The sequence below is a fragment of the Bacillus sp. S/N-304-OC-R1 genome, from assembly GCF_019749375.1.
Classification (GTDB): domain Bacteria; phylum Bacillota; class Bacilli; order Bacillales; family Cytobacillaceae; genus Cytobacillus.
Genome location: NZ_JACWFE010000025.1, coordinates 115,344 through 173,014 on the forward strand (window position 1 = coordinate 115,344; position 57,671 = coordinate 173,014).

Sequence of the window (57,671 nt, forward strand, 5' to 3'; positions counted from 1 at the left end):
GCATTAAATTAATTCCTTATGGTGATCTTGAAGCTTTAAAAGCTGCAATCACTGAAAATACTGCTGCTTTCTTAATCGAGCCAATCCAAGGCGAAGCTGGAATCATTATTCCTGAAGAAGGCTTCATGAAAGCTGCATTCGATGTATGTAAAGAAAACAATGTATTATTCATTGCTGACGAAATTCAAGCTGGTCTTGCTCGTACAGGTAAAATGTTTGCTTGTGAATGGGAAGGCATTGACCCAGATATGTATATTCTAGGTAAAGCATTAGGAGGCGGCGTATTCCCGATCTCTTGTGTAGTTTCTAGCAAAGAAGTTCTAGGCGTATTTAATCCAGGTTCACACGGTTCTACTTTTGGTGGAAACCCAATGGCTTGTGCTGTTTCTATTGCTTCAATCAACGTATTAAAAGAAGAAAAATTAGCTGAGCGTTCTTTAGAACTTGGTGAATATTTTGTTAGCAAGTTAAAAGAAATCAAAAACCCAATCATTAAAGACGTTCGCGGACGCGGTTTATTTATTGGTGTTGAATTAACAGAGCCTGCTCGTAAATACTGTGAAGCATTAAAAGAAGAAGGCTTATTATGTAAAGAAACACATGATACAGTTATTCGTTTTGCTCCACCACTTGTTATTACAAAAGAAGAATTAGATTGGGCAATCGAACGCATTAACAAAATTTTAGGCTAAGAGATTTCATCAATTAACTTAACCTGGGATTGAATAGAACAAAAAAATAATATTCTGTTGTTCGCTCCAATTAGAATACTATAGTAATTCGATTTTATTCATATCACAGTTTAGGACTTTATAAATCATATTGCCTAACGAAAAAATCCTTGTACTTAATGTGCAAGGGTTTTTTGTATTTCTGATAAAAAAGTACTGCTCATGACAATCTTCCTATATTTTTTTGCGAAAACTGTAGTTTACTGATGATATTTTTATATGAAAGTTTATTGATAATGAATTTCCAAAAGGTTAAAGTGAAGAATAAAGAAGGATTTGGATGAAAATTACAGTTCGTTGATGAATTAGAAATGCCCTTATAAACTTAATTGGGGGATCAGGCATGACATATGTTTGTTTTGATTACTCAAAAGCATTTGCATTTTTCAAGAAGCATGAGCTGAATTTTTTACAAGATGCTGTAAAAGTTGCTCATCATTCATTACATGAGCAAACCGGACAGGGGAAGGAATTTTTAGGCTGGATTGATTATCCTATACTTTATGACAAAGAGGAATTTTCTCGAATCAAAAAAGCAGCCAAAAAAATTAGTGGGAATTCAGATGTTTTTGTAGTTATTGGAATTGGCGGCTCTTATTTAGGTGCAAGGGCTGCCATTGAAATGCTTAATCATAGCTTTTATAATGCTCTTCCAAAAGAGAAGCGGGATACACCGCAGATTATTTTTGTAGGTCATAACTTGAGCTCATCTTATATAAGGGATGTTATCGACTTTCTTGAAGATAAGGACTTCAGCATTAATGTGATATCTAAATCAGGTACAACAACAGAGCCAGCGATCGCCTTCCGTATTTTTCGCAAGCTTTTGGAAGAAAAATATGGTGTAGAAGAGGCAAGAAAGAGGATTTATGCTACAACCGATAAGAAAGAAGGAGCTTTAAGAACAATTTCTAGTCAGGAAGGCTACGAAACATTTATCGTCCCGAATAATATATGTGGACGTTACTCGGTTCTAACCCCAGTCGGCTTATTGCCGATAGCTGTTAGTGGAGCGGATATAGATCGAATTATGAATGGTGCTGCGCTTGCCAGGCAAGAGCTTCAAAGCTCTGAACTGCTTGACAATCCAGCTTATCAATATGCGGCCATTCGAAATATTTTATATAGAAAAGGAAAAGCGATAGAAATACTCATTCATTATGAGCCTGCATTACAATTTTTTTCGGAATGGTGGAAGCAGTTATTTGGAGAAAGCGAAGGCAAGGATTTAAAGGGAATCTATCCTTCATCAGCTAATTTTTCAACGGATCTGCATTCTATTGGTCAATATATTCAAGATGGAAAAAGAAACCTGTTTGGAACTGTTATTAAAGTTGAAAATCCTCGTCATCAAGTTGTTATTGAGAAGTCTAAACATGATATTGACGAATTAAACTATTTAGCCGGATCAACCGTTGATTTTGTTAATACTAAGGCGTTTGAAGGGACTACACTAGTCCATACTGATGGAGGCGTCCCCAATTTAGTCCTGACGATTCCTCAACTGGATGCCTTAACATTCGGCTATCTTGTATATTTTTTTAAAAAGGCTTGTGCCATGAGCGGATATTTATTAGGAGTAAATCCATTTGATCAGCCTGGTGTCGAAGCTTACAAAATGAACATGTTTGCTCTTTTGGGAAAGTCTGGATATGAAAAGAAAAAGGCGGAACTGGAAAAACGACTTTAATTTTAGAAGGAAATAAATGAAATTTATTGAATTATCACCTATAGCCATCATAAAGGATCATTCATTAGGGAATGGCGTTCTGAGATCAAAGGATCTTTATGATCGGATTAATAGGGGTGAAATGGATGAATTGTCAAAGTTGTTTAATTGAGAAATTAAGGTTTGAAATCATAGTGGATGGGGAAGAAAACCTGCTCCTTTTGCCTAATGTGGTTGACTATTTAAACAGGAGAAATCTATCGGTTAACATAAATAGGAATCGGATTATGCTTGATGAGGCAGGAGTTAGAGATTTTCTTGACTTTTGTAACGATCATATGGATCCAGAGCGTATTTATTTTCGAATAGATCAGGAAGAGGTAAAACCTATTTCAGAGGCGACTCACATTCTTAATATGCAATGGATTGACGATGTAATTAAAAAGGAACTCATAACTTGCTATTTTCAGCCCATCGTCAATGCACAAGAAGACATTTATGCTTATGAAATTTTATCAAGATTTCATAAAGAAGATGGAACGATGCTGTACCCAAATGAAGTCTTTACAGCTGCAAAAGAGCGCGGCAGGCTATATGCATTAGACCGCTTATGTCGAATGACAGCTGTGCGTTATTCTGCACGATTAAATAAAAAGGCTTTTATTAATTTTATTCCTACCTCCATATACTCACCTGAGTTTTGCTTGAAGTCAACCGTTTCTTTAGCTAATAAGTTAGGAATCGATCCATCCTTTTTCGTATTTGAAGTTGTAGAAACGGAGAAGGTAGAGGATCTTAACCATTTAAAAGAAATATTAGCTTATTATAAGGAAAAGGGATTTCAATATGCTCTAGATGATGTGGGGGAAGGTTATAGCACAATTGAATTACTATCAGACTTGACTCCTCACTTCATGAAGCTGGATATGAAGTATGTCCAAGGAGTTGCAAAAGATGCGAAAAAACAGCAAGTTGCAAACAAGTTTTTGCAAAAAGCGTTAGAAATAGGTTCGGTGCCATTAGCTGAAGGGGTTGAAGCTCGAGAGGATTTTGAATGGCTGAATAATATCGGATACGAGCTTTTTCAAGGGTATTTATTCGGCAAACCGAGTCCTGATCCGAAATGCTAATCATAAATAAAAGAGAGGCCCTCTTATTGGAATTTCTTATTAAATTTTGGGGAAACTAAGCAAAAGATTGGAAAGGGGATATCCTCATGATTGAAATTCCTTCAGAATTAGAAGGCAAAAGCTTTGACTTATATAAGCTCGAACAAAAATTAAAACCAATCGGTTATGTGATTGGCGGAAATTGGGATTATGATAAGGGATACTTTGATTATAAAATTGATAATGAGGAAGGGTATCAATTTTTACGCCTTCCTTTTCATGCTATAGATGGGATGCTGGATGTAAGAGGATGTACAGTTGAATTAGGGAGACCGTTCCTGCTGTCCCATTTGTATGAAGCAGGCTTGGATGACCACGCACATACAGCTGTTATTTCAGGGTCATTTAATCAATTTTCTGAACCAACGGAAAAAGACGCTGAATTTCCAGAAGAATATATTCGTCATGGGAAATCTCTTGTTAAGGAGCTTGAAGCTGTGTTATTAAAAAGTTAGTTCGTAATCACAATGAGCTGATCATCTGCTTTAATGGTGAAAGGGTGTGGGGGATTTAATGTTGTATCCTCCCCTCTTTTTATGCCAAGCAGCAGGATTCCATCTTGAATTAATAGTTGGCTAAGCTCCATATAGGACATGTCTATAATAGTTTCTGGCACTTGCTTTAGTGTTAGCTTCCGGTTATCAAGCTGTCTTAGTAAGTCCAAAAAAGAAGTAACAAGCTCTTGGGAGGAAATACTATTAATCATCACGAAGCTTGTCAAAATATTTGTTTGGACAACCTCATCCGCGCCTGCTCTTTTCGCATTCGCAACCTGCTCAGAGGTTAGAATTTCAACAATACAGGGAATGTGGGGATTTAGACCTTTTACTGTAAGCAAGGTTAGGATTGAACTCATATCTGCTGCGAGCTCTCCTTTGTTTGGGTCAGCCGTAATGATTACTTTACTTGCTTCAAAAATATTAGCCTTTATTAACACAGCATCTAGATTCGACCGTCCTTGTATAAAATGAACATTTTTATCCGGCAGCGGATTTGCTTCAAGTGATTCATCGATTAAAGTAAAACTAGAATCTTTATTATTTTTGCATAACGCTTGAAGAATTTCACGAGATCGCTCATTCCAGCCTATGATAATTAAATGATTTTTTCCTTTAAAAGCAAGCCTTCCTTCTATTAAATCATTCTGCTTCGTCACAGCAACTGTTGCCAGCGTGACAAAATAGGACGCTAAAAAACCAGCCCCAATCATAATTAAGGCGATACCTGCAATTCTTCCCATAACGGTTTTCGGTGCAAAGTCTCCATAACCGACAGTTGCAGCGGTCACAACTGCCCACCAAATTCCTTCAAAAATCGTTGTAAATTGTTCTGGCTCCAATAAATGTACAATCATTCCAAACGAAAATATGAGTAAGAGTGAAATGATCAATACTCTAAAAATTAACGGTAACCGAGCAAAGCTAGTAAATAAGTTATACTGCAAGAATGACACCCCTAGAAAATAATCTGTATTCAGTATGGACAGATTAGCAGGATTTCATAAATGCAGAACGAATATGGATAAAAATTTGTAAAAAAAAAGCTAGATAGCCTAGCTTTTGTTAAAAAATTTATGAAAAATGTATAAGATGAAGATAAATCAAGCGGTCGAGCTTTTGGCTATATTTTATCGTTTCCACACTGTTCATTCCTGTTTCATGTGCAATACGGATCATTTCATCTCTCATTTTATTAATACGTTTCAGTATTAATTGTTCTAGTGAATACTTGTTCATCTTCATCTTCCCCTATTAAAGTTTTCAAGTATATCTTCATTATAGGAGATATTTCATAATCCGAAATGGATTCGACAAAGGTTCTAAGAAAAAGACATTTTTCTCTGTATATATCGATGTTACACAATGAAAACATAGGAAATTATTCCTGTTTTAAAAGAAGCACTGTTCTTATTTAAGAAAGCAGTGCCAAGGGAAAATCTCATAGAAAAAATATTATTTAGATAAATACTTGTTTAGGAATTCGATTACTTGCTGGAGAGCGTCCTGGACAATCGGGCTCTGGATGTCCTTTTCAAAAACATGCTCTCCATTTGGAATGGTAATTAGTTTTGCTTCAACGCCTTTTTTTACAAGAGCATCGCGCATAAATTCAGATTGCTCATAAGGGACATCGACATCTTTTGTTCCATGTAAAAATAAGGTAGGAGGGAATTCGTTCGTAAGATTGTTAATCGGCGAAAACTGTTTGATCTTTTCTGTATTCGTAGCAGGATTCACTCCGGTAATGTGCTCTATCCATTCGCCTGTTTGTCTAGCATATAAATATAATAGAAATCGTTCATGTACAGAGGCTTCGGTTCGAATTTGATTCGATACAAGCCTTTGGGCGAGCTCTTTTGGCACGATATTTTTTGTGAGATAGAAGCTGTTTGGAGCTGTTGCCCAATGATCAGCAATATCACCATATCCATAGAATGATACAATTGCTTTCGGTTTGTGGACAAAGGTTCCAGTAGAAAGTGCCAGAAAACCGCCTGCTGAACTCCCAACTACTGCAATTTGATCCGGGTTAATATCAAACTGTTTAGGCCCTTCTGATTGAATCCAGTTCAGTGCATCCTTGATATCTCCAATAATATCCGCAAGCTTTGATTCTGGTGCAAGTCTATAGTCAATGGAGAAGATGGCAAAGCCGTTCTCAGTGTATAGCTTTATCATATCTTCAGTAAGCTCTTTTCTAGTCCCCCATAGGAGACCTCCACCATGTATGTAAACGACAACAGGTGCATAGTTTTGGCTAGTTTCATGGAAATCCGCTTTTAGTGCAAAGCCATTTCCTTCTTTATATATCACTGTATTCATTGTTTCACGTCCATTCTAGTAATTAAATGAAATATGCATCTATATAGGTTTTTAACGTTATAAAGTATATCAAAAAGGCAAGCTATGGTCATAGTTGAAATATTAAACATTTAAAAATAATGAAAAAAAAACTAAGGCATGTTCAAAATGACAATTGCCTTAGTTCTTCTTCTGTTTTTAAGCTTTTGCTGCATATTTAATAACAGCTTCTTCTAGAACATCAATTCCAAGCAGGATATCATCTAGATCTGTGTATTCATCAGGGTGATGGCTAAGTCCATCTACCGATGGTACAAAGATCAGTCCAACTGGACCTAATCGGGTCATATTCATAGCATCATGACCGGCACCGCTCTGCATAATCTCATATGGCAAATTTTTGTTTTCGCAAATGTTTCTAATTCCCTCAACTAGTTCGGGTGAAAGAATGACTGGATCCTCCATGCTGATTACATTGCAATCAATTTCAAGCTCCCTCTTATCCTTAATAGAATCAATTACATTATATACATGATTTAACACACGTTCCCTTGACTCAGTGGATGTTGAGCGGATATCAATTTTCAGTTCTACCTCACCTGGAACTACATTCATGGCACCAGAAGGGACATCTAGAACACCTACAGTTCCAACTGTTCCATAGGCTTGTTCCAGCATGGCTGCCTTTTCTACTTCCAAAGCTATTTCAGAGGCGCCAAGCAAAGCATCTTTTCTCATATTCATTGGTGTTGTCCCTGAATGCGAAGCTTTGCCAAAAATTCGCAGAAGGAGTCTTATCGGAGCGGCAATCCCCGTTACAACACCAATCTTTTTATTATTATTGATTAGAACAGGACCTTGTTCCACATGCAGTTCCAAATAGGCTTTAAATTCTTCACCAGCTCTGCTTGCTTCATCAATACTATTAAAATCTAGAGCACATAGAGCTAATGCTTTTTCCATCGTAATGCCGTCCCGGTCTTTCAAATTCCGATATTTTTCCTTATCGATAAGCCCAGCCATTGCCTTACTTCCAACTGTTGATACACCAAAGCGCGACGATTCCTCACAGGCAAAGGAAACAACTTCAATTGGGTGATCAGTTACAATTCCCTTATCATTCAAACGCTTAATGACCTCGAGTCCGGCTGTTACACCAACGATCCCATCATACCGTCCGCCCTGGTAGACAGTATCTAAATGAGAGCCAATGACGACAGGGGGAAGTCCCTTAATTTTTCCTTCTCTTCTAGCAATTAAGTTTCCGCAAGGATCAAGACGAATATCTAGATTCTCATCTTTACAAAGGCGCATGAAGGCATGGGTACCGGCTTGTTCCTCATTTGTGTAGGCAACCCTTGTTATGCCAATTTCCCCTGAATTGTATTGATTCATTTTATTTAAAAGGATTTCATACCGTTCTCTTAAGTCCATTATGTATCTCCTATATAAAAAAGTAATTTAAGTACTAGAGTAAATATTGAATAATATATAGATTATATCTATTATTTACTGATTCTAAAAGATAAAACGCAACTCAAGGCTGCGTTTTCGTGTGATTTTTACAGTATTTATCTCTAGTCATTGACAAAGCTTCATTTTTTTATGATGCTTTCATATTAATATATAGCGTCATCGCTTACTCCTAATAATAGAGCCGAGCCTCTTCTGTGCCGCCAAACGTCACCAACACGGTGTTGATTATCTATAATCATAAAGTTTAGTTTTGATTTCTTTAGATAGTAGCCAATAGATAAGCCAGCTTGACCGGCACCAATAATTATTACATCATAAATCATGCTAAACGCCCTCTTTATCAATATATGAGTATATACTCATATATAATATATAAACTGTTGGAAAAATTGTCAATTAGTTCATGGTGATAATTTAATTTTTTGATAAGATAACAGTGTACATAATAATTATTGAGCAATGTAAAAGAAGGTAGTTGGAGGTTCCGGATGGTTTCTATTTTGATCGCAAGTATCATTTTCATAGCTACATTAACTTTAGTGATTTGGCAGCCGAAAGGATTAGGGATTGGCTGGACTGCAAGCGGGGGAGCTCTGTTGGCGCTCATTGCCGGGGTCGTAGATTTTAAGGATTTCATAGATGTTACATCAATTGTGTGGAATGCAACATTAACATTAATTGCTATTATCATCATTTCACTTATTTTAGATGAAATTGGTTTTTTTGAGTGGTCTGCTTTACATATGGCAAGAGCATCAAATGGAAATGGTGTAAATATGTTCGTGTATGTCATGATTTTAGGTGCGTTTGTTTCTGCATTTTTCACAAATGATGGGACCGCACTGATATTAACACCTATAGTACTAGCGATGGTTAGAAACTTGAATTTCAACGAGAAAATGGTTTTTCCTTTTATAATGGCAAGCGGTTTTATAGCAGACACAACCTCATTGCCTCTAGTTGTTAGTAATCTAGTGAATATTCTTTCTGCTGACTTTTTTAACATTGGGTTTAATGAGTTTGCTTCAAGAATGATCATTCCAAACCTATTTTCCCTTGGTGCAAGTATTTTCGTTTTATATTTATTTTTTCGAAAAAGCATCCCGAAAAACTTCGCTGTATCAAATTTAAAAAAGCCGGTAGAAGCAATACGGGACCGGAAGCTTTTTCTGATGTCTTGGTATGTGCTGGCTATTCTTCTTACTGGCTATTTCGCCAGTGAATTTATCAGGATACCTGTTTCTTTCATTGCCGGTATTACCGCAATAGTCTTTCTATTAATGGCAAGAAAAAGTAAAGCTGTTAATATAAAAACGGTTATTAAAGGCGCTCCGTGGGCGATTGTGTTTTTCTCCATTGGCATGTATGTGGTCGTATATGGTTTAAGAAATGTTGGATTAACGAATGTTCTAGCTGATGTCATCCAATTCGCTGCGGATAAGGGATTGTTTGTGGCAACGATCAGTATGGGATTTATTGCAGCGCTACTATCATCAGCTATGAATAACTTGCCCACTGTTATGATTGATGCACTAGCCATCGCAGAAACGAATACAACTGATGTAGTTAAAGAAGCACTTATTTACGCCAATGTTATAGGATCAGACTTAGGCCCGAAAATTACACCGATCGGCTCACTGGCAACTCTATTATGGCTCCATGTGCTCTCCTTAAAAGGTGTAAAAATATCATGGGGAACCTATTTTAAAACTGGGATCGTTTTAACGATTCCAACATTATTGATCACACTTATCGGATTATATGTGTGGTTAAAATTTATTAATCATTAGTGTGATTGAAAACAAATAAGCTAGAAAAACCGGAGCGCAGAAGGAATGCGCTCCGGTTTTTTTTCTAAACGTTCAAGTGTTTAAAGAGGAAAGCAAAAATATCTGTATGCTCACCAATAATTTTTTCAATCGGTTTTCCTAATCCATGACCTGCCCCTTTTTCAATCCTTAGGAATATTGGATTGATAGATTCAGGGTTTGCGTCTTGCAGAGCAGCAGTGAATTTCCTTGCATGAGCCGGCACAACCCGGTCATCTGAGTCGGCGGTGGTTATTAAAATTGGCGGATACTGAACTCCATCTTTAACATTATGCAATGGAGAATAGGCATATAGGACGTCGAACTCCTCTTGGGAAGCCTCAGCATCGCCAAACTCAGTTACCCAGAACCTTCCAACAGTGAATTTTTGGAATCGAAGCATATCTAAAACAGGTACGTTACATATAATTGCGCCAAATAGCTCCGGTCGCTGAATCATACAAGCGGCGACGAGCAAGCCTCCATTACTTCCACCCATTATGGCCAATTTGCTGGAGTCTGTGTATCCCTCTGTAATTAGAAACTCAGCAGCAGCTATAAAATCATCAAATACATTTTGCTTCTTTTCCTTCATTCCAGCTCTATGCCAGTCAAGGCCGTACTCCCCTCCGCCGCGGATATTCGCAACGGCATAGATGCCTCCGTTTTCTAGCCATAATAAATTTGAAGCTGAGAAGGAGGGCGTTAAGGATATATGATACCCGCCATATCCATAGAGAAGAACAGGATTTTTCCCATTACGTTCTATTCCTTTTTTATAAGTGAGGAACATTGGAATTTTAGTGCCATCTTTTGAATGATAGAATACTTGCTCTGTTGTGTAATCAGATTGATTGAACTGATGAGAAGGCTTAAATATAGTCTCTGTTTGTTCCGTATCGAAGCTGTATCTGTACACAGACGTTGGTGATAGATAGGAAGTGAAACTAAAGTAAAGTTCATTCCCCTCTTCTTTTCCATTAAACTCTATTAAGCTTCCAAGCTCTGGAAGCGGTATTTCTTTTACAAAGTTTCCTTCCATGGTGAAAAGCTTCAAAACGTAAGAGGCATGACGAATATAAGAAACTGCCAGGTGACCTCCAATTATTTTTATCGAAGAAATGGACTCCTCTGATTCAGGTATTATACTTGTCCACTCTCCAATATTTGTTACAGACAAACTGATTATTTGACCATTTGGGGCGTCCTTATCTGTAAAAAAGAATAATTGATCTTCTTTCTTCCCTATGAATGAATAGAGAGCATCCCCTTCACTCAGCAACCACTTGAACTCGCTATTTGGTGTTGTTAAATCTTTATAAAGATATCTGCTCAAATGTTCTGTCCCTCTGCCAGCATGAAGAATGAGATAGGAATCGTCATTTGTAATAGTAGGGTAACAGACCAATTGCTGATCCTCTGGATATTCAAAAATAATTTCATCCAGTTGCTGGTCAGTATTTAAAGTGTGCCAATATACTTTATTAAAATGGTTTTCATCATTTAATTCATTTTTTGCTTCTGGATACCGGTTATAGAAGAAACCCTTTCCATCCTTCTCCCAAGCTATGCTTGAAAATTTACACCATAAAATCTTTTCAGGGAAATGTTCCAACGTTTCTAAGTTTAATATCTGAAACTCTTGCCAATCACTGCCTTTTTCAGAAAGGGCATAAGCAAGCAATTTGCCATTTGAATGAAAGGTAAGATTTGTAATCGCAACGGTCCCATCATTACTTAAGGAGTTTACATCTATAATTATCTCTTCTGACCCATCATTTTCATTTAGACTTTTCGCCCGGTAAAGATTAGGCTGATTATTTGATCCGTTATTCTTTAAATAGTAATAGAAATCCCCTGCTTTTTTCGGAACATAGTACTTTGGATAATCCCAAAGCTCCTTCAGTCTTCTATTGATCATGCCTCTCTCAGGAATAGCATGTATGTATTTCTCAGTCGCCCCCATTTGCTGAGAGTCCCAATCCTTTGTTTCCTCCAGATTTGAATTCTCTAGCCAACGGTATGGATCCTTAACTAGAGTCCCGTGAAAGTTTTCTTCTATCACAAATTTTGTATTCCCCATGTGAGTGGCCCCCTTTTTAATAGAAATATATAAACATATAATGCAATTTATATGCCATTTTCAATTTTGATAAATTAGCCCCTATTAAAACTTTTTAAGGCATACAGCCCAAAGCTGTATGCCCTCTTTTTTGAGTGATTATTTCCCTTCAATATACGTCCATTTATAACTATAGGTGGAATTGGGGTTGGCCACTAATCCTTTTACATATGGCTTTACCAAATAGGCATCGCTTGCTTGATACATTGGTGAAATAACGGTGTCTTCTTCTATTAAGATTTTCTCCGCATCCTGAAGATTCGCAAATCGTTCGTCAAGATTAGAAAAGTCTACCTGAGCTTTTTTCACTAATCGATCATAATCTTCGCTCTTATAGCTTTGCCAGTTATATGGTCCGTCAGATAGATGAATAGACATGAAATCGGTAGGATCAGCAATATCACTGCGCCAGCCGGAATGGGTCATATCATAGTCCTGTTTTCCTTCTAGTGCCAGCTTTTGTTTGTTAGGCTGCTGATTGATTTTAATAGTAAGTCCTGGCAAGTTTTTCTCCAGCTGATTTTTAATGTATTCCGCAACAGATTTACGCTGGCCATCATCATAGCTTAAAAATTCCAGTTCGATCTTGTCAGTGCCTAATTCCTCAAGTCCTTTTTGCCAATAGTCTTTTGCTTTTTCAATTCCTTCTGCGTTGAAGTTTCCATACTTACTTCTAAAATCTTGTCCATTGGCTGAAATCACCATCTTTTCAGGAATTAAATAGTAAGCAGGAATGGAACCGTTTTTGAGAATAAGCTCAGCTGCTTCTTTCTTATTCCAGCCCATATCTAATGCCTTTCGAATGTTATTATTGCTTAAATAAGGATTCTCAAGATTGAATCGGATGAAGTACATTTCTCTTTTTAAAAGCGAGTGCAAATCGGGATGATCATGGTATAGGTCAACAAATTCAGATGATAGATTTGTGACGTCAACTGATCCTGAATCGTATAAATTTACCCCAGTTGATACATCCTTTACAACTTTGAAATTAATCGTTTCAAGCTTAACGTTTTCGGCATCCCAATAATCAGGATTTTTTTTGAGCACCCAGCCTTCTTCATGCTTCCATGAGTCTAGTTTAAATGGACCGTTATAGATTAAGTTTTCGGGTTCTAAGGCATACTTATCTCCCTGCGATTTAACAAATTCCTCATTTTGAGGGTAGAAGACAATATTGGTTAGTGTATCAAGGAAATATGGAATAGCATTCTTTAACTGTACTTCAAGTGTGTAATCATCAATAGCTTTGACACCTAATGCGTCCACTTTTCCATAAAGTTCATTGTTCTTATCTTGGATTTCAACAGCATTGACAATATTGTCAAATTCATAGGAGTGAGGCGAAAGTGTATCTGGATGGAGCGCCCGATGCCAAGCAAATATAAAATCATGTGCAGTTACAGGAGTTCCATTGCTCCACTTTGCATCCTTGCGTAAATGAAATGTATATGTTTTTCCATCTTCACTAACTTCATGCTTTTCAGCGATCCCTGGGGTTAGATTTTGTTCGGGATCTGTCCGATATAAACTTTCCATAATATTCATCATGACTGTTGCTGAAAGTCCATCAATGATACCGTTCGTTTTTAATGTTGGGATTTCATTTGATGCATACAGATTAAGAACTTGGCTTTCAATGTTGGAGGAAGTTGACTGATTGGTACTTGAACCTTTGGTTTCTGTTTCAGTAGATGTTTGACTAGTTTCATTGCTTTTTCCATAGCAGCCTGACAAAGCTAATACAATGAAGATTGAGAGCAATAGAGCAATTGCTGATTTGCTGTTTTTCATATAGATCCCCCTTTTCGGAATATTCAAACTATACATCGCAAGAATTGTGCCAGCTTTACTTACTAGGAAAATATTAAGGAAGATATATTAGATAAGGACAAAATAAGGAGAATATATAGAGGTTGTCAAAATACTTTTACATTAATTGTACAAATATTTTGAAAGTGTAAAAAATAATGAAAATATAGATACTTAGAGTCTCTAACATTCCTAAAGAAGACTGGAAAGAATAATGGCATAAAAATTGCATTATAAAGTGTGAAGTTAATAATGGCAAGGGGGAAGCTAGCATGGATAAGATTAGAAAATTACGAGAAAGGTTTCAAGAATTAGGAGTAGACGGGATGATGATTGTTCATCCATGGAACAGATTATATATGTCAGGCTTTACAGGCAGTAACGGTGTTATTCTTATTTCGGAAACCGAAGCTAAATTAATTACCGATTATCGCTATTTTGAGCAGGCGCAAAATCAAGCAAAAAATTATGATATCGTTTTACATGCTGGACACACTGGACATAAGGGGAAAATCTTCGAAGAGGTAGTCGTGCAGGTCAAAGAAATGAAAATAACGAAGCTTGGTTTCGAACAGGAGCATTTATCATATGGATTATTTAGTAAAAATGAACCTCTTCTATCAGCACAGCTTATTCCAACGAGCGATGTAGTTGAAAAGCTCCGAATGATTAAATCCGAGGACGAAATTAAAAAGCTAAGGGTTGCTGCAGACATTACCGATAAAGCCTATTTACATATTTTAAATTATGTTCGCGCTGGAATAACAGAAAATGATGTGGCAGCGGAGCTTGAGGCATTTATTAAAAAACATGGCGGGACGACTACTTCTTTTTCTCCTATCGTCGCATCTGGATATCGCTCCTCCCTGCCTCATGGAAGGGCAAGCGATAAAATAATTGAAAAAGGTGATATGATTACCATTGATTTTGGAGCAAATTATCAAGGCTATTGGGCGGATATCTCAAGAGTCGTATCTGTTGGAGAGCCTGTTTCCGAATTAAAACAGCTGCATGAAATCGTCCTAGCATCATTTGAAAATTGTGTAGAATGTTTAAGACCTGGATTAACAGACAAAGAGGTAGACTATTTAATGCGTGAAAATATTATTAAACATGGGTTTAATGAACAATCCGGAACTGGAACAGGACATGGGATTGGGTTAGAAGTGCACGAGGCACCGCTATTCTCAGTTATGAAGGATAAAGTACTTGAGGAGAACATGGTGATAACAGTTGAGCCCGGAATCTATCTAAAAGGCTTAGGTGGTGCAAGGGTAGAGGACGTTATTCTCATTAATAAAGATGGCCGTGAAGTATTAACACCATCTACAAAAGAATTAATTATTTTATAAAGTAATACGTTTTTAAAATAAATAAATTATTGTAGTATAATAAAATAAATAATAAATGTAAGGGATGACATCAAATGCAGCAGCAATATCAAAATAGAATAAGTGAGTTAATAAATTTTTTAGGGAATCAGAATACTGATTTAGCGATCATTAAGGACCCTAAAAATGTATTCTATTATACAGGCTTTAATTCTGATCCACATGAAAGATTTATGGCCTTAATTATTGATCTTAAGAAGCAAAAAAAATATTTATTTGTACCAGCATTAGATAAGGAAATTGCGGAAGAGGATTCTTTTATTAAGGAAATTGTAACAATCTCAGACGAAGTAAATCCTTATCAAATATTAAAGGATACAATTGGCGAAGGCATTAAAACAATTGGTTTAGAGACAAAAGTTATGTCCCTATATCAACAGGAACAGCTAAACCAATTTTTCTCTAATTTCAATTACAAAAATATTGGAGACTTTATTTCCGGTCAAAGAATGAAAAAGTCTCAAGAAGAGTGTGCAAAGATTCAAAAGGCTATTCATGTTATTGAAAAAGTCATGGGTGAAGGTATTAAGAAGGTAAAAGTCGGTATGACAGAGCAAGACTTCACAGCCGAATTAGAATTCCTAATGAGAAAATTCGGTGCAGCGGGTCCTTCTTTTTCAACAATAATTCTTTCAGGAGCTAAAGCTTCATTGCCGCATGGCCGTCCAGATCAGAAAACTATTAATGAAGGTGACTTCTTATTAATTGATATGGGTGTTATTGTGGATGGATATTGCTCTGATATTACTAGAACATTTGTGATTGGTGAAGAAACGCTAAAACAGAGAGAAATTTATGAAATTGTTAAAAAGTCTACGGAAGCAGGAGTAAACGCTTGTAAAGCTGGCATTCGAATTGGTGAGATTGATATTGTTGCCCGTAATGTCATCAAGGAAGCAGGCTACGGAGAATATTTTAATAATCGCGTAGGACATGGTTTGGGCATTGATGTCCATGAAGAGCCATCAGTCCATGAAAACAATGATTTAATCGTTGAACCAGGTCTTCTTTTTACAATTGAACCAGGCATTTATATTCCAGGCTATGGCGGTGTCCGCATAGAGGAGAATGTGTATATTGAAGCGAATGGAAGCGGTAAGCTTCTTACTTCGTTTCCAACCGAATTAATTCGAATTGGATAATATAGTAAAGTAAAGACCAGCACATCAATCAATTGTGCTGGTTTTTTAGCTTATTAAAAATTCACTTAAGCACCTAGATATGCTTTAATAATTTTATCATCCTCACGTAAAACTTCTGCTGTATCGTGCATGACAATATTGCCAATCTCAATTAAATATCCTCTGTTTGCTAGTCGAAGGGCTGCTTTTGCATTTTGTTCAATTAATAGAATAGTAGTTCCTTGTTTGTTAATCTCCTGAATAATTTTCATGATTTCTTGAACAATGATCGGGGCTAATCCCATAGACGGTTCATCTAGCATGAGGAGTTTCGGATTCGCCATCAAGCCTCTGCTGATGGCAACCATTTGCTGTTCCCCTCCGCTTAATGTTCCGGCAAGCTGTTTTGCGCGTTCCTTTAATCGAGGAAATAAATCAAAAGAACGTTCAATGCCTTCTTTTATCCACTTTTTATCTTTTCTATATGTAAACGCCCCTAATTCTAAATTCTCTGTAACTGTGAGACCGCCAAAGATTCGTCTGCCTTCTGGAACATGGATGATACCAGACTCCACAATCTTATGCGGCGGAGTTCCAACTATACTTTCTCCATTCCATTCGATATGGCCAGATTTCGGTTTAATAAGTCCAGAAATAGTTTTTAGTGTTGTACTTTTGCCAGCTCCGTTACTTCCTAGCAGGGCAACAATTTCTCCTTCATTGATTTCCAAATTTATATTATTAAGAGCATGAATCTTCCCATAGTAGGAATTTACGTCTGTCAGTTTTAATAGAGGCATCAAACGACTTCCTCCTTGCCAAGGTATGCTTCAATTACCCTTTCATTTTTCAAAACTTCCTCTGGAGTTCCTTCCGCAATTTTACAGCCATAATCAATAACCGTGATATGCTCAGAGATTTGTTTAATCAATGCCATATCATGTTCAATCATTAATACCGTAATATTAAATTCATCCCGTACCCTTCGGATCAGCCCAATTAAATATTGCTTTTCTTCAAAATTGAGCCCTGCAGCCGGCTCATCCAGGAGTAAAAGTTTCGGTTTTGTTGCTAATGCACGGGCAATTTCTAAATAGCGCTGTGCCCCATATGGCAGATTTTTTGCTGACCTTTTCATGTATTTAGTAATGCCGACAAACTCTATACAATCCATGGCAACTTGCTCTATTAAACTTTCTTCTTCTTTTTGGCTTTTGGTTTGGAACAGGGCACCCCAAACGGCTTGCTTCGTTCGGCAGTGCATACCAGACTTCACATTATCTAATACAGATAAATTTGGAAACAAACGAAGGTTTTGAAATGTTCTTGCCATTCCTAATTTCGTGATTTGGCTCGGCTTTTTATTTATTAAGCTAATCCCGTCTAACTGGATTTCTCCGCCTGTCGGCTTATAAAAGCCTGTAATCATATTAAAAACAGAAGTTTTCCCAGCACCATTAGGCCCGATAATACTTGAAATTGTATTCTTTTCAACATTAAAGGATAAGTCATTTACTGCTAGTAATCCTCCAAATTGAAGTCTTAAATCTTTCACAGTTAATAGAGACATTTGATCCCCTCACTTTAGAAGTAAATGTATTCATAGAAAATTAAACTGATATGGATTGATTTGGGTCACTTGTTTCTTCATTTTCTTCCCAATCCGCCCCATCCTCAGTTCCATTTCTAGATGGCCAAATGCCTTGAGGGCGGAAAATCATCATAATGACTAATGAAACCCCGAAAATTAAATATCGCCAATCGTCTGCTCCGCGAAGAAGCTCGGGAAGAACAATTACTAATACGGCACCAATGACAACACCTGGAATACTTCCTAATCCCCCTAATACAACTGCAAGTAGGATCATGACAGATTGTAGAAAACTAAAGCTTAATGGTGCAATGGCACTCATTTTGACAGCGAAAATGGAGCCGGCAAAGCTGCCGATCACAGCCCCGGTAGCATAAGAAAGTAATTTCAGACGAATACGATTAATCCCCATTGCCTCTGCTGCGTCTTCATCTTCGCGAATATAAATCCACGCACGTCCTATTCGTGAACGCCCGAGCCTGTACACGGCAATAATTGAAAGAATGGCAACAACAAGAATTAAATAATAAAAATCCTTTTGTGAAGATAAAATATAAATGCCAATGGCGGGCCTTGGAATTCCATAAATCCCGGATGCTGAACCAGTAATCTCTAGATTGGTAGCAAGTATTTTAACAATTTCACCGAAACCGAGTGTAACGATAGCTAAATAATCGCTTCGTAATCGAAGAGTGGGGGTGCCAACAATAACTCCTGATATTACGGCACAAACGAACGCGACCGGCAGCGTCATCCAAAATGACCAATGGTAGGTTGTCATTAGAATCGCAGTTGTATATGCGCCAACTGCAAAAAACGCTGCGTAGCCTAAATCAAGTAATCCAGTATAGCCAACAACAATATTTAGCCCTTGAGTAAGAACAACATAAAATAGGACCAATGTTAATACATCCAGCCAATAACTATTCAGGAAAAATGGCAGAATGAAAAGGGCGATGATCAGCAGCAAAAGTGATTGCTTCTTATACTTTTTCAACATTACATCCTCTCCATTTCTTTGGCACCAAGTATCCCTGTTGGTCTAAAAACTAGAAACAGGATAAGAATTCCGAATGCTAGTACGTCTTTCCATGATCCGCCAAGATAAAAAGTGCCGAATGCCTCTAGAATCCCGAGCACGAGCCCTCCAAGCATCGCTCCGGTAATATTCCCAATGCCGCCTAGAACAGCCGCTGTAAAAGCTTTAAGTCCAATAGTAAAACCCATCATAAAGTTAATGGTTCCATAATAAATGCCTGACATGATTCCGGCTCCAGCAGCCAAAAAAGCACCGATAAAGAAGGTGAGAGCAATAATTCGGTGGACATTCACTCCCATTAAGCTGCATGCAGTTTGATCCAGTGCAATTGCACGCATGGCCTTTCCGTAAATCGTTTTATCAATAAAAAGACGAAGTCCAATCATTAACAAAGCAGATAGAGCAATCATGCCAATCTGAGCAAAGGTAATCTGTGTTCCTAATAGCTGAAGTCCATCATTAGGAAGCTTAAAGGGGTATACTTTGTAAGAAGCTCCCCAACCAATCATAGAAGTGTACTCAAGTGATAATGAAACACCAATTGCAGTAATTAAAATAGATAATCTTGGTGCGAGCAGCAGAGGACGATAAGCAATTCGCTCAACACCCATTCCAAGCAGTCCTACAATGACCATGGTTGCAATAAAGACAATGCCAATTCCCAATATTCCCGTGTTCATCCCGCCATCACCTGTAAATAAGGAGAGTAGGGTAAATCCTATAAAGGCACCCATCATATAGAGGTCGCCATGAGCAAAGTTTAGAAGCTTAATAATTCCATAAACCATCGTATATCCTAATGCGACCAAACTATAAAAAGCACCTATAACTAAACCGTCAATCATGATTTGCAGAAAAATATCCATTTTCGTTTCGACTCTCCTCTATGCTTATAATTTAGCGGATTGTTGGAGTGATTTGGTGCTGTCTAAAAAGGGGGGAATACAAGCTTCAATGTATGTACGTCCCCCATGCTAACAGACAGCTTTTAATTGCAAAAAAGAGGAATGTAAGATGTCATCTAAATTAGAACTAAGGGTAAACGTCTAAAAATTACTTTTCTAATGTGAAATCACCGTTTACTACTTTCATAACATGGAAGTTTGATTGATTTAGAGAGTTCTGGTCATTAAATTCAATTACTTGGCCAATTCCTTGGAAGCCTTTTGTTTCTTTTAGCGCTTTCATTAAATCTTCGCTTTTTGTAGAATTAGCTCTTTTTAATGCATCCGCTAATAAATTCATGCCATTGTATGATAAAGCAGAGAATGGTCCTGGAGATAGATCGTTATATTTGCTTTTATATTCTTTAACGAATTCGTCTGCACCAGGAATAAAATTCGCTGTTGGTGTTGCTGTTACAAGTAAGCCTTCCGCATTGTTAGCACCGGCAATATCGATAATATCTGGGGAATAGCTGCCGTCACCAACCATAAAATACCCGGAAACGCCTTTCTCTTTAAATTGCTTCATCATGAGACCGCCGGCAGCATAGTATCCTGTGAAATAAGTACCATCAGGATTGAGAGATTTAAGCTTAGTCATAAGTGAACCGAAGTCTTTTTCTTCAGGATTAATCGCTTCAAAACCGATAATTTTTCCACCGTTTTCTTCAACTGATTTCTTCGCAAAATCAGCTAAGTTTTTGGCATAAGCTGAATTATCATGAATGATTACAATGTTTTGGGCACCTTTATCCTTGAAATAATCAGCACCAGTCTGGGCTTGGTCCGGTACAAGTCCATTAATTAGAAATAGACTTTTATATCCTTGAGCAGGCAGTTCTGATGAATTAGCCGCCGCAACGATCATTGGAATGTTTGCATTATTGAAAACACCTGAAGCAGGAAGTGTTGAACCAGAACAGTATCCTCCTACAACAGCGGTTACTTTCATTGATACTAGCTTATTTGCAGCTGTTGTAGCCATTTGAGGATCACATGCATCGTCAGCAACTTCTAGCTTTAACTTTTTTCCAAGAACTCCGCCATCGTTATTTATTTTTTCTGCAGCCATTTGCATAGCATTTAGCATGTCTTTTCCGTCAGTTGCATTATTACCGGTTACTGGTAAAAGGACGCCGACTAAAATTGCCTCTGAACTGCTGCTACCTCCAGAACTGCCTTCACTTGAACAGGCGCTAAGGAAAAGAGAAAGGATTAGCAGCAGGCCGATTGCTATTATGGAATACTTTTTCAACTGGAACACCCCTAATAATTGTTTTTTCTTATACACTTCATTCTGCCTAGATCGCCTTCAAACTGCTTTGCTAGATTAACAAGATTGAACCGAAACATTCACCCCCTTTAAGAGTGTTTTTCAAAATGTTGAAGAAAGGGAAAGTTATTGATCGTTGCTGCGGAAATTGAACGGTGCTGTATAATCCAGCCCTTTCTAACTGTAACGATGAAGTAATGAGGAATAATGTGCGAGTATTATTTCGGAAAGTATATAATTTTCTGAAAATAAGAGCTAGCATATTTCACAACTTTTTGAGTCTTTTGTAGTACAAAGATTGCTATGTATATAAAATAATTTATGGAAGAAGAGCAAAAAAAGAATACTTTTTTATTATTTAGAAGTGAAATATATCTTTGAAGTTATAGAGAACAAGCTGTTTTAAGTGAGGTTGCTATGTTTTTTAGGTGACCCGGGAATAACCCGGGTCCAAAATTGGTATTAGCCAATTTTTGTTTGGATGCTGCCATTTACGTCTTTGTTATAAAGATCGCTCCATAGTTTATACAACTTTCTACGTCCGTTCTCAATTTCAGGGTTAAATTGAATGGCAGCCTGCTCGCGTACAAAACGAACATTTTCTACAGCAAGCTGAAGCTGTTCTTCTGTTGCAGAACCGCCTTTACCTGCATGTTTGGCAATCGAAAAGCCTGCTGTTGTTCCTTGAGCCATAGCGATTTTTCCGCTTTCAATCCCAGTTATATTTCCGGCAACAAAAAGCCCTTGAAGCGGAGTTTCCATCGTTTCCGAATGATGAGGAACATGACCGCCAAGCTCAGGAATGTATTGGAATGGACAGCCGGCAACAGCAGCCAGTTCTGCTAGAGGATATAATCCCCCTGCGATACAAACAAAATCTGCTTCGTAAATCGTCTCAGTTCCAGGGATTATATCTCCATACTCATTCGTATCAGTAACTCGTACACCTTCTACCTGTTCTTTGCCGATTATTTCTAATGCTGCTTTTCTAAGAAGGAGAGGGGTTCCATTAATCTTTACGCCATTTTTCGGGAAGAATTTCATCCCCATTTTGCGGAACCAATCATTTTTCATAAAACGGCTCCCAATCCTTAAAAGGGGAGAAGGGGCGAGATGGGCCGCATTTAGCAGTGATTTCATGACCTCAGCTGGTTCTCCCGCTTTTTGACTAAGTGGGCTTTTTTCAGGCAAAACGATTCTATCTACTTGAATACCAGCTAACTGTAATTCGTTTAGAATCGCAAAGGCTAGAATATTTGCACCAATAATAATTCCTTGTTTCCCAACTTGGACACGATGGACATTTGTCATTACTTGAGCTGCGCCAATAGACATTACCCCAGGAAGTGTCCAGCCTGGAAGAGGGATTGGATATTCAGCGGCTCCGGTTGCAATTAAAACATAAGGAGCTGATAAAGTGCCGATACTCGTATGAACATTCCATCCGTCATCATCTTTTTCTAAATTATAGACCGAAGCTCCACAGCGTATATCTACTGATAATTTTTTCGCTTCCAGATGAAGGCGCTCAGATTCCTTTATTCCGTTCCACCATTCCCCTGAAGGTTCCTCATGCAGCTGTCCGATTAATCTGCCGCCTGGCTTAATGAATTCATCAATCACCATTACATTTAGACCGGCCGAGGCACTGGCAATGGCCCCTGCTAAACCAGCAGGTCCTGCTCCAATTACAATTACATCGATCATTGCTCTTCCACCATCTTTCTAACAATATTAGGAAGATGCTTGCCACTTTCAACGACCATATCATTTTCTACAACGGTTAAACAAGCTCTTATATTCGCTTGGTTATTAACCGTTACACGGCATTCCATACAATGGCCGATATTGCAGTAATATCCCCGCGGAGTTCCGCAATCCTCATGAAACCGTAATGTACGGATGCCATTTGCTAAAAGGGCAGCAGCAATTGTCTCATTTTCAAATGCCTCATAGGCTTTTCCATCAAATGTGAAAGGCACAATTTCTCGATCTTCTAATTTGCCTAAAATAGGATGATTTATAATTCTAGTCATTATTCTCACCTACTGTTCCAAATGTAACCGGACGAATCGGCGGCTGGTATTTTAATGGGATATCACTTTGAGAAATATGAGGAATGACATCTTCAATAATTCTATCTAAAGGAATTCTGCATGTGCGTCCTCCGCAAAAACCCATTCCTGCTCTCGTTCGTAATTTTAATTCCCTAGCTGTGCACTGATGCTGTTCTGCCGTGGAGCGTAGTTCTCCATACGTAACTTCTTCGCAGCGGCAGATCACAATGGCTTCATTGTTGTTCATTTGGAAACCTCCTCTATTTTCTAACTATTAAAATACTATGCAAAAACCGTACCAAAAATAGAGGAGTGAACTTAGTTTATTCCTAAACGCTTCAGTCGATTATATAAAGTGGCTCTTGTGACTCCAAGCTGCTTAGCACACTCCAATTTATTTCCATTCGTGATTTGCAGCGCTTTTTCAAGCACTCTTTTCTCATGCTGATCCATTTCCTCTTGCAGAGGCAGGATGGTATGCTCTGCTTCATTCAAGCCCGATTGGGAAGTCAACTGATCAAGGCTGCTATAGGCTGTTTGGGAGTGAAAGGGTAAGTATTCCTTTCTGATTACTCCGTCTGTTGCAAAGACGACAAGACGTTCTACAACATTTCGAAGCTCCCGGATATTTCCTGGCCAATCATATCGAAGCATTTCCTGCATAACCTCTTGTGAAAATTGATGTATCGGTCTTCCATAAAGCATGGAAAAATCATTTAAAAAGTAATGTGTTAGCTCAACGATGTCCTCGCGTCTTTCTCTTAAAGATGGAATATGGATACTAACAACATTCAATCGGTAGTATAAATCTTCGCGGAACTGCCCTTCACTCATTAAGTCCTTCAAATCTCGATTTGTTGCCGCAATGACTCTGAAATCAGTTTCAATTTCTTTTTCACCGCCAACACGATAAAACCTTCGTTCCTGAAGTACGCGAAGAAGTTTCACCTGCATTTCCAAGGGCAGTTCCCCAATTTCATCAAGGAATAGGGTGCCGCCTTTCGCTAATTCAATTTTTCCTTTCTTCCCTTTTTGATCAGCACCAGAGAACGCTCCCCGTTCATATCCAAAAAATTCACTTTCGAAGAGAGAGGCTGGAATCGCTCCACAGTTAATGGAGATAAAAGGTGAGTTGGTGCCTTCACTAGCTTCATGAATAGCTTTAGCAAACACTTCTTTGCCGACACCGCTTTCTCCTAAAATGAGCACTGTTGATTTAACGGAGCATACCTTTTTGGCAATTTGTACAGTTCTTTGTAATGCTGCACTCTTTCCTTTAATTAAATTAAAGGGGTCAACAGAATGCTTATATTTGGCAACCTCTTGTTCTAAACGGTGTACTTCCGTAGACATATTAAATAGTTTTTCATTTAGTACAACTTGATTTGTAACATCAGTCTCTGAAACAACTGCACCAATAATCTCATCATTAAAATAAACAGGATTTGAATTAATAAGAACAAATAAATCAGACCGAGGCTGATGGTGCTGACCTGAAATTCTTTTGCCTTTATAAAGCGATTGCAGTATTTCCAGATCTTTAGGCTCAAAATAGTCAGTAATCGGGCGTCCAAGTATATCACTTTCTTTGACTGAAAAGAGTCTTTCCGCACCCTCCGTCCATGTGCGGACCCGTTCATCGGCGTCAATAACGGTAACGGAAGCATCCATTGTTCGAATGACAGTTTCATAGAATGCTTTTAACTGATTGTAGGAGTTATGAAGGAAACGAATAATTTCTGCTGCAGCGATATAGCCAATAGGATGGCTGTCTGCATCCATAATTACAACTGCGGATATTGGTTTATTAGAGTGAAGGATTGATTCTAATGAGTTGTTCACGGACACTGTGGTGCAAGGATATGTATCTATAAAATAATCTCCATTTAATTCTGTTATGTGCTCTTTTGTCGATAATTTTACTAAATTATTTTTGATTAATGTTTTGATTGATGGCAAAGAAAACATAATTCCCCTCCTTATGTGTAAAAGAAAATAAACACTGTAAAAATTATTATACATAAGTTTATCAAATTTTTTTAAAATTCCTAGTAGGTTGAATATTGTTTTGAGGAAAAAATAAAAGATTAAAAGAAGGATGATTGTTTCTGATAAAACCATCTTCTTGGCACGCTACTTGCAATAAGGAAAAGAAAGCCAGCCAAGTGAAGGGAGATTGGTGATGTGAAACATTGTGATGTATTAGTCATCGGCGGCGGAATAATAGGCTGTTCCATTGCCTACTATACTTCTAAATCAGGCAGAGACGTAACGATATTGGAAAAAGGTGAATTTGTCAGCGGGACGTCTTCACGGTGTGATGGAAACATTCTCGCGATTGATAAGGATCCTGGGTTTGATAGTCAAATGTCGTTAGTCAGCCAGAAATTAGTAGATGATTTAAGCCGGGATTTAGAACATAAATTTGAATATCGTGCACCAGGAAGCATTTTAGTTTGTGAGTCAGAAGAAGAGATGGAGGCCGCACAGAAATGGGTTAATCGCCAAAAAGAAGCCGGGCTGCCTTTTCGGATGCTCGATCGTCAAGATATCCGCCAAGACTCCAAATATTTTGCAGATGATTTATTAGGCGGGTTGGAGTGTGCGACAGATTCTACAGTAAATCCATATCTTCTTGCTTTTGCTCTTTTAGATGCAGCTAAAAAGTTTGGAGCGAAAGCTTATAAACAAACTGAAGTGAAATCGATGAAAAAAGAAGCGGATGGGACATTTACAGTTGAGACAACGAATGGTGTGTTTACAGCTAATCATGTCGTTAATGCAGCGGGTATTTGGGCACCTAGATTAGGTGAAATGCTTGATCTCTCCATACCGATTGAGCCAAGAAAGGGTCACATAATTGTCGCATCAAGGCAAGAGCATGTAGGCTCCAGAAAGGTAATGGAATTCGGTTATTTGATTTCCAAATTTGGCGGGCAGCGCCGTGTTGATCCCGTAACAGAAAAGTATGGGGTAGCACTCGTGTTTGAACCGACAGAAAGCCAAAACTTCCTGATTGGAAGCAGTAGGGAGTTCGTCGGATTTAATTTAAAGGTGAACAATGAAATCCTTAAATGCATTGCCAATCGTGCGATCCGCTTTTATCCGAAGATGGCGGATATGATGGTCATCAGGTCCTATGCTGGGCTTCGTCCTTGGACGGAAGACCACTTGCCAATCGTTTCTGAGGTAGAGCATATTCCAAATTATTATATAGCAGCCGGCCATGAAGGAGATGGAATTAGCCTTTCAGCTGTTACAGGGAAAGTCATTGAAGAAATGATCAATAAAAAGGAAACTTGCATTCCTATAGAACCGCTAAAGTTTAACCGTTTTAACCACTTTATAGAAAGGGTGTTGACTTAGATGAAGGCCAATCGAGTCTTTACAACGATTGATACACATACAGGTGGAAATCCAACAAGGACATTGATTAGCGGGCTCCCTGAACTTAAGGGAAATACAATGTCGGAAAAAATGCTTCATATGAAGCGAGAGTATGACTGGATTCGAAAATTATTAATGAATGAGCCTAGAGGGCATGATGTTATGTCTGGTGCTTTACTAACAGACCCTTGTCATCCTGATGCCGATATCGGCGTCATCTATATTGAAACAGGCGGCTATTTGCCAATGTGTGGTCATGACACGATTGGTGTTTGTACAGCATTAGTAGAATCAGGATTAATTCCTGTTCAAGAACCGATTACTTCGATCAACTTGGATACACCTGCTGGGCTAGTAGAAGTGGATATTACGGTAGAAAACGGAAAAGCGAAAGAGGTGTCTTTCTGCAATATTCCAGCATTCTTGCTAAAAAGTGTATCCGTTGAGGTTGACGGAATTGGGAGAGTGGATGCCGACATCGCCTATGGTGGAAACTTCTACGCCATTATCGATGCTAAATCTGTTGGCCTAGAGTTAGTTCCAGAACATGCATCAAAGATTATTGAAAAGGCAATAAAAATTAGAAATAAGATTAACGAGGAAACAGAAATTATCCATCCCGAGCATCCTTTTATTAAGGGATTAACCCATGTTGAGTTTTTCACTGAACCGACTCATGCAGAGGCACATGTGAAAAATACGGTAATAGTCCCTCCAGGAGGAATTGACCGTTCTCCTTGTGGTACGGGTACATCAGCGAAACTAGCTGTGCTTTATTCAAAAAATGAAATTGGGATGGGTGAAGAATTTGTACATGAAAGCATTGTAGGTTCTTTATTTAGAGGTCGTGTTCTAGAAACAACAGATGTCAATGGGGTATCTGCTGTCGTAACGAGAATTGCTGGTTCAGCTTGGCTAATGGGCATGCATAAATTCTTTTATAACGAAGATGATCCGCTCAAGGAAGGATTTCTTCTTATTCCTCCAATGGAGGAACATGAAATGGAGGATGTGAAATGAAGATTCAAAAGGCGTATACAGCAACAGACGTTCACGTAGCTGGTGAAGCTTTTCGGATTATAAAGGATGCTCCTTTCATCCATTATCAAAGCCTTCAGCAATTAGATGAGAAATTTACTCAAAGCTACGCAGAAGAGGTTAGACTTTTGTTAAATGAACCACGCGGTTTCGCTGGTTTAAATGGCTGTTTAGTTGTTCCTCCATTTAGCCGTGAGGCAGATGCAGCCGTCGTATTTTTTAACCATGAAGGAACGGTTCCATATCAGTACGGAGGAGCTGTAGCAGTTATTACGGCTTTATTGGAATGTGGCCATTTATCTCCTAAGGAATCAAATGAATATCATTTAGAAACGGTAAACGGCGTTATTTCAGTTCAAGCTGTTATGAAAGAGGATGAAGTTGTTTCTGTCAAACTGAATAGCAAACACGTTCAGGTTATTAAGTCAAATGTTAAATTGGCAGGGATCAAAACGGAGTATTCACTTGTCCAAGCAGATCAACTATATGCGATTTTTAATAAAACGGATGTCCCCTTTGAGCTTGTTTTGGATAATCTCTCTCAAGTGCAGCAATGGGGACAAACAGTAAACGGCGCTTTGGAGCAAAATGAGGCAATTCAAAGAGTGGTGCTTCTGGATGATGCGGACGTGAGTAACGGACAAATGAAAACAGTTACATTTCGAAGAGATAATTTTATCGTTCGATCTCCGGGCTTTGGAACTGCCGCCGCATGTTGTGCAAGCTTACTATCTGGCGGCTTAGTTTCAATGAAACAGCCTGTTCAGAATGAGAGTATTTTTAATAGCTTCATAACTGTTGAACTAGCAGAGCAATCAGAAAGCCGCTCTAAGTTCACTTTTACAAGCCGGGGATTTATTACAGGCATGCAAACCTATGTACTCGATCCGACAGATCCGTTGGCAGCAGGTTTTTTATTAAAGTAATTTAGGCTATAAACAAAAATCTAAAATAATGGAGGAACATGATCATGACAATTAGAGGAGCTTTCCCAGTATTAATTACACCGATGACACAAGCACAGGAAATCGACTGGGGCGGTGTAAAAAATAACGTAAACTATTTCCTAAACCAAGGTGTTGCCGGTCTTGTTATTAATGGAAGTACAGGAGAATTCGTCAGTCTATCAAAAGAAGAAAAATTCCAAATGGTTGAAACGGTATTAAAAGAAGTAAACGGTCGTATTCCTGTTATCGTTGGAGCAGCTGCTGAGACAACGAAGGAAACGATTGAATATACAAAGCAAGCCGAAGCTCACGGAGCTGACTGTGCATTAATTATTAACCCTTACTACATGAAGCCGAAGGAAAATGAGGTTTTCTACCATTTTAAGGAAGTTTCTAATGCTGTTAATCTTCCAATCATGCTATATAACAATCCATTTACTTCTGGCGTGAATATGAGCACGGAATTAATGCTCCAAATCGGAAGAGAGTGCGAAAATGTTACACGCATTAAAGAATCAAGTGGAGAAATTGGGAAAGCAAGAGACCTTGCAAGACAAGCAAAAGGTGATTTTGAAGTATTCTGCGGATCAGAGGAACTTGTAATGGAATCTTATTTTGTCGGTGCAACCGGCTGGATTTCAGTTGCTGGAAACATTGTGCCAAAGCTTGTAACAGACATGTTCAACCATTTCCAAAATGGTGAAATCGAAAAGGCATGGGAAATTAATGATCGTATTCTGCCGCTATGCTCATTCCTGGAAGGATCAGGTAAATACGTACAAATCGTAAAGAGAGCTATGGATTTACAAGGATTAGCCGGTGGACCTGCACGCACTCCACGTCTAGGCTTATCACCAGAAGAAGAGCAAACGCTAAAAGAACTTCTCGCAAGTTTAGAAACAATTAAAAACTAAGGTGGAGGAGAGAGAGCATGCAAACGACAAATTATACATTGAAACCGAAAGTACAGGAATTTCTAGAAGGCGTGAAAGGTCTTTATATTAATGGTGAGTATGTTCCAGCGCTCAGCGGTAAAACGTTTGCTGTCGTAAATCCAGCAAATGAAGAAGTGATTGCAGAAGTAAGTGAAGCACAGGAAGACGATATTGCTGCTGCGGTAGCTGCTGCCAGAAAGGCATTTGATGAAGGCGAATGGACAAAGATGGATGCGGCTGACCGTTCCCATTTAATCTATAAATTTGCTGATCTATTAGAAGAGAACCGAGAAGAGCTTGCACAGCTAGAATCATTGGATAACGGAAAGCCATACGAAGTGGCGCTTGCAGATGATGTGGATGGAACAGTTCGCCATTTTAGATACTATGCAGGCTGGGCGACGAAGCTATTTGGTAAGACAACACCAATTTCAAAGGATTATGTCACTTATACGGTTCATGAGCCTGTTGGGGTTGTTGGCCAAATTATTCCATGGAACTTCCCGCTAGCGATGGCAGCTTGGAAGCTCGGTGCAGCACTGGCTGTAGGCTGTACGGTTGTTATTAAGCCAGCAAGTGAAACGCCGCTATCTCTTCTATACGCAGGAAAGCTATTTAAAGAAGCAGGTTTTCCGGACGGCGTCGTGAACATTGTTCCAGGTTCTGGCCGTATTGCAGGAGAAGCAATCATTACTCATAAAGACGTCGATAAAGTCGCATTCACTGGTTCAACTGCTGTCGGAAAAGAAGTCATGAAAAAGGCAGCGGAACAAATTAAGGGCGTGACGCTAGAGCTTGGCGGTAAATCACCAGCGATTATTTTAGAGGATGCAGATTTGGATGAAGCGATTGAAGGTGCATTTAATGGAACGATGTACAATCATGGGCAAAACTGCAGTGCTTGCACACGTGTATTTGTGCAGCGAAGCCAATATGAGCGTGTTGTAGAAGCTTTAGCGGAAAAAGCAAAGACAGTAAAGCTTGGGCCGGGCATGGACCCAGAAACAGAAATGGGGCCACTCGTTTCAGCGAAACAGCAACATACGGTTCTTAATTATATTGAGCAAGGGAAAAAAGAAGGAGCACGCCTTGTGGCAGGTGGCGTTAAAGCGTTTGATAAAGGGTATTTTGTTCAGCCAACGATTTTTGCTGATGTAGAAGATCATATGGTCATTGCTCGCGAAGAAATCTTCGGCCCAGTTATGTCCGTATTCGTTTTCGACACAATAGAAGAAGTCATCAAGAGGGCAAACGACAGTGATTACGGCTTAGCGGCAAGTGTCTGGACTGAAAATATCAAAAAAGGCCACTACATTGCCAGCAAGCTGAAAACAGGTACAGTCTGGGTTAATGATTTTGGCCTTGAATGGGAAACAATGCCTTTTGGCGGCTACAAACAATCAGGAATTGGCCGTGAAATGGGCGGAGAGTACGGATTGCAAAATTATACAGAAGTGAAAAGTGTTTTCGTAAATATTAAGCATATTAATTAATACAAGTTTTTTTGAGTAGCAAGAAGCATTTCTAAATCTAAATTTTACATCTGTCAGAGCTTCCTTACTTAAATTTATTGTAGATAAAGGAACGGGCAGCTTCTATGAAAAAGCTGCCCGTTTTTTTATCAATGTATTTTACTGAATATATAGTTCTGCATCAGCTGAAGTTTCGCATCCTGCAAAGCAAGGATTAGTTCAAGGTTTTTCCGTTTACATCGATACTATTGTTGTGTTTACAGCTACTGCGCTTATGATTCTCGTTACCGGCATGTACAGTGTTACTCCAGCAGGTCAAGATCCAATCGTTGATAACATGAATAGCATCGAAGCGGGGCCGATCTGGACGCAGCAAGCCGTAGAAAGTGTCTTGCCAGGTTTCGGAGCATTATTTGTTTCTATCACAATCTTCTTCTTTGCCTTTACAACATTGATGGCCTACTATTATATCGCTGAAACAACCCTAGTATTTCTTGATAGAAAAGCTAAAGTTAAACTGGGTGAAAAGGGTTTTAAAAATTGTATTTTTAGAAATGGTTTACTTCGGGAGCGTTCAATCAGCTTCATTACTATGGGCTCTAGGTGATTTAGGATTTGGAAGTATGGCGTGGTTTAACCCTGTAGCTATTTTGCTATTAACGAAGCCGGCTATAAAAGTATTTAAAGATTATGAAGCTCAAAAAAAAGCAGGTCTTGATCCAATATTTGACCCAGTAAAACTTGGGATAAATGGACGGAAATTTCAGAGAAGCAAACAGTAATGGGGATTGCCTCTGTATTTGTATTCAAAAATGGTGAAAAGTTCGCCCATTTAAATAGTGCAAATGCTAAAACACCAGAGCAAATGAAAGACTTTTTAAATAATTTATAAAAGATCCTTATGGTTATCCAAAAGTCAGTTTTGTGACTTAGCGGATAACCTTTTTCATTAATTACTTGTAAATATCGTCCATCAGTAAACCGATGAAGCCTTTTTTGGGTTTGGCGTGCCTTTTCAACTTTTTAAAGTATTGCTTAATTCGGAGGATACAAAGGCTCAACTCTTCTTTCTCTGTTCTTCATCTTTCGAAAATAAATGCTCTTTTTAGAATCCCAATTCATGCCATTTTCTTTTTGGATTTAGATTTTGAAAATATATTTCAAAATCTAGCTTTATCGCGATTTAATCAAAAGTATTTACGAGTTGGGAATTTTATGGAAATAGCAATTATTTATTTTATTCTAAACTTCATGTTTCATTAAAAAGCAAGAGCTAATTGGATAAATAATATTATGAAATTTGATATCTAACTCTTTATATACATTAATGTAAGCGCTTTCATTGAGCGTGGAGTGTTTAAATAAATATCGAAAAAATTAGTAATTTTAGAATATTTTTATAGATTAAAATTGTATTATATGTCATAATAATGTATAAATTCACTATTTTGGGAAAGTTATAAAATGGATTTTTTGGTAAATCGTATTAAGGTAGGTGGCATAGTGGATAAGCAAACAATTCTCGAAATAAATGATTTAAAGGTTTCTTTTTACACTGGGAAAAAGTTTGTCCCAGCTATTCATGGAATTAGTTTTTCATTAAAAGAGGGAGAGATTCTTGGGGTTGTGGGTGAATCTGGAAGTGGAAAGAGTGTGACCTCTCTCGCAACAATGGGACTCATTCCATGCCCACCAGGAAAAATAGAGAATGGTGAAATACTGTTCGAAGGAAGAGATTTAACAAAATTATCCGAAAGTGATTGGAGAAAAGTTCGGGGTAATCATATTTCTATGATATTCCAAGAACCGATGACATCATTAAATCCTCTCTTTACAATTGGAAATCAATTAATGGAGGGAATCCTATTACATACAAAATTTTCAAAAGCAGAGGCGAAGGTACGCTGTATTGAACTGCTTCGACTTGTTGGTATTCCAAGGGCTGAAGGAATAATCAAAGAGTATCCTCATCAGCTTTCGGGAGGTATGAGACAGAGGGTCATGATTGCAATGGCAATGGCATGTAACCCAAAAATTCTCATTGCAGACGAGCCTACAACAGCACTTGATGTAACGATCCAAGCACAGATCCTTTCTCTAATGAAAGATTTAAATAAAAAAACAAATACATCGATTATCCTAATCACCCATGATTTAGGTGTTGTAGCAGAAATATGTGAAAGGGTTATTGTGATGTATTCAGGTCAGATTGTGGAGCAGGGTGATGTACATACAATTTTGAAAAACCCTCAGCATCCGTACACGAAAGGACTCCTTAAGTCGGTCCCAGATTTAAGAGAGAAGAAAGAAAGGTTATATAGCATACCAGGAAATGTACCAACCCCAGGAAGTGCGATTCAAGGTTGCCGATTTGCTGCAAGATGCTCTAACGTATTTGCAAAATGTCTAGAGGCAGAGCCTGAATTAATTCAATCTGAGAAAGAAGGCAATAAAGTTCGCTGCTTTCTTTATACAGAAAAGGAAAGGAGCGACGAGCATGTCAGAGTTACTTCTTGATGTTTCAGGTCTTAAAAAATACTTTCCGATAACAGGCGGCTTTCTAGGAAAAGTCAAAGGTATGGTGAAAGCAGTTGATGATGTCTCTTTCCAAGTGAAAAAGGGAGAAACTTTAGGCATTGTTGGTGAAAGCGGTTGCGGAAAGTCAACGACAGGACGTCTGTTAATGCGCTTGATTGAGGCTAGTGACGGAAAAATTGTTTTTGAAGATAAAGAGATTACTAGCATGTCTAAGATTGAGTTAAGAAAAACTCGCCGGGATATTCAAATGGTATTTCAAGATCCGTATGCTTCTTTAAACCCGCGGCATACGGTGGAAAAGATTCTTGAGGAACCTTTGATTGTACATGGAATTGGATCGAAAGAAGAAAGGAAAAAGCGGGTAAATGAAATGCTTGAGATAGTTGGATTAAGCAGCTATCACGCTCGGAGGTATCCGCATCAATTCAGCGGTGGACAGCGCCAGCGAATCGGGATCGCAAAAGCATTGATGACAAAGCCGAAGCTGATCATTGCCGATGAGCCGGTATCCGCACTAGATGTTTCCATTCAAGCTCAAGTTTTGAATTTAATGAAGGATATCCAAAAGGAATTCGGGCTTACATACATATTTATTTCTCATGATTTAGGTGTTGTCCGCCATATTAGCGATCGTGTTGGAGTTATGTATTTAGGTAGGCTGATTGAGTTGGCTGACAGTGAAGAGTTATACGAAAATCCTAAACACCCGTATACAAAAGTGCTACTATCTGCAGTGCCGATTCCAGATCCTGATATTAAGCGAGAAACAATATTAATTCAAGGAGAGCTGCCAAGTCCGGCAAATCCTCCTTTGGGCTGCGCATTTCATACACGATGTTCAGAGTGTATGGACATTTGCAAAACCACTAGACCGGAGGGTCGAAAAATGAATGGTCATTTTGTGGCGTGTCACTTATTCAACGAGTGATAAGTCCCATTTATGATAAAAAAATATAAATAGGGGGAAATATCTTTTATGAACAAAAAGCTTAAATTATTACTGGTTTCATTTTTAGTTTTAAGCATGTTCCTTGTTGGATGCAGCAATAGCTCCAATCAGACATCCGGAGAAAAAGAAAATAGTTCAAACAACACGACTTCAAACAACACATCTTCAAGTGACGACAAGAAAAAGGATACACTTGTTTTTGGACGTGGCGGTGATTCAACATCTCTTGATCCAATTACAACAACTGAAGGCGAAACATTTAAAGTTACTGAAAATATCTTTGAAAAATTACTTGTGTATGGAGAGAATGATACATCTGTGCAGCCTGCCCTTGCTGAGGAATGGGAAGTTTCTGACGATGGTTTAACATATACCTTTAAATTGCGCAAAGGGGTTAAATTCCATGATGGAACGGATTTTAATGCTGATGCGGTTGTGTATAATTTTGAGCGTTGGATGAATGGTGATGCTGAAAAGTTTCCATATTACACTCAGTTTGGCGGATATAAGGGAGACGAGGGACATGTAATTGATGAAGTAAAGGCAATTGACGAACATACAGTTCAATTTGTTCTCAACAGACCTCAGGCTCCGTTCTTGAAAAATATTGCAATGTCTCCTTTCGCTATAGCAAGTCCAACAGCTATTGAAAAATACGGCGATAACTTTAGACAAAATCCGGTTGGAACAGGTCCATTTAAATTTGTTGAATGGAAGCAAAGTGACAGAATCGTCCTTGAAAAGAATACAAATTATTGGATGGAAGGTTATCCTAAACTAAACAAAGTAATTTTTCGCGTCATTCCTGAAAATACAGCACGTTTGAACGCACTTGCTAATGGGGAAATCGATATTATGGATGGATTGAACAATTCAGACGAAGCAAGTGTATTAAGCAACTCAGACTTGCAAATAATTGAACGTCCGTCAATGAATGTTGGCTATATTGGCTTTACAGTCAATCGCCCACCATTTGATAATAAACTTGTTCGTCAAGCATTGAGCCATGCGATCGATAAGCAATCCATTATTGATTCTTTCTATGGAGGCAAGGCGCAACCTGCGAAAAACCCTATGCCGCCGTCAATTGAAGGCTACAATGATGAAATTCAAGATTATCCATATGATTTAGAAAAGGCAAAAGCTTTACTTGCTGAAGCTGGATTTGCGGATGGTTTTGAGATGGATTTATGGGCAATGCCAGTTGCACGTCCATACATGCCAGAAGCAATGAAGGTGGCTGAAGTAATTCAAGACAGCTTCAGCAAAATTGGTGTTAAAGCCAACATCCAGACAGTTGACTGGGCTACTTATTTAGAAAGAGCGACAAAAGGTGATTTTGATGCTTATATGCTTGGTTGGACAGGAGATAATGGTGACCCTGATAACTTTATTTACGCATTGCTAGATAAGGATAGCATTGGAAGTAACAATAAATCTCACTATAGCAACGACGAACTTCATGATATTTTAATTGAAGCTCAAACTGAGGCAGATCAGGAGAAGAGAAATGTTCTATACAAAAAAGCACAAGAAATCATTAAGGAAGATGCTCCATGGGTACCGCTTGTTCACTCAACTCCATTGTTAGCAGCAGTAAAAGATTTACAAAATTACAAGCCGCATCCAACAAACTCTGAAACGCTAACGAAAGTAGAATTTAATTAATAACTGCCAAAAGGGAGGCTCTGTCTCCCTTTTGTTAGCTAAAAAAGTGCATTGTAGTCTAGATAAAAAGTAGATCGGAATAAATCGGCCAATTGAAAGATGTATGAATTCATTCCATTGATTCAAGATAGCTAACCTTTACTTTTTTTCCTGATGCGCGTTCAATATGAATTTTTCAACAAAGAGGGTGAAAAGTTTGCTTAATTATACAATCCGTCGCATTCTTTCGCTGATTCCTGTATTGTTTGGTATGACACTTATAGTTTTTGCTATAATTCATGCAATTCCAGGTGATCCTGCACAAGTAATACTTGGTCAAAAGGCTACAAAGGAAGCGATTGCTACATTAACAAGAGAACTCGGTTTGGATAGACCATTATACATACAATATTTTGAGTATATTAAATCATTGGTCTCTGGAGATTTAGGTAACTCGTTAAGGACTAGAGGACCAATTAATGAAGAAATTTGGCCATATCTTGCTGCAACGATGGAGCTAACGTTATTTGCGATGATTATTGCGGTTTTAGTTGGTGTGAATGCAGGTATTATTAGTGCTTGGTTTTCTAACTCATGGTTCGATTATACAGCGATGATTCTTGCACTAATCGGTGTTTCATTGCCAATCTTCTGGTTAGGTTTAATGGAGCAATGGGCGTTTTCAATTCAACTTGGTTGGCTTCCGACTACAGGGCGGGAAAATGTGAGAGATCCAGTAACAGCTATCACGAATCTTTATTTAATTGATACGCTAATTAGAGGGAACACGGGTCAATTTATTGATGTCGTTAAACATTTAATCTTGCCAAGTATTGCTCTCGCAACAATACCAATGGCGATTATTGCCCGGATGACTAGATCAACGATGTTAGAAGTAATGAAATCAGATTATATCCGTACAGCAAGGGCAAAAGGATTAAGAATGTTTTGGGTTGTTTACAAGCACTCTTTAAAAAATGCTATTATTCCTGTTCTAACTGTTATTGGCTTGCAAACAGGACTCCTTCTTGGGGGTGCCATTTTGACTGAAACGATTTTTGGCTGGCCTGGAGTAGGTCGTTATTTATATGAGGCAATCGGATACCGTGATTATCCGGTGATTCAGTCAGGTATTTTAATTATTGCCGCTATTTTTGTATTTATTAACTTGATTGTTGACCTGCTCTACGCCTTAGTTGACCCAAGGATTAAATACAATAATTAATTAGGAGGGGTCGAAGTGGCTGAACTTGCAAAAAATACATCTGACATGCTAAAGGTCAACTCAGAAGTAAAACAGACACCTGTCTGGAAAGAAACATGGAATTCGTTTTGTAGAAATAGGCTCGCAGTTGTAGGTTTAGGGATTGTTATCTTTTTTATCATCATTGCTATCTTTGCTCCTATTATTGCTCCTTACAGCTTCAAGGATCAAGAGTTGTCAAAAAGACTATTAGCTCCGTCAAGTGAAAATTGGTTCGGAACTGATGATTTTGGCCGTGATATTTTCTCGCGCATCGTATACGGAGCCCGTATTTCTTTATGGGTGGGGTTTTTCGCAGTTCTAGGATCGGCAGTGCTAGGGACGTTATTAGGAATTGTGGCAGGATATTATGGACGATTGATAGATACGATCATTTCTCGAATCTTTGATATTATGCTAGCTTTCCCAAGTATTTTGCTTGCAATTGCTGTTGTGGCTATTCTAGGACCATCATTACAAAACGCATTAATAGCAATTGCCATTATTAATATTCCAAACTTTGGCCGATTAGTTAGATCAAAGGTTCTTAGTGTAAAGCAAGAGGAGTATATTATGGCCGCACGTGCGGTTGGAATGAAGGATTCTCGTATACTGTTTCGTCACATTTTGCCAAATAGCATGACTCCAATCATTGTTCAATCAACGCTTGCCATAGCCGCTGCCATTATCGAGGCGGCAGCCCTTGGCTTTCTTGGCCTTGGCGCTCAAGCCCCAACTCCTGAATGGGGAAAAATGCTTGCTGACAGTAAACAATATCTTGTACAGGCCCCATGGACTCTATTCTTCCCAGGTCTCTCCATTATGTTAGTAGTTTTAGGATTTAACCTAATGGGAGACGGTTTAAGAGACGTACTAGATCCAAAAATGAAGCAGTAGAATCAAATCAAATATCTAATTTTAATATGCGGGACAGCTAATTGGCAGCTGTCCTTTTTTGTGTAAAAAAATTTACTGTTTAAAAAGTTTATACAGAAAAGTGTAAAAAAAAATAGACACATTACTTTGGTGAATTATCCAAAAAATTAATTTAAGTTTTTATTTTCGGAAACTTATGCATTTTTAGGTTTTGGTATAAAAGTTGCATTACTAAAATGTAAACCTTAAATTTCTCAAGAATTGCTATTACATAATAACTGGAGGTGTAAAGAAATGGGAAGGTATATTCTTGGAAGAATCGGATATATGCTGATTACCTTTTTAATTATTTCAACTTTTACATTTTTTCTCATGCAAACGCTGCCAGGCTCACCATTTAATGATGAAAGACTATCTGAATCCCAAAAGGAAAGACTATATGAAAGGTATGGATTGGATGAACCCGTTCCCATTCAATATGTAAAGTATATGACAAATATATTGAAAGGAGATTTTGGGGTTTCTTTTCAATATGATGGACGGGCAGTTACAGATATTATTGGTGAGAGAATTGGTGCATCTGCCGTTTTAGGTGCTCAATCCATACTAGTAGGATGTGTAATCGGAATCATTCTTGGCATTATTGCAGCCATTAAACATAATACAGCAATTGATTATATGGCAATGGTCATAGCTGTCATTGGATTATCCGTTCCTAACTTTGTATTTGCGGGTCTATTGCAATATTGGATTGGTGTTCGCCTACAATGGCTGCCGGTTGCCTTTTGGGAAGGCTTTGAATATTCCATTTTGCCAACCATCGCATTATCTGTTTTTGTGATTGCAACTATTGCCAGATTTATGCGGACTGAAATGCTTGAAGTTTTGGGACAGGACTACATAATAACCGCTAAAGCAAAAGGTCTAAATCAATTTGCTATTGTCTTAAAGCATGGCCTCAGAAATGCAGCTATACCAATTGTAACGATTTTAGGTCCGCTAACCGTAAACCTGCTTACAGGAACATTAGTAATTGAAAAGATATTTAGTGTTCCGGGGCTTGGAGAACAATTTGTTAAATCAATAATGACGAATGATTTTTCTGTCATTATGGGCGTTACTTTATTCTATAGCATTTTATTTATTGGTGTAGTCCTAATCGTTGATATTTTATACGGTTTGATTGATCCGAGGATTCGACTATCTGGGGGGACAAAGTGATGATTAATCATAAAGAAATCATAATTACAGATGAAATGTTCCAGCCAGCGGTTTCCGATAGGAGTCCAGAAGCCATTAATCGTCCGGTCATGACTTATTGGCAAGAGGTTTGGAGGCGCTTTCGGAAAAATAAAGCGGCTTTTACTGGGCTCATCCTCATTACTATTATTCTAGCACTAGCAATCTTTGGCCCTTATGCCAATGATCATGGCTATGATGAACAAAATCTTACTAGAGCAAACCTCCCTCCAAAGGTTCCAGGATTAGAGCATATTTCTTGGCTAGGCTTTAATGGGGTTGATATTCAAGGAGTAGACCGATATGAAACAAGTGATGTAAAAGAATACTTCTGGTTTGGAACAGATAATTTAGGAAGAGATTTATGGACAAGAGTTTGGGAAGGAACACGCATTTCCTTGTACATTGCATTTCTTGCAGCCACGATTGATTTAATTATCGGTGTTGCTTATGGTGGTATTTCTGCTTATTACGGCGGAAGAATCGATAATATTATGCAAAGAATTGTAGAAGTACTAGTTGGAATTCCAAGCTTAATTGTTGTCATTCTGCTTATACTCGTTTTACAGCCAGGGATTGTCTCCATTACTTTGGCAATGGTTATTACCGGCTGGGTTGGCATGGCTAGAATTGTACGCGGTCAAATTTTGAAGCTGAAGGAACAGGAGTATGTATTAGCTTCTAGAACGCTTGGTGCAAAGGATAGACGGTTAATCTGGAAGCATTTAATCCCGAATACGATGGGGCCTATTATTATTACAACCATGTTTACCATTCCGACAGCGATATTTACTGAAGCGTTTTTAAGCTTTATCGGTTTAGGACTGCAGCCTCCAATCGCGTCATTAGGAACACTTATTAATGATGGATATAAATTAATGCGTATTTATCCGCATATGCTTGCGTTTTCTTCCATTATTATCAGCTTGATCATGATTAGCTTTAATTTGATCGGAGATGGTCTTCGAGATGCTTTAGACCCTAAGATGCGGAAATAGGAGGATGTGACAGTGGAAAAAATTCTCGATGTTAAAGACTTACAAGTATCCTTTAATACGTATGCAGGGGAAGTAAAAGCAGTACGCGGAGTTTCCTTTCATCTTAATAAAGGAGAAACACTTGCAATTGTTGGCGAGTCAGGATCAGGAAAATCAGTTACGTCTAAAAGCTTAATGAAATTAATCCCAAATCCTCCTGGAAGAATTACGGGGGGAGAAATTATTTTTGAAGGAAATAATTTAGTGAGTTATTCCGAAAAGCAAATGCAAGCTGTACGCGGTTCGGAAATTGCGATGATTTTCCAAGACCCGATGACATCCCTTAATCCGACTATGACAGTTGGAAAGCAAATTATGGAGAGTATTGTGAAGCATCAAAAGCTTTCAAAGAAAGAAGCAAAGGAAAAAGCGATTGAACTTCTAGACATGGTAGGAATCCCACAGCCTGAAAAACGATTGTCCTCATACCCCCATCAATTTTCTGGCGGGATGAGACAGAGAGTTGTGATTGCAATGGCCATTTCATGCAATCCGAAAATTTTAATTGCGGATGAACCGACAACAGCTCTTGATGTAACCATTCAGGCGCAGATTCTTGAACTTTTAAAAGACTTACAGAAAAAATTAAATACTTCCATTATATTTATTACTCATGATTTAGGTGTAGTAGCTAATATAGCCGATCGGGTCGCGGTTATGTATGCAGGAAAAATAATCGAAATCGGTAAAGTTGAAGAGATTTTTTACAATCCTCAGCATCCATATACTTGGGGACTGTTAGGGGCAATGCCAAATTTGAATGAAAGTGCGGAGGAACTAACGACCATTCCAGGTACACCTCCGAACCTATTAGATCCGCCTGTAGGCGATGCATTTGCCAATCGAAATAAATATGCTATGAACATTGATTTTCAGCTGGAGCCTCCAATGTTTAAAGTTTCGGACACACATTATGCAGCTACATGGCTTCTTCATGAAAAGGCACCACAAATTTTGCCACCGGAAGTACTTAAAAAGCATAGAGAAGAGAGTCCTAAAGAAAAACAGAAGGAACGATTAGTTAAACAGAAAGAAAAAAAAGAAAAGCTTCTTGAAATTCAAAACTTAAAGCAGCATTTTTCATCCGGCACTAATCTAGTGAAGGCGGTAGATGGTATTAGCTTTGATATTTTTAAAGGGGAAACATTCGGGCTTGTTGGGGAATCTGGCTGTGGAAAGTCTACAACTGGCCGCACGATTATTGGTCTTTATGAGGCATCAGGCGGAAATATTCTCTATAACAAGGAAGACATTAGTAAGAAAAAGTCCTTTCATGAGGCGCAAAAGCTTAATCAAAAAATCCAAATGATTTTTCAGGACCCTTATTCATCATTAAATCCTCGCCAGACAGTTGCAGATATCATTGCCGAAGGTTTGGATATTCATGGACTTTCTTCAAGTAAAAAAGCAAGAATGGAAACAGTCTACGAATTATTAGAAACTGTTGGCCTCAATAGGGAGCATGCGAACCGGTATCCTCACGAATTCAGTGGAGGACAGCGCCAAAGAATAGGAATTGCAAGGGCGCTAGCGGTTGAGCCAGAATTTATTATTGCTGACGAGCCCATTTCTGCCCTTGATGTTTCCATACAGGCGCAGGTCGTTAATTTAATGAAAAAGCTGCAAAAAGAAAAAGGGCTAACGTATCTTTTCATCGCGCATGATTTATCCATGGTGAAGTATATTAGTGATCGGATTGGGGTTATGTATAAAGGAAGAATAGTAGAATTAGCAGAAAGTGATGAGCTCTACGAGAATCCGTTGCATCCATACACAAAATCTTTATTATCAGCTATTCCGCTGCCAGATCCGGAAACTGAGAAAAAACGGCAACGAATTAAATTTGATCAAAGTCTTATTTGGAGCAGAGAGGGCGAAGAACCTGTATTACGAGAAGTGAAGCCAGGACATTGGGTGTCATTTACTGAAAAGGAATTTCAGGAATACAAGCAGCAAAACATAGATGTTATTTAAACATGCTAACGAAAAGCAGTTGGGGGAATCAAGATGAAAAAAACGGTAAGGCTCATATTCATTTCACTTACCATTTCATTCATTGGAGCTTTATTATCAGGGAATGGAATTTGGGAAGGCTTTATCAACACTCTGTTTTTCGTTTCGCTATTGTTTCTAATGCTTGGTGGATCATTATTGGTGTTAAGGGGAGGGATGTTCGAGGGAATACTTTACAGCTTTCGCCGCTTTTATAGGAACACCTCTAAGCTAGAGAATTATATTTCTGAACAAGCTGATGATATGAAAAAACCGCCTATTAATAATAGTTTAAAAGAATTTTCGATGGGCCCAATTATTTTCTCTGGCGCAGCGTTATTCTTTTTCACACTGATTGCTTCATTAATATAGAGAAATAAAAAGGAGGAAGACTTATGAAAAGACTTCAAAAATTGAGAGAAAGCTTCGAAACACTTGGTATTGATGCAATGTTGATCACAAATGATCAGAACAGAAGATATATGACGGGGTTTACGGGCACTGCAGGACTCGTCCTCATTACAAAAGACGAAGCATTGCTCGCTGTAGACTTTAGATATGTAGCACAAGCCACTTTGCAAGCTAAAGATTTTAAGATTTTACAAGTAAGCACGAAAGCTGATTTATTAGCTGAAATTGTTAAGCAAACAGAGCGATTAGAAGTATCGAAGCTTGGTTTTGAACAAACCCATATGAGCTACTATGCCTATACAGAGTATCAGGCAAAATTGAAAGTCGAAATGATTCCTTTAACAGGTGCAGTTGAGAAGCTGCGAATGGTGAAAGATGAAGTGGAAATTGGCATTATTCGTAAAGCAGCTGAGATTGCTGATGCCGCTTTTACACATATCCTTTCGTTCATCAAACCTGGAATAACTGAAATTGCTGTTTCCAATGAGCTGGAAGCCTTTATGCGGAGCAAAGGCGCAACCTCATCAGCGTTTGATACAATCGTAGCCTCTGGTGTACGTTCGGCTCTTCCTCATGGAGTGGCTACAGAAAAGGTTATTGAGAAGGGCGATATGGTCACGCTTGATTTTGGTGCCTATTACAAAGGCTATCGTTCTGATATTACGAGAACGGTTGCTGTCGGTGAACCGAAAGAAGAGTTGAAAGAGATTTACACTATTGTACTAGAGTCACTTTCAGCGGCATTAGCTGGCATTAAATCAGGGATTACTGGAAAAGCGGCAGATGCTTTATCAAGGGATTACATAGCTGAGAAAGGCTATGGCAAACAATATGGTCACGGTTCAGGACATGGAATTGGATTAGATATTCATGAAGAGCCGTTCAAAAATACAAATTGTGAAATCGTTATTGAGCCAAACATGGTCCTTACTGTTGAACCAGGCATTTACATTCCAGATCTTGGGGGAGTTCGAATTGAAGACGATATACTCATCACCCAGGGTGGAAATGAAATCATCACGAAGTCACTGAAAGAATTAATCATTTTATAGTAGAAATGAAATAAATCTATAAAAGAAAAAGGGGCAATTTCTATGAAAATGAAATCTATCATTATTCTTGCTATTATGCTGATGCTAAGTTCCTTTTTAACTGGCTGTTATGGAGGAGAAAGCAAGAAAACAACTTCCGAGGGGGAAAACAGCAATGGGTCAGATGAATCGGCAAGTGAGCAAGTTCTAAACCTTGTTGAAGGCGGTGAGCTGCCAACCCTTGATACTCTAGGATTATTCGATGCTCTTTCAAGCAGAACAATGAATAATATTTTTGAAGGACTTTACAGACTGGATGAATCTCATGCACCAGTACCCGGAATGGCAGAAAGCCATGAGGTGAGTGAGGATGGAAAAGTGTATACGTTTAAAATCCGTTCAGATGCAAAATGGAGCAATGGCACACCAGTAACAGCAAAGGATTTTGATTTTGCTTGGAAAAAGGCAATCAATCCTGATACGCTATCAACCTATTCTTACTTATTCAATGATATTAAAAATGCTGCAGCTATCCAGGATTCTGAAAATAGCTTATTTGGAAAAATAGATGAATTAGGTGTGAAAGTGATTGATGATTATACATTACAAATTGAATTAGAACATCCAGTACCTTATTTCTTAAGCTTGATTACTTATCCGGTATTTTTCCCTCAAAATCAGGCATTTGTGGAATCTCAAGGCGATCAATATGCTTTAGAAGCAGCAAATCTTATTTATAACGGACCCTTTGTACTCGATTCATGGGAGCATGAGGTAGGCTGGGTATATAAGAAAAATCCAAGCTATTGGGATGCTGCAGCAGTTAAATTAGACACTATTAATGTAAAAGTTGTAAAGGAACCTGCAACAAGGGTGAATCTTTATGATACAGGAAAAGTAGATTTGACAGAAATTACGTCCGAATTTATTGACCAATATGCTAATACACCAGATTTTCACACATTACTGAAGCCAGAGGTATTCTTTATTCGTATGAATCAAACGAATAAATATTTAGCAAATATAAATATCCGAAAGGCGATTGATATGGGATGGGATAAAAAATCAGCAGCAGAAAGCTTGCTAAATAATGGCTCTATTCCAGCCAATTATTTAGTACCTAAGGATTTTGCCTTTGATCAGGGTGGAAAAGATTTCCGTGAAAAATATGAAGGTTTTAACAAGGATGGTGTAGAAAAAGCGAAGGAATACTGGGAAAAAGGCTTGAAGGAGCTTGGTGTTGATAAAATCGAATTGGAGTTCTTAAGCTATGATAGCGAAGAAAGAAAACGCGTCAGCGAATTCTTCAAAAACCAACTAGAAACGAATTTACCTGGCTTAACGATTAAAATCAATCAGCAGCCTAATAAGCAAAAACTAGCATTAGAATCTAGCCTTCAGTACGATTTAACCTATTCGGGCTGGGGACCAGACTTTCAGGATCCAATAACATTCATGGATCTATATCTATCAGATGGTCCATATAACTGGTCAAATTATAAGAATGAAAAGTTTGACAGCCTGATTAAGGAATCAAAAACAAACCCAACAGATATCGCAAAACGATGGGAAAACATGCAGGAAGCAGAAAAAATTCTTATTGAAGAAGATGCGGCCATTTCCCCAATGTACCAATCCGGCCTTGCTCAGCTGAAAAAGCCATATGTAAAAGGATATATAGCACATCCATTTGGAGTGTTTGCCTCTTATAAGTGGACTTATATTGAGGGAAAGTAAGAACAGTTCCCAAAAGTGTGACAAACCTGGCATTTGCCGGGTTTGTTTCATTTCCGGTGTTTGTTTTGCCAAATCTTAATTTGTTGACTTTATGGAAGCAATACAATACTATTATCTCGTTTAAATAGGATCAATTTCTTCCTATTTAATATATGAACAATTGGAGGGAACTAAGATGAAACAAATAAAATCAGAACAAGAATATCGTGAGCAAATTTCTAAGGACGACCTGTCTGTTGGTATTTTTACAACAACTTGGTGTCCTGACTGCAAGCGTTTAGATATGTTTATTGATGACATAATAGAAGAAAACAATGACAAACAATGGTTTATGATTGACCGTGATGAGTTTCCGGAAATTTCGCAAGAGCAAACAGTTATGGGGATTCCCTCGTTATTAGTTTTTAAGAATGGTGAAAAGCTAGCTCATTTACATAGTGCAAATGCAAAAACTCCAGAACAATTGAAAGAGTTCTTAAACAATTTATAAGGGACAAAAGCTAATCGGATACCGCCATTCGATTAGCTTTTTTTATTCACTAAAAAAAGTTTCCTTTATTCAACTTTTTTGTAGAGCTGTTATTTTTATTTAACGATGAAAAAACGTTGCTCTAGACCCACACAAGTAATGCTTGTTAAGATATTGAGGGGCATTAAGGACGGAGGGGCACCATGGAACAACAAAGGTATGATCAATTAAAAATGGGAGAAAAAGGTGCGATTATAAGCATTGTCGCTTATATTTGTTTATCCTTTCTAAAGTTGCTAATTGGTTATTCTACCGGCTCTGAAGCACTAAAAGCAGACGGTCTAAATAATGTGACTGATATTATTGCATCCACAGCTGTACTCATTGGATTAAAACTCTCCCGAAAACCTGCCGATGATGACCATCCATACGGGCATTGGAAAGCTGAAAATGTAGCAACATTAGTAGCCTCCTTCATTATGATGGCGGTTGGAATTCAAGTAGTATATGAAGCTATTACTTCTTTTTTTGACTTAGAAAAAACAGCACCAGATTTAACTGCAGCTTGGACAGGAATCTTCTGTGCTGCTGTTATGTTTGGGGTTTATCGCTACAATAAGAAACTTGCAAGTAGAATAAATAGTCAGTCCTTAATGGCTGCAGCGAAGGATAATCTTTCTGATGCTTGGGTGAGTATAGGGGCTGCTGCTGGAATTATTGGTTCACAATTTCAGCTGCCTTGGCTCGATCCGCTTGCTGCAATTATTGTCGGATTTCTTATTTGCAGGACTGCATGGGAAATTTTCCGTGAAGCTTCACATCATTTAACTGATGGTTTTGATGAGAATTTAATAGAAGACTATAAAGAAACAATATTAAGTACCTTTGGGGTGAAAGGTATTAAAGAAATCAAAGCTAGAAATTATGGTAACAATACCGTTGTGGATATTGTTATTCTTGTAAATTCAAACCTAAATCTTCAGGATGCCCATGACATTTCGACAATTGTGGAGAACGCACTTATTAAAGAGCATGGTGTCTATACTGTACATGTTCATGTAGAACCAAACACTGCCATAAAATCAATAAATAGCCCATTAAAAAATCAGGAAAGTCCAACAGGCCATTAAATGTGTGACTGTTAGACTTTCTTTTTTTCCTATTTTTAGAAATATTTTAGTCTTAAATAATCAAATGAAGGATAAATGATTTTTGGAATTGCTTAAATTGTAAAGAAAATATTACTTTAGACATTTGAAACAAGATCCTAAATCGACAATATTATTGGTTGTAACGACAAAAAATTCTGCAAATTCGGAGGAATTATTAGTATGAAAAGCAATAAGCTTATGAACTTAGCAGCAAGCAGTGTTTTAGCAACAGCACTCATTTTACCAATCGGCGCAGGTATTGCTTTTGCCAATGATGAGGGTACACAAACAACAGACAGCAAAGAATCGACTGGAACAGAAATGACGTAGGAAACAGCTGCTGAACAAGCTGAAAATACTGATTCACTAACATCTGATAATACAGGCAGTCAAGAAAATATAGAACAAACTGTAACAGACGAAAGTCAAACTGCTGATGAAAGCACTGATAACACAAAAGTTACATAAAGAAGAAGCAGAAGATGTTGAGAAAATAAATAAAGATGTTGAAAAGGCTGCGAAAAAGGAAGAGAAAGAACTAAAAAAAGCAGAAGAAAAACAGCATGAGAAAGCTGAAACGGCTGAAGAAAAGAAACAAGAAGCTGCAAAGAAAGCCGAAGAAAAGAAAAATGAAAACGCAAAGAATAACGAAGAAAAGCGTAAAGGAAAAGATAAAGACGAGGATTAATAAAAATACTGTTTTAAAAGAGGTTTGCCAAATCCGGCAAACCTCTTTTGGAGAGAAAAATAATGCGTTCGATGGTTTCTCAACAGGTCTATTCATAATCAAGTAATTTTAACTTAAGATATGAACAGCACCAACTAAGATGAAGAGAATGACTAATACCATGTGAGCTTTTCGGAAGGATTTACTTTTTTTATTTTTAATTAGGAAGCCACCGATTATAGAAGCAGTCATTAGTAAGACGAAGGACATAAGGCCAATCACACCTTGTATCCCCAATTCACCTTTTCCTATATACATAGCGATTCCATGAATAATAGTAAGAATGATAACTAAAATGCCTAAATGAACGTGATATTTACCTAACAATCTAGATGTGGTAATAACCAAGTTTTTTACGCTTGGAACTTTCTTTATTACTACTTTGCTGGATCTTCTAATGGGGAATAATGCCCCAGCTAATCCTATTCCTACTACTGCACCCCATCCAACTAATCCACCAGCTTCTTTCAATTGATGATTAGCATCATGATGTTTGTCCTTATATTCAAAATGGTCTCCGTGATCATTTGCAAATACATGATTTTGCGAATGCCCTGCCAAATTAATTGCAAGAATTATGAGGAATGAAATGAAAAATAAGTAAATCTTGTTCATAAAAGTTTCCCTCCAAGCTGAAAAATAGGTATAAGGACACTATATAACATGAAAATGAAAATTAGGTGAAAAATGAATATCCTTAGAAAAAATCGAAATAGAAAGATGAGTGTGCTTTCAAAAAACGATTCATTTTGAATCAGAGAAATGTATACAAAAAAGTGCTGCACTTTAGAACGGCAGCACTGATAAATCCGCATGAATTATTTTAAAGGAAATGTTCTAAAAAAATCCTGATCATTCATTTTTGAACGGAGTAATAATTCTGACACAGACACACATTTATATCCTTTGTTATATAAATCATTTAAAGTAGTTTCTAATCCATTTACTGTTTGAGAGCTCTCATCAAATTCAGAACCAAACCAATCATGGAGAAGGATAATATTTCCTGGATTGACTCCTTTAGTTATATGATTTGATATTTTGGAGGCCGTTGTGTTTTTCCAGTCTTGTGGGTCTTGATGCCATGACCAGAGGATAACAAGCTTTCCGTTTTGGGCAGCTGTATTAATAATGAGATCATTATATAAACCTCCTACTGGACGGTAAAGAGATGGTTTGTATCCTGTTATACTCTGAATAATTTGATCTGTTTGTTCTAATTCGGATGTTAATGTAGAAGCTGTTATATTTCTATTGTAAATATGATTAAAAGTATGATTCCCAATTTCGTGTCCTTCTTTTGCGATTCTTTCGAGAACATCAGGAAATCTTTTGACTTTATTACCTGCTACAAAAAATGTAGCTTTTGCATCGTACTTCGCTAATATATCAAGAATTTGAGGTGTAAAAGTAGGGTGAGGCCCATCATCAAACGTAATAGCTACAATCTTTTCTTTTGTATTTACATCCCAAACAACATTTCCGGACTCTTCGTAATCTTGACGGCTGCGAGTTTGAGCATCAGAGGTTAAACAAAATGAAAAATAAAAAAGGATAGGAGTAAGAACAAAAATAGCGATTTTTCTCAATCAAAGTCACCTCAATCATAGAAAATATCTTAAGTTAGTTTGTGTGAATTTGAAAATTTTATTTTTGATTTTATTTTTTTCGATGAAAGAAAAATTAAGGCTGTATTAACAGTCCTTCATGGAATGATTTTATTTGAAAGAGCAAGGAAGTGTTTCGATTGCTGAAAAAGATCAGTCCCTTTTTTAGTAAACTGATTAGAATAGTTCTATAAATGACTGATGTAAATAATTAAGAAACCCAGCTACCCTTCCCACGGGAAGGTAGCTGGGTTATTAAGGTTGGATGTGCTTATCTATTCAATATTATTTTTATAATTTAGTTTTAATGGACTTTTAAAATCTAGCTCAGCAATTAATACACTTAATAATATGAGTACTGCACCTAAGTAGCCTTTAAATGTGAGCGTTTCACCCGTGAAAAAGAAAGCAAAACCTGCTGAAAAAACAGGTTCCAATGTAAAAATAAGACCTGTATGTGTAGGGCTGGTATATTGCTGTGCAACAACCTGAACAATGAAAGCTATTGCTGTACAAAATATGCTTAAGACTAAGATTGAAAACCATGATTCAACATTGTCAGGAAGTTTTGGAGTTTCCATAAACATTGAGAAAATGAGACTAAATAGGCCAACAAAACCTAGTTGTACTACCCCAAGAGTAATTGAATTAACATGCTTAGTCATTGTCCCAGTAACGATGACATGAACCGCATAAAATAAAGCAGATAAGATACATAATATATCACCATCAGCTATATTTAATTCGTTATTTAACGTTAATAATCCTATTCCTATTATGGTTAATACAATACCTAATACAATTTTTTTTTCAGGTTTTTGCTTTAAAAATACAGATGATAATACTGGAATAAAGATGACTGTGAGCCCCAATAAGAAACCGGCATTAGAAACACTTGTATACTTTGTACCAAAAGTCGCAAAAATATAAACTATAAATAAAATAGAAGCTAAAATAAACGCATATTTTACAGTTTTAAAATCAATTTTGATTAAGTGCTTGTAAAATACTATACCTGATAAAAGAAAAGCAATAATAAATCGTAATGCGATTAAATTATATTCTTCAATGTATTTGAGACTAACCTTTGTAAGTAAGATGGATGCACCCCAAAAAAATGTAACCATTAGTAACAATAAATCAGCCTTTAATTGCATTTTCATCTCTATTCCCCCGTTGTTTATAATTTGTAATTTCATAACCCTTTTACTACTACAAAATTGCCTTTACTCTTACAATAATTAATTTTTATATTTTTTGGTTCCATTTATTTACTTTAAGTGGGGGTCAGGTGAGATACTTGGTGCACGTTGTTTCCAGACAATCTGCATGGAAACATGCAATAAAACTGGAGGATTACACAAGTAATTTAACTTACAACTCGTCGTGTATTAATTAGTTTACCAAGGTATAGCGATAGTTTTCCTTTTCCTATAGTAAACTGCTTTTTCTCTTGAAAATTTCTAGTGTTTTCATTATAATTCGCAATATTAAATTAGTAAAACTCATGTTTTTAATGAAAATCATTAGATTTGCTCATGAAGGAGAAGACTGATTTTGAATATTTCCCAATACGAGGCTTTTTTGAAAACAATTGAACTAGGGAGTTTGACAAAAGCTGCACAGACACTAGGTTACACCCAGTCTGGGATCACTCATATGTTAAATGCATTGGAAAGTGAATTCAGAATGAAGCTTCTGAACCGTGATCGTTCAGGTGCTACTGTTACTTCAGATGGCATGCAACTATTACCATATATTCAGGCCGTATTGAATTGTCAACATAATCTGAATAACAAATTAGACGAGATACATAGATTAGAATCAGGTCTAATCAGAGTTGGAACATTTACTAGTGTGTCAGCACAATGGCTTCCGGGCATGATAAAGAATTTTAGATTGGACTTTCCAAAAATTCAATTTGAATTATTACATGGTACGTATCAAGAAAATGAAAAGTGGCTTATGGATGGGCGGCTAGATTGCGCTTTTGTTCGAGTGCCCGCTAATAAGCAGTTAGAGACGATATATCTAAGAAGAGACCCATTAGTCGTTGTTTTGCCTGAAAATCATCCTCGTGCACATGACGAATTTTTCCCAATCTCAGGTTTATCAAAACATCCATACATAAAACTTGATGAAGGTGACGATGATGAGATATCAGAGATATTTACAATTCATCAAATAGCGCCAAATGTTCAATTTGTCGAAAAAGATGATTATGCAGTTATTGCTATGGTTGAAAAAGGGTTAGGAATTAGTATTTTGCCTGAGCTAGTATTAAAGAATATATCTCGTAAGGTAATATATAAAGAATTAGAAATTCCATCATATAGAGATTTAGGAGTTGCCGTTAAAGACACAACAATGCTTTCAACTTCTGCGCAAATATTTTTAACATATGTGCAAACGTGGATTTCTAAAGAATATTCTTAAAAATCTAATTTTGGTAATATAAGCAGTAGAAATTCCTTGCGTTTCTAATAGCTCCTCCTGCATTTATTTGTGAATTATATAAAAAATTTTATGTTTGATAGTATATTGTAGATATTTATTAAAAGGCGCTTTTCTTGATACCCAAGAGAAATAAGCTAGCAAATAGAAAATATATAATTTCTTATAAAAAACGCTGTGAAAACAGCGTTTTTTTGATGCACTCTTCCTAGTAAAAAACATTTCATTACCCTTAAAGTTCTTATTTAGTCTGAAAGCAATATGAAATAATTGTTAATAAATTTGTAAAGATTTGTAATCTTTTCGTTACTTTTTATTGTAATTCTCTCGTTATAATTAAAAAATCAAAAAGGCTGTCTATCTTATTTATTGGAAAAAGACTTTTGAAAAAATTTTATTGCAAAGTTTTCTTAATAAATTTTGTAACATTTTTTACGAAAAACCAATAAAAGGAATAAACAGTTGGATAAGGAGGTGATATTAAAAGGTTAAATAGAATAGCAAGGTGGATTATTTTTGTAATTAAAATTCAGAAAATTCACAAGAGGCGAAAAACAGTAATATTAAACAAGGGGGTCAATATATGAAAAAGAGATTAAATATTTTCCTGATTGCTCTTTTCTCATTAATGCTAGTATTATCTGGCTGTACAACAACTACTAGTCAATCTACAGCTGAAAAAGATAATAAGGATAAAAAGGATTCATCTGTAGAAGAAACATCTGCTGGAAAGAAAGTCCTTCGTGCAAACAACCATTCCGAGCCAGGAGCTTTACACCCGGGATTAGCTCTAGGATCACATGATTCTTGGATACTTGATCATGTATTCGAAGGCTTAGCAACGAAAGATTCTGATGGGACAATAATACCGGGGATGGCAGAAACTTGGGAAACAAGTGAAGATGGTTTAACATGGACATTCCATTTAAAGGATAGCGTAAATTGGTCAAATGGTGAACCTGTAACTGCTCAAGATTTTGAATATGCCTGGAAATTCGCAATGGATCCAAACTCCGCAGCTACATATGCTTATCAATTCTATTATATAGAAGGTGCCGAAGAGTTTAACAATATTGGGGCAGATGTATTAGCGAAATATAATGAAGAGTTAGAAAAGGCTGAAGAAGAGGGGAAAACACCACCTGAAAAGCCAGTCATTCCTGAAGATCAACTTGGTCCAGCAAGGGACAAAGTTGGGGTAAAAGCTTTAGATGATAAAACTTTAGAGGTAAAGTTGACATCACCTACCGCTTATTTTATTGATTTAATGACTTTCTTCTCATATTACCCAATTAATAAAAAGTTAGCAGAAAGCAATCCTGATTGGTATAAAGAACCATCTAACTATGTTTCTAACGGTGCATTTAAATTAACTGAATGGAAGCATAAAGAAAGTATTACACTTTCAAAAAATGATAAGTATTATGCTGCAGACAAAGTAAAGCTTGATGAAGTTCTTTTATACATCATTGAAGACCAAAATACAGCTTGGCAAATGTATGAAACAGGAGAAATTGATTTATTAGATGACCTTCCTGCTGAAGTTACAGGAATGATGGTTGCAGGAAACCGTGCAGATTTCCACAATGCTGCTGAATTAGCAACTTATTATTATAACTTAAATGCAAAGGTTAAACCTTTTAACAATCCAAAGGTACGTAAAGCATTATCAATGGCAATTGACCGCAAAACAATCACTGAGCATGTTACTCAGGGTGGACAACTTCCAGCTTACGGTGTTGTTCCTCCAGGTATGCCAGATGTTTCTGGTGATTTTAGAGAAAATGGCGGCGCATTATTCGAAGAGAATGTCGAAGAGGCTAAGAAGTTACTTGCTGAAGGATTAGCAGAAGAAGGCTTGACAGAATTCCCAGAAGTAACATTACTGTATAATAATAGCGTTACTCACAAGGGTATTGCTGAAGCAGTTCAAGAAATGTGGCGCAAAAACTTAGGAATTGAAAAGTTACTATTAGAAAACGTAGAATTCCAAGTAAAACTTGACCGTGAAAAATCCGGTGATTACCAGATTAGCCGTGCAGGCTGGATTGGCGATTATGTAGACCCAATGACATACATGGATCTTTGGCTAACTGGCGGCGCAAACAATGATGCCAATTATAGTAACCCAGAGTATGATAAATTAGTAAACAAAGCAAAGGCTTCTATGGATCAAGCAGAACGTATGGAGCTTATGCATAAGGCTGAACAAATGCTTATGAATGAAATGCCAATTATTCCAGTTTACTATTATTCAAGACCGCATGTTTATAAAGAAAACGTAACAGGAATCTATACATTAATTAACAGTGCGCCAGTATTTAAGTTTGCTGACATCCAAAACTAAAAGTTTAATTTAGTTAGTTTGGGTATGCACAATTGTGCATACCCAAACTTTTGAATCTACTAGGACTCTTCACATTTTGTTTGAAAGAAGGGGTTTCATGCTCAGTTTTATCGTAAAACGTCTTCTATGGGGATTAGTCACAATGTGGGCTATTATTACCATAACCTTTATTATTATGCACGCTGTGCCAGGTGATCCATTTGCAAGAGAAGGGACAATGCCTGAGGCAGTCTATCAAAATCTTCGCTCCTTTTATAATTTGGATGAACCATTAATTGTGCAATATGGACTCTACTTAAAACAAGTGGCTCAATTTGATTTTGGTCCATCTTTAAAGTCTAGCACTTTAACGGTTAACGACTATATCGAAAAAGGTTTACCTGTTTCCATGCAACTTGGGCTCCAAGCCTTGCTTGTAGCGATTGTATTAGGGATTATCTTAGGTGTAATTGCTGCCTATAACCGAAACAAATGGCCAGATTATATTGCCATGGTTTTAGCCATTATCGGGATTTCGGTTCCGAGCTTTATCTTAGCGTACGTTCTAATTAATTATGTAGCTGTAGAATGGCGGCTGCTTCCAGTAGCCACTTGGCAAACAATGAAGCACACTATCCTGCCGACAATATCGCTAGCGATGCTGCCGATGGCTTTCATTGCTCGTCTTATGCGTTCTAGCATGTTGGAAGTGTTAAATCAAGATTATATGGTTACAGCTAAATCAAAAGGTTTAAATAGAGGATTAATACTTTTAAAGTATGGTTTAAAAAATGCAATTTTGCCAGTTATTACAGTACTTGGTATTATCGCTGCAAATTTAGTAACAGGAAGTTTTATTATCGAAAGTATTTTTGGTGTTCCCGGAATTGGAGAAATGTTTGTTAAAGGTATCTTTAACCGTGATTACCCTGTTATTTTAGGTTCGACTATTTTTTATAGTGTGTTCTTAATTGGTTTAGTCCTTGTTGTTGATATTGCATATACATTTATTGATCCTAGAATAAAACTAACTGGGGAGAGTAAATAATGGCAAATGAAATGCATATACCAGATGATTTGTTTACCCCTGTAGAGGATAATTTTAAAGAATCGGAAAAAATCGCTAAACCAAGTATCTCGTATTGGAAGGATATTTGGAGACGCTTAAAAGAAAATAAATTGGCCATGTTTGGGCTTATCGTTATTATCTTATTAGTTATATTGGCAATAATTGGCCCATACTTGAGTGGATATACCTACTATGAACAAGATTTTAGCAAAAAGAATTTGAGACCAAATAGTGAACACTGGTTCGGGACTGATACATCCGGTCGTGATATCTTTACACGTGCCTGGTATGGGGCAAGAATTTCCTTATTTATTGGGCTAATGGCGGCTGTCATTGATTTTGCCATGGGTGTCATATATGGCGGTGTTTCAGCAATAAAAGGCGGTAAAGTTGATAATATTATGATGCGCTTTGCAGAAGTCATTTTTGCTATCCCATATTTATTGATGGTTATTTTAATGATGATTGTTTTGGAAAGAGGGATTTGGCCAATCATTATTGCTATGACCATAACAGGATGGATTCCAATGGCCCGCCTAGTCCGTGGACAAGTTTTACAATTAAAAGAGCTTGACTATGTTCATGCTGCCAGCGCAATGGGTGCGCCAACAAGTTGGAAGCTTTGGAAGCATATGGTACCTAATACGATGGGACCAATATTAGTAAATCTTACATTAACAGTGCCAACCGCAATTTTTGCAGAAGCAACGTTAAGTTTCCTTGGCTTAGGTATTCCTGCTCCGGAAGCTAGCTGGGGAACAATGGCAAGTGATGCGGTAGGCAGTATTTTAGTAGGCAACTTCTATCAATTAGCAATTCCGGCTCTATTAATCTCGCTTACAATGTTAGCCTTTAATGTACTTGGTGATGGTTTAAGAGATGCGCTTGATCCTAAATTGAGAAAATAAAACAATTGTGAGGTGAGAAAAGTGACTAATAGTCTGTTACAGATAGAAAATTTGCATGTAAGCTTTCATACTTTTGCTGGAGAGGTAAAAGCGGTAAGAGGCGTTAACTTTACAGTGAACAAAGGGGAAGCGGTTGCAATTGTCGGAGAGTCAGGGTGTGGAAAGAGTGTTACAGCCAAGAGCATTATGAAATTGCTCCCCACTCCGCCTACTGAATACAAATCAGGAAAAATCTTATTTAATGGTCAAAATCTTCTAGAGGCTAAGGAACCAGAGATGAAAAAGCTTCGCGGGAATAAAATCAGCATGATTTTTCAGGACCCTATGTCATCCCTTAATCCCACTAGTAAAATTGGAGACCAATTAACAGAAGGATTAATGAAACATAAAAAATTATCACGAACTGCAGCACTTCAGCATGCCGTTCACCTATTAGAAAGAGTCGGTATTCCTCAAGCGAAAAGCCGTCTTAACCATTATCCGCATGAATTTTCTGGTGGAATGCGGCAAAGGGTGATGATTGCCATGGCTTTAGCTTGTGATCCAGAGCTTATTATTGCAGATGAACCGACAACTGCATTAGATGTAACGATTCAGGCTCAAATTTTAAATTTAATGAAACGTCTTCAAAAAGAGACAAATACTTCTATTATATTAATCACACATGATTTAGGAGTTGTAGCCGAAGTCTGCGATAAAGTAATCGTTATGTATGCAGGGGAAGTGGTAGAAGCTGGTACTGTTGAAGAAATTTTCCGAAACCCAACACATCCATATACAAAAGGTTTAATGAAATCTATTCCTCGTTTAGATATGGACAGAGGCGAAAGATTATTTTCAATTATAGGTAGTCCACCTGACTTATTAGAACCACCTAAAGGTTGTTCGTTCTTCCCAAGATGTGAATATGCTATGAAGGTCTGTAAAGACATTCATCCTGCCTTAGAAAATATTAATGGCACACAACAATCAGCATGCTGGCTCCACCATCCTAAGGCACAAGCTGCAGCAGCTAAGGCGCAGGAGGTTAAGCAATGACAGTAACAACAAAACAAACAGGTCAACCACTTTTAAAGATCAAAAATTTAAAGAAATATTATAATGTTGGAGGCAGGCAGCTTAAAGCTGTAAATGATGTCAGCCTCGATATCTATCCGGGAGAAACCATAGGCTTAGTAGGAGAAAGTGGCTGCGGAAAGTCAACTGCTGGGAAAACGATTATTCGTCTTCATGAGCCAACCTCAGGCGAAGTGTTATTTAATGGAGAAAATGTCTTCAAATTAAAGGGGCGTTCCCTTAATAAATTGAAGAAAGATATGCAAATTATTTTTCAGGATCCGTATTCCTCTTTAAATCCTAGAATGACCGTAGAGGATCTTATTGGAGAACCAATAGATTTGCACAAGCTTGCTAGAGGAAAAGAACGCAGGGAGCGAATCATCGAGCTATTAGAATTAGTTGGTCTTAAAGCGGAACA

The 57,671-nt window shown here is 37.6% G+C and carries 53 protein-coding genes and 3 pseudogenes (2 of these 56 cut by a window edge); 37 read left to right on the forward strand and 19 right to left on the reverse strand.

The window, feature by feature from the left end; translation table 11 throughout:
• The 5 genes from H0173_RS20700 to H0173_RS20715 form a co-directional block, all read left to right on the forward strand.
• Positions 1-692, forward strand: the 3' portion of a protein-coding gene (locus H0173_RS20700; protein ID WP_221848682.1) for an ornithine--oxo-acid transaminase. The gene continues 499 nt to the left of window position 1, outside the view; the window shows 692 of its 1,191 coding nt (coding positions 500-1,191); the start codon falls outside the window, past its left edge; the stop codon is at positions 690-692.
• A 382-nt stretch (positions 693-1,074) separates the two neighbouring features.
• Positions 1,075-2,421: a glucose-6-phosphate isomerase gene (locus H0173_RS20705; RefSeq protein WP_221848683.1), complete on the forward strand. Its 1,347-nt coding sequence runs from the start codon at positions 1,075-1,077 to the stop codon at positions 2,419-2,421.
• 16 nt (positions 2,422-2,437) lie between these two features.
• Complete coding sequence (locus H0173_RS22470; RefSeq protein WP_260631293.1) at positions 2,438-2,572, forward strand: hypothetical protein; 135 nt, start codon at positions 2,438-2,440, stop codon at positions 2,570-2,572.
• Positions 2,547-3,530, forward strand: a complete 984-nt coding sequence (locus H0173_RS20710; protein ID WP_221848684.1) for an EAL domain-containing protein — start codon at positions 2,547-2,549, stop codon at positions 3,528-3,530. The genes H0173_RS22470 and H0173_RS20710 overlap by 26 nt, the downstream gene beginning before the upstream one ends.
• An 86-nt stretch (positions 3,531-3,616) precedes the next feature.
• The gene (locus H0173_RS20715) at positions 3,617-4,024 is read left to right on the forward strand and encodes a YugN-like family protein (RefSeq protein WP_221848685.1); all 408 of its coding nucleotides are present in this window, start codon (positions 3,617-3,619) and stop codon (positions 4,022-4,024) included.
• Here the strand turns inward: H0173_RS20715 and H0173_RS20720 are convergent.
• The 5 genes from H0173_RS20720 to H0173_RS20740 form a co-directional block, all read right to left on the reverse strand.
• On the reverse strand, positions 4,021-5,013 hold the full coding sequence (locus tag H0173_RS20720; RefSeq protein WP_221848686.1) for a potassium channel family protein: 993 nt from the start codon (positions 5,011-5,013) through the stop codon (positions 4,021-4,023). The two genes, H0173_RS20715 and H0173_RS20720, sit on opposite strands and share 4 nt — an antisense overlap.
• 127 nt (positions 5,014-5,140) lie before the next feature.
• Positions 5,141-5,305 (reverse strand): aspartyl-phosphate phosphatase Spo0E family protein, encoded by a 165-nt coding sequence (locus H0173_RS20725; RefSeq protein WP_221848687.1) that lies wholly within the window; start codon positions 5,303-5,305, stop codon positions 5,141-5,143.
• A 216-nt stretch (positions 5,306-5,521) separates the two neighbouring features.
• Complete coding sequence (locus H0173_RS20730) at positions 5,522-6,391, reverse strand: alpha/beta hydrolase (RefSeq protein ID WP_221848688.1); 870 nt, start codon at positions 6,389-6,391, stop codon at positions 5,522-5,524.
• 177 nt (positions 6,392-6,568) lie between these two features.
• A complete protein-coding gene (locus tag H0173_RS20735; RefSeq protein WP_221848689.1) occupies positions 6,569-7,804 on the reverse strand; it encodes a M20 family metallo-hydrolase in 1,236 nt (411 codons plus the stop codon).
• Positions 7,805-7,989: 185 nt separating this feature from the next.
• Positions 7,990-8,169 (reverse strand): NAD(P)-binding protein, encoded by a 180-nt coding sequence (locus H0173_RS20740; RefSeq protein WP_221848690.1) that lies wholly within the window; start codon positions 8,167-8,169, stop codon positions 7,990-7,992.
• Between the two features lie 165 nt (positions 8,170-8,334).
• Between H0173_RS20740 and H0173_RS20745 the strand changes: the two genes are divergently transcribed.
• Positions 8,335-9,636, forward strand: coding sequence for an arsenic transporter (locus H0173_RS20745; protein WP_260631294.1), 1,302 nt, complete (start codon positions 8,335-8,337; stop codon positions 9,634-9,636).
• A gap of 64 nt (positions 9,637-9,700) precedes the next feature.
• Here H0173_RS20745 and H0173_RS20750 read toward each other — a convergent pair whose 3' ends face one another.
• Positions 9,701-11,737: a prolyl oligopeptidase family serine peptidase gene (locus H0173_RS20750; protein WP_221848691.1), complete on the reverse strand. Its 2,037-nt coding sequence runs from the start codon at positions 11,735-11,737 to the stop codon at positions 9,701-9,703.
• A gap of 138 nt (positions 11,738-11,875) precedes the next feature.
• Positions 11,876-13,570: a peptide ABC transporter substrate-binding protein gene (locus tag H0173_RS20755; protein WP_221848692.1), complete on the reverse strand. Its 1,695-nt coding sequence runs from the start codon at positions 13,568-13,570 to the stop codon at positions 11,876-11,878.
• A 290-nt stretch (positions 13,571-13,860) separates the two neighbouring features.
• Here H0173_RS20755 and H0173_RS20760 point away from each other — a divergent pair, with 290 nt between their 5' ends.
• A complete protein-coding gene (locus tag H0173_RS20760; RefSeq protein ID WP_221848693.1) occupies positions 13,861-14,940 on the forward strand; it encodes a M24 family metallopeptidase in 1,080 nt (359 codons plus the stop codon).
• Between the two features lie 74 nt (positions 14,941-15,014).
• Positions 15,015-16,121 carry a M24 family metallopeptidase gene (locus H0173_RS20765; protein WP_221848694.1) on the forward strand — a complete coding sequence of 369 codons (1,107 nt, stop codon included), beginning with the start codon at positions 15,015-15,017 and terminating at the stop codon, positions 16,119-16,121.
• Positions 16,122-16,186: 65 nt separating this feature from the next.
• Here H0173_RS20765 and H0173_RS20770 read toward each other — a convergent pair whose 3' ends face one another.
• The 9 genes from H0173_RS20770 to H0173_RS20810 form a co-directional block, all read right to left on the reverse strand.
• Positions 16,187-16,903, reverse strand: a complete 717-nt coding sequence (locus H0173_RS20770) for an ABC transporter ATP-binding protein (RefSeq protein WP_221848695.1) — start codon at positions 16,901-16,903, stop codon at positions 16,187-16,189.
• Entirely contained in the window at positions 16,900-17,670 is a 771-nt protein-coding gene (locus H0173_RS20775) for an ABC transporter ATP-binding protein (RefSeq protein ID WP_221848696.1), read from the reverse strand. The genes H0173_RS20770 and H0173_RS20775 overlap by 4 nt, the downstream gene beginning before the upstream one ends.
• 40 nt (positions 17,671-17,710) lie before the next feature.
• Positions 17,711-18,691: a branched-chain amino acid ABC transporter permease gene (locus H0173_RS20780; RefSeq protein ID WP_221848697.1), complete on the reverse strand. Its 981-nt coding sequence runs from the start codon at positions 18,689-18,691 to the stop codon at positions 17,711-17,713.
• Complete coding sequence (locus H0173_RS20785; protein ID WP_221848698.1) at positions 18,691-19,596, reverse strand: branched-chain amino acid ABC transporter permease; 906 nt, start codon at positions 19,594-19,596, stop codon at positions 18,691-18,693. The genes H0173_RS20780 and H0173_RS20785 overlap by 1 nt, the downstream gene beginning before the upstream one ends.
• Before the next feature lie 187 nt (positions 19,597-19,783).
• A complete protein-coding gene (locus tag H0173_RS20790) occupies positions 19,784-20,929 on the reverse strand; it encodes a branched-chain amino acid ABC transporter substrate-binding protein (RefSeq protein ID WP_221848699.1) in 1,146 nt (381 codons plus the stop codon).
• Positions 20,930-21,409: 480 nt separating this feature from the next.
• Complete coding sequence (locus tag H0173_RS20795; protein WP_221848700.1) at positions 21,410-22,654, reverse strand: NAD(P)/FAD-dependent oxidoreductase; 1,245 nt, start codon at positions 22,652-22,654, stop codon at positions 21,410-21,412.
• Positions 22,651-22,983, reverse strand: coding sequence for a (2Fe-2S)-binding protein (locus H0173_RS20800; protein WP_221848701.1), 333 nt, complete (start codon positions 22,981-22,983; stop codon positions 22,651-22,653). The genes H0173_RS20795 and H0173_RS20800 overlap by 4 nt, the downstream gene beginning before the upstream one ends.
• Positions 22,976-23,251 carry a (2Fe-2S)-binding protein gene (locus H0173_RS20805; protein ID WP_221848702.1) on the reverse strand — a complete coding sequence of 92 codons (276 nt, stop codon included), beginning with the start codon at positions 23,249-23,251 and terminating at the stop codon, positions 22,976-22,978. Before H0173_RS20805 ends, H0173_RS20800 begins: the two co-directional genes overlap by 8 nt.
• 71 nt (positions 23,252-23,322) lie before the next feature.
• Positions 23,323-24,975, reverse strand: coding sequence for a sigma-54 interaction domain-containing protein (locus tag H0173_RS20810; protein WP_396021290.1), 1,653 nt, complete (start codon positions 24,973-24,975; stop codon positions 23,323-23,325).
• 213 nt (positions 24,976-25,188) lie between these two features.
• Between H0173_RS20810 and H0173_RS20815 the strand changes: the two genes are divergently transcribed.
• The 23 genes and pseudogenes from H0173_RS20815 (at position 25,189) to H0173_RS20915 (ending at position 47,791) form a co-directional block, all read left to right on the forward strand.
• The gene (locus H0173_RS20815; protein ID WP_221848704.1) at positions 25,189-26,370 is read left to right on the forward strand and encodes an NAD(P)/FAD-dependent oxidoreductase; all 1,182 of its coding nucleotides are present in this window, start codon (positions 25,189-25,191) and stop codon (positions 26,368-26,370) included.
• Positions 26,371-27,411: a proline racemase family protein gene (locus H0173_RS20820; protein WP_221848705.1), complete on the forward strand. Its 1,041-nt coding sequence runs from the start codon at positions 26,371-26,373 to the stop codon at positions 27,409-27,411. It begins immediately after the preceding gene.
• A complete protein-coding gene (locus H0173_RS20825) occupies positions 27,408-28,355 on the forward strand; it encodes a proline racemase family protein (protein WP_221848706.1) in 948 nt (315 codons plus the stop codon). Before H0173_RS20820 ends, H0173_RS20825 begins: the two co-directional genes overlap by 4 nt.
• Positions 28,356-28,396: 41 nt before the next feature.
• Positions 28,397-29,290 carry a 4-hydroxy-tetrahydrodipicolinate synthase gene (gene dapA / locus H0173_RS20830; RefSeq protein ID WP_221848741.1) on the forward strand — a complete coding sequence of 298 codons (894 nt, stop codon included), beginning with the start codon at positions 28,397-28,399 and terminating at the stop codon, positions 29,288-29,290.
• A gap of 17 nt (positions 29,291-29,307) precedes the next feature.
• Positions 29,308-30,804 carry an aldehyde dehydrogenase family protein gene (locus H0173_RS20835; protein ID WP_221848707.1) on the forward strand — a complete coding sequence of 499 codons (1,497 nt, stop codon included), beginning with the start codon at positions 29,308-29,310 and terminating at the stop codon, positions 30,802-30,804.
• 148 nt (positions 30,805-30,952) lie between these two features.
• Positions 30,953-31,565: pseudogene (locus H0173_RS20840) on the forward strand (alanine:cation symporter family protein); the annotation flags it as partial.
• A pseudogene (locus tag H0173_RS22580) lies at positions 31,529-31,675 on the forward strand (YbbN family protein); the annotation flags it as partial. The pseudogenes H0173_RS20840 and H0173_RS22580, both read left to right, overlap by 37 nt.
• Before the next feature lie 572 nt (positions 31,676-32,247).
• Positions 32,248-33,300 carry an ABC transporter ATP-binding protein gene (locus H0173_RS20845; RefSeq protein ID WP_221848708.1) on the forward strand — a complete coding sequence of 351 codons (1,053 nt, stop codon included), beginning with the start codon at positions 32,248-32,250 and terminating at the stop codon, positions 33,298-33,300.
• The gene (locus H0173_RS20850) at positions 33,281-34,249 is read left to right on the forward strand and encodes an ABC transporter ATP-binding protein (RefSeq protein ID WP_221848709.1); all 969 of its coding nucleotides are present in this window, start codon (positions 33,281-33,283) and stop codon (positions 34,247-34,249) included. The genes H0173_RS20845 and H0173_RS20850 overlap by 20 nt, the downstream gene beginning before the upstream one ends.
• Before the next feature lie 48 nt (positions 34,250-34,297).
• On the forward strand, positions 34,298-35,938 hold the full coding sequence (locus tag H0173_RS20855; RefSeq protein WP_221848710.1) for an ABC transporter substrate-binding protein: 1,641 nt from the start codon (positions 34,298-34,300) through the stop codon (positions 35,936-35,938).
• Positions 35,939-36,134: 196 nt separating this feature from the next.
• Positions 36,135-37,142, forward strand: a complete 1,008-nt coding sequence (locus H0173_RS20860) for an ABC transporter permease (protein WP_221848711.1) — start codon at positions 36,135-36,137, stop codon at positions 37,140-37,142.
• 15 nt (positions 37,143-37,157) lie between these two features.
• On the forward strand, positions 37,158-38,057 hold the full coding sequence (locus H0173_RS20865) for an ABC transporter permease (protein WP_396021285.1): 900 nt from the start codon (positions 37,158-37,160) through the stop codon (positions 38,055-38,057).
• Between the two features lie 273 nt (positions 38,058-38,330).
• Positions 38,331-39,257 carry an oligopeptide ABC transporter permease gene (opp3b, locus tag H0173_RS20870; protein WP_221848712.1) on the forward strand — a complete coding sequence of 309 codons (927 nt, stop codon included), beginning with the start codon at positions 38,331-38,333 and terminating at the stop codon, positions 39,255-39,257.
• Positions 39,257-40,273 carry an oligopeptide ABC transporter permease gene (opp3C, locus tag H0173_RS20875; protein WP_221848713.1) on the forward strand — a complete coding sequence of 339 codons (1,017 nt, stop codon included), beginning with the start codon at positions 39,257-39,259 and terminating at the stop codon, positions 40,271-40,273. The genes opp3b and opp3C overlap by 1 nt, the downstream gene beginning before the upstream one ends.
• Positions 40,274-40,285: 12 nt before the next feature.
• Positions 40,286-41,179 (forward strand): annotated as a pseudogene (locus H0173_RS22855) (ABC transporter ATP-binding protein); the annotation flags it as partial.
• 189 nt (positions 41,180-41,368) lie between these two features.
• On the forward strand, positions 41,369-42,286 hold the full coding sequence (locus H0173_RS22860; protein WP_396021292.1) for an ABC transporter ATP-binding protein: 918 nt from the start codon (positions 41,369-41,371) through the stop codon (positions 42,284-42,286).
• 33 nt (positions 42,287-42,319) lie between these two features.
• The gene (locus H0173_RS20885; protein ID WP_221848715.1) at positions 42,320-42,676 is read left to right on the forward strand and encodes a DUF3899 domain-containing protein; all 357 of its coding nucleotides are present in this window, start codon (positions 42,320-42,322) and stop codon (positions 42,674-42,676) included.
• Positions 42,677-42,699: 23 nt separating this feature from the next.
• Positions 42,700-43,767 carry a M24 family metallopeptidase gene (locus H0173_RS20890; RefSeq protein WP_221848716.1) on the forward strand — a complete coding sequence of 356 codons (1,068 nt, stop codon included), beginning with the start codon at positions 42,700-42,702 and terminating at the stop codon, positions 43,765-43,767.
• 42 nt (positions 43,768-43,809) lie between these two features.
• Complete coding sequence (locus tag H0173_RS20895; protein WP_221848717.1) at positions 43,810-45,483, forward strand: peptide ABC transporter substrate-binding protein; 1,674 nt, start codon at positions 43,810-43,812, stop codon at positions 45,481-45,483.
• Between the two features lie 175 nt (positions 45,484-45,658).
• The gene (locus H0173_RS20900) at positions 45,659-45,973 is read left to right on the forward strand and encodes a thioredoxin family protein (RefSeq protein WP_221848718.1); all 315 of its coding nucleotides are present in this window, start codon (positions 45,659-45,661) and stop codon (positions 45,971-45,973) included.
• Between the two features lie 182 nt (positions 45,974-46,155).
• On the forward strand, positions 46,156-47,082 hold the full coding sequence (locus H0173_RS20905) for a cation diffusion facilitator family transporter (protein ID WP_221848719.1): 927 nt from the start codon (positions 46,156-46,158) through the stop codon (positions 47,080-47,082).
• A 201-nt stretch (positions 47,083-47,283) separates the two neighbouring features.
• The gene (locus H0173_RS20910) at positions 47,284-47,433 is read left to right on the forward strand and encodes a hypothetical protein (RefSeq protein ID WP_221848720.1); all 150 of its coding nucleotides are present in this window, start codon (positions 47,284-47,286) and stop codon (positions 47,431-47,433) included.
• A 106-nt stretch (positions 47,434-47,539) separates the two neighbouring features.
• Complete coding sequence (locus H0173_RS20915; protein WP_221848721.1) at positions 47,540-47,791, forward strand: hypothetical protein; 252 nt, start codon at positions 47,540-47,542, stop codon at positions 47,789-47,791.
• Positions 47,792-47,899: 108 nt separating this feature from the next.
• Here H0173_RS20915 and H0173_RS20920 read toward each other — a convergent pair whose 3' ends face one another.
• From H0173_RS20920 to H0173_RS20930, 3 genes are all read right to left on the reverse strand, one after another.
• Complete coding sequence (locus H0173_RS20920) at positions 47,900-48,445, reverse strand: hypothetical protein (protein WP_221848722.1); 546 nt, start codon at positions 48,443-48,445, stop codon at positions 47,900-47,902.
• Between the two features lie 203 nt (positions 48,446-48,648).
• Positions 48,649-49,419: a polysaccharide deacetylase family protein gene (locus tag H0173_RS20925; RefSeq protein WP_221848723.1), complete on the reverse strand. Its 771-nt coding sequence runs from the start codon at positions 49,417-49,419 to the stop codon at positions 48,649-48,651.
• Positions 49,420-49,712: 293 nt separating this feature from the next.
• Positions 49,713-50,600, reverse strand: coding sequence for a DMT family transporter (locus H0173_RS20930; protein WP_221848724.1), 888 nt, complete (start codon positions 50,598-50,600; stop codon positions 49,713-49,715).
• 394 nt (positions 50,601-50,994) lie between these two features.
• Here H0173_RS20930 and H0173_RS20935 point away from each other — a divergent pair, with 394 nt between their 5' ends.
• From H0173_RS20935 to H0173_RS20960, 6 genes are all read left to right on the forward strand, one after another.
• On the forward strand, positions 50,995-51,873 hold the full coding sequence (locus H0173_RS20935; RefSeq protein WP_221848725.1) for a LysR family transcriptional regulator: 879 nt from the start codon (positions 50,995-50,997) through the stop codon (positions 51,871-51,873).
• Between the two features lie 601 nt (positions 51,874-52,474).
• Positions 52,475-54,238 carry a peptide ABC transporter substrate-binding protein gene (locus H0173_RS20940; protein ID WP_221848726.1) on the forward strand — a complete coding sequence of 588 codons (1,764 nt, stop codon included), beginning with the start codon at positions 52,475-52,477 and terminating at the stop codon, positions 54,236-54,238.
• Positions 54,239-54,335: 97 nt separating this feature from the next.
• Complete coding sequence (locus H0173_RS20945; RefSeq protein WP_221848727.1) at positions 54,336-55,265, forward strand: ABC transporter permease; 930 nt, start codon at positions 54,336-54,338, stop codon at positions 55,263-55,265.
• The gene (locus tag H0173_RS20950; protein WP_221848728.1) at positions 55,265-56,194 is read left to right on the forward strand and encodes an ABC transporter permease; all 930 of its coding nucleotides are present in this window, start codon (positions 55,265-55,267) and stop codon (positions 56,192-56,194) included. Before H0173_RS20945 ends, H0173_RS20950 begins: the two co-directional genes overlap by 1 nt.
• A 21-nt stretch (positions 56,195-56,215) precedes the next feature.
• A complete protein-coding gene (locus H0173_RS20955) occupies positions 56,216-57,232 on the forward strand; it encodes an ABC transporter ATP-binding protein (protein WP_221848729.1) in 1,017 nt (338 codons plus the stop codon).
• A protein-coding gene (locus H0173_RS20960; protein WP_221848730.1) for an ABC transporter ATP-binding protein crosses the window boundary here: on the forward strand, positions 57,229-57,671 show its 5' end (the start). It continues 535 nt past the right edge of the window; the window shows 443 of its 978 coding nt (coding positions 1-443); it begins with the start codon at positions 57,229-57,231; its stop codon lies off the right edge, out of view. The genes H0173_RS20955 and H0173_RS20960 overlap by 4 nt, the downstream gene beginning before the upstream one ends.

What these genes read in the sequence shown, in the direction of transcription:
- H0173_RS20890 (WP_221848716.1), top strand. Translation starts at nt 42,700, where the DNA reads ATGAAAAGACTTCAAAAATTGAGAGAAAGCTTCGAAACACTTGGTATT.
- H0173_RS20905 (WP_221848719.1), top strand. Translation starts at nt 46,156, where the DNA reads ATGGAACAACAAAGGTATGATCAATTAAAAATGGGAGAAAAAGGTGCG.
- H0173_RS20845 (WP_221848708.1), top strand. Translation starts at nt 32,248, where the DNA reads ATGGATTTTTTGGTAAATCGTATTAAGGTAGGTGGCATAGTGGATAAG.
- opp3b (WP_221848712.1), top strand. Translation starts at nt 38,331, where the DNA reads ATGGGAAGGTATATTCTTGGAAGAATCGGATATATGCTGATTACCTTT.
- H0173_RS20710 (WP_221848684.1), top strand. Translation starts at nt 2,547, where the DNA reads ATGAATTGTCAAAGTTGTTTAATTGAGAAATTAAGGTTTGAAATCATA.
- opp3C (WP_221848713.1), top strand. Translation starts at nt 39,257, where the DNA reads ATGATTAATCATAAAGAAATCATAATTACAGATGAAATGTTCCAGCCA.
- H0173_RS20820 (WP_221848705.1), top strand. Translation starts at nt 26,371, where the DNA reads ATGAAGGCCAATCGAGTCTTTACAACGATTGATACACATACAGGTGGA.
- H0173_RS20735 (WP_221848689.1), bottom strand. Translation starts at nt 7,804, where the DNA reads ATGGACTTAAGAGAACGGTATGAAATCCTTTTAAATAAAATGAATCAA.
- H0173_RS20760 (WP_221848693.1), top strand. Translation starts at nt 13,861, where the DNA reads ATGGATAAGATTAGAAAATTACGAGAAAGGTTTCAAGAATTAGGAGTA.
- H0173_RS20730 (WP_221848688.1), bottom strand. Translation starts at nt 6,391, where the DNA reads ATGAATACAGTGATATATAAAGAAGGAAATGGCTTTGCACTAAAAGCG.
- H0173_RS20885 (WP_221848715.1), top strand. Translation starts at nt 42,320, where the DNA reads ATGAAAAAAACGGTAAGGCTCATATTCATTTCACTTACCATTTCATTC.
- H0173_RS20780 (WP_221848697.1), bottom strand. Translation starts at nt 18,691, where the DNA reads ATGTTGAAAAAGTATAAGAAGCAATCACTTTTGCTGCTGATCATCGCC.
- H0173_RS20705 (WP_221848683.1), top strand. Translation starts at nt 1,075, where the DNA reads ATGACATATGTTTGTTTTGATTACTCAAAAGCATTTGCATTTTTCAAG.
- H0173_RS20835 (WP_221848707.1), top strand. Translation starts at nt 29,308, where the DNA reads ATGCAAACGACAAATTATACATTGAAACCGAAAGTACAGGAATTTCTA.
- H0173_RS20945 (WP_221848727.1), top strand. Translation starts at nt 54,336, where the DNA reads ATGCTCAGTTTTATCGTAAAACGTCTTCTATGGGGATTAGTCACAATG.
- H0173_RS20795 (WP_221848700.1), bottom strand. Translation starts at nt 22,654, where the DNA reads ATGATCGATGTAATTGTAATTGGAGCAGGACCTGCTGGTTTAGCAGGG.
- H0173_RS20915 (WP_221848721.1), top strand. Translation starts at nt 47,540, where the DNA reads ATGAAAGCACTGATAACACAAAAGTTACATAAAGAAGAAGCAGAAGAT.
- H0173_RS20855 (WP_221848710.1), top strand. Translation starts at nt 34,298, where the DNA reads ATGAACAAAAAGCTTAAATTATTACTGGTTTCATTTTTAGTTTTAAGC.
- H0173_RS20755 (WP_221848692.1), bottom strand. Translation starts at nt 13,570, where the DNA reads ATGAAAAACAGCAAATCAGCAATTGCTCTATTGCTCTCAATCTTCATT.
- H0173_RS20920 (WP_221848722.1), bottom strand. Translation starts at nt 48,445, where the DNA reads ATGAACAAGATTTACTTATTTTTCATTTCATTCCTCATAATTCTTGCA.
- H0173_RS20775 (WP_221848696.1), bottom strand. Translation starts at nt 17,670, where the DNA reads ATGTCTCTATTAACTGTGAAAGATTTAAGACTTCAATTTGGAGGATTA.
- H0173_RS22470 (WP_260631293.1), top strand. Translation starts at nt 2,438, where the DNA reads ATGAAATTTATTGAATTATCACCTATAGCCATCATAAAGGATCATTCA.
- H0173_RS20740 (WP_221848690.1), bottom strand. Translation starts at nt 8,169, where the DNA reads ATGATTTATGATGTAATAATTATTGGTGCCGGTCAAGCTGGCTTATCT.
- H0173_RS20900 (WP_221848718.1), top strand. Translation starts at nt 45,659, where the DNA reads ATGAAACAAATAAAATCAGAACAAGAATATCGTGAGCAAATTTCTAAG.
- H0173_RS20910 (WP_221848720.1), top strand. Translation starts at nt 47,284, where the DNA reads ATGAAAAGCAATAAGCTTATGAACTTAGCAGCAAGCAGTGTTTTAGCA.
- H0173_RS20785 (WP_221848698.1), bottom strand. Translation starts at nt 19,596, where the DNA reads ATGGATATTTTTCTGCAAATCATGATTGACGGTTTAGTTATAGGTGCT.
- H0173_RS20950 (WP_221848728.1), top strand. Translation starts at nt 55,265, where the DNA reads ATGGCAAATGAAATGCATATACCAGATGATTTGTTTACCCCTGTAGAG.
- H0173_RS20745 (WP_260631294.1), top strand. Translation starts at nt 8,335, where the DNA reads ATGGTTTCTATTTTGATCGCAAGTATCATTTTCATAGCTACATTAACT.
- H0173_RS20765 (WP_221848694.1), top strand. Translation starts at nt 15,015, where the DNA reads ATGCAGCAGCAATATCAAAATAGAATAAGTGAGTTAATAAATTTTTTA.
- H0173_RS20930 (WP_221848724.1), bottom strand. Translation starts at nt 50,600, where the DNA reads ATGAAAATGCAATTAAAGGCTGATTTATTGTTACTAATGGTTACATTT.
- H0173_RS20750 (WP_221848691.1), bottom strand. Translation starts at nt 11,737, where the DNA reads ATGGGGAATACAAAATTTGTGATAGAAGAAAACTTTCACGGGACTCTA.
- H0173_RS20725 (WP_221848687.1), bottom strand. Translation starts at nt 5,305, where the DNA reads ATGAACAAGTATTCACTAGAACAATTAATACTGAAACGTATTAATAAA.
- H0173_RS20895 (WP_221848717.1), top strand. Translation starts at nt 43,810, where the DNA reads ATGAAAATGAAATCTATCATTATTCTTGCTATTATGCTGATGCTAAGT.
- H0173_RS20850 (WP_221848709.1), top strand. Translation starts at nt 33,281, where the DNA reads ATGTCAGAGTTACTTCTTGATGTTTCAGGTCTTAAAAAATACTTTCCG.
- H0173_RS20940 (WP_221848726.1), top strand. Translation starts at nt 52,475, where the DNA reads ATGAAAAAGAGATTAAATATTTTCCTGATTGCTCTTTTCTCATTAATG.
- H0173_RS20715 (WP_221848685.1), top strand. Translation starts at nt 3,617, where the DNA reads ATGATTGAAATTCCTTCAGAATTAGAAGGCAAAAGCTTTGACTTATAT.
- H0173_RS20800 (WP_221848701.1), bottom strand. Translation starts at nt 22,983, where the DNA reads ATGACTAGAATTATAAATCATCCTATTTTAGGCAAATTAGAAGATCGA.
- H0173_RS20825 (WP_221848706.1), top strand. Translation starts at nt 27,408, where the DNA reads ATGAAGATTCAAAAGGCGTATACAGCAACAGACGTTCACGTAGCTGGT.
- H0173_RS20805 (WP_221848702.1), bottom strand. Translation starts at nt 23,251, where the DNA reads ATGAACAACAATGAAGCCATTGTGATCTGCCGCTGCGAAGAAGTTACG.